Origin of the sequence: Tessaracoccus caeni, from assembly GCF_029211185.1 — a bacterium.
In the GTDB taxonomy this organism is placed as follows: Bacteria; Actinomycetota; Actinomycetes; order Propionibacteriales; family Propionibacteriaceae; genus Arachnia; species Arachnia caeni.
This window is the reverse complement of sequence record NZ_JARGDO010000018.1, coordinates 1-54753: the sequence shown is the minus strand read 5'-3', so window position 1 is coordinate 54753 and position 54753 is coordinate 1. Positions and strand designations below refer to the sequence as shown.

58 protein-coding genes and 1 tRNA gene (1 of these 59 only partly in view) are annotated in these 54753 nt (G+C 66.0%); 25 read left to right on the top strand and 34 right to left on the bottom strand.

The window, feature by feature from the left end; genetic code table 11:
- Window positions 1–47, bottom strand: the start of a protein-coding gene (locus tag P0D62_RS14945; protein ID WP_275703353.1) for a helix-hairpin-helix domain-containing protein. It extends 160 nt beyond the left edge of the window; 47 of the gene's 207 nt are visible here — the first part of the coding sequence; the start codon lies at window positions 45–47; its stop codon lies off the left edge, out of view.
- Window positions 48–150: 103 nt separating this feature from the next.
- Between P0D62_RS14945 and P0D62_RS14940 the strand changes: the two genes are divergently transcribed.
- Complete coding sequence (locus P0D62_RS14940; RefSeq protein ID WP_275703352.1) at window positions 151–414, top strand: type II toxin-antitoxin system RelB/DinJ family antitoxin; 264 nt, start codon at window positions 151–153, stop codon at window positions 412–414.
- A 7-nt stretch (window positions 415–421) separates the two neighbouring features.
- Window positions 422–712, top strand: a complete 291-nt coding sequence (locus tag P0D62_RS14935) for a type II toxin-antitoxin system RelE/ParE family toxin (RefSeq protein ID WP_319947014.1) — start codon at window positions 422–424, stop codon at window positions 710–712.
- A gap of 75 nt (window positions 713–787) precedes the next feature.
- On the opposite strand, the gene P0D62_RS14930 is transcribed toward P0D62_RS14935, so the two are convergent.
- From P0D62_RS14930 to P0D62_RS14905, 6 genes are all read right to left on the bottom strand, one after another.
- Window positions 788–2155: an MFS transporter gene (locus P0D62_RS14930; protein ID WP_275703350.1), complete on the bottom strand. Its 1368-nt coding sequence runs from the start codon at window positions 2153–2155 to the stop codon at window positions 788–790.
- A 167-nt stretch (window positions 2156–2322) separates the two neighbouring features.
- The gene (locus tag P0D62_RS14925; RefSeq protein ID WP_275703349.1) at window positions 2323–3156 is read right to left on the bottom strand and encodes a PRD domain-containing protein; all 834 of its coding nucleotides are present in this window, start codon (window positions 3154–3156) and stop codon (window positions 2323–2325) included.
- A gap of 24 nt (window positions 3157–3180) precedes the next feature.
- A complete protein-coding gene (locus P0D62_RS14920; protein ID WP_275703348.1) occupies window positions 3181–4599 on the bottom strand; it encodes a glycoside hydrolase family 1 protein in 1419 nt (472 codons plus the stop codon).
- A gap of 9 nt (window positions 4600–4608) precedes the next feature.
- Complete coding sequence (locus P0D62_RS14915; protein WP_275703347.1) at window positions 4609–6537, bottom strand: beta-glucoside-specific PTS transporter subunit IIABC; 1929 nt, start codon at window positions 6535–6537, stop codon at window positions 4609–4611.
- Window positions 6538–6729: 192 nt separating this feature from the next.
- Window positions 6730–7599, bottom strand: coding sequence for a helix-turn-helix transcriptional regulator (locus P0D62_RS14910; protein ID WP_275703346.1), 870 nt, complete (start codon window positions 7597–7599; stop codon window positions 6730–6732).
- Window positions 7600–7821: 222 nt separating this feature from the next.
- Complete coding sequence (locus tag P0D62_RS14905) at window positions 7822–9075, bottom strand: ROK family protein (protein WP_275703345.1); 1254 nt, start codon at window positions 9073–9075, stop codon at window positions 7822–7824.
- Between the two features lie 77 nt (window positions 9076–9152).
- Here P0D62_RS14905 and P0D62_RS14900 point away from each other — a divergent pair, with 77 nt between their 5' ends.
- The 6 genes from P0D62_RS14900 (at window position 9153) to P0D62_RS14875 (ending at window position 17876) form a co-directional block, all read left to right on the top strand.
- The gene (locus P0D62_RS14900) at window positions 9153–10850 is read left to right on the top strand and encodes an extracellular solute-binding protein (RefSeq protein ID WP_275703344.1); all 1698 of its coding nucleotides are present in this window, start codon (window positions 9153–9155) and stop codon (window positions 10848–10850) included.
- Window positions 10851–10949: 99 nt separating this feature from the next.
- Window positions 10950–11918 carry an ABC transporter permease gene (locus tag P0D62_RS14895; protein ID WP_275703343.1) on the top strand — a complete coding sequence of 323 codons (969 nt, stop codon included), beginning with the start codon at window positions 10950–10952 and terminating at the stop codon, window positions 11916–11918.
- 52 nt (window positions 11919–11970) lie between these two features.
- Window positions 11971–12891, top strand: coding sequence for a carbohydrate ABC transporter permease (locus P0D62_RS14890; RefSeq protein WP_275703342.1), 921 nt, complete (start codon window positions 11971–11973; stop codon window positions 12889–12891).
- 19 nt (window positions 12892–12910) lie between these two features.
- The gene (locus P0D62_RS14885; protein WP_275703341.1) at window positions 12911–13600 is read left to right on the top strand and encodes a YesL family protein; all 690 of its coding nucleotides are present in this window, start codon (window positions 12911–12913) and stop codon (window positions 13598–13600) included.
- A gap of 87 nt (window positions 13601–13687) precedes the next feature.
- Window positions 13688–15379 (top strand): glycoside hydrolase family 13 protein, encoded by a 1692-nt coding sequence (locus P0D62_RS14880; RefSeq protein WP_275703340.1) that lies wholly within the window; start codon window positions 13688–13690, stop codon window positions 15377–15379.
- A gap of 112 nt (window positions 15380–15491) precedes the next feature.
- Window positions 15492–17876, top strand: coding sequence for a glycoside hydrolase family 31 protein (locus tag P0D62_RS14875; RefSeq protein WP_275703339.1), 2385 nt, complete (start codon window positions 15492–15494; stop codon window positions 17874–17876).
- Between the two features lie 212 nt (window positions 17877–18088).
- Here the strand turns inward: P0D62_RS14875 and P0D62_RS14870 are convergent, their stop codons facing one another.
- The 8 genes from P0D62_RS14870 to P0D62_RS14835 form a co-directional block, all read right to left on the bottom strand.
- Window positions 18089–18667: a DUF6036 family nucleotidyltransferase gene (locus tag P0D62_RS14870; protein WP_275703338.1), complete on the bottom strand. Its 579-nt coding sequence runs from the start codon at window positions 18665–18667 to the stop codon at window positions 18089–18091.
- Window positions 18664–19155, bottom strand: coding sequence for a hypothetical protein (locus P0D62_RS14865; protein ID WP_275703337.1), 492 nt, complete (start codon window positions 19153–19155; stop codon window positions 18664–18666). Before P0D62_RS14865 ends, P0D62_RS14870 begins: the two co-directional genes overlap by 4 nt.
- Window positions 19156–19384: 229 nt before the next feature.
- Window positions 19385–20413: a BMP family lipoprotein gene (locus tag P0D62_RS14860; protein ID WP_275703336.1), complete on the bottom strand. Its 1029-nt coding sequence runs from the start codon at window positions 20411–20413 to the stop codon at window positions 19385–19387.
- A gap of 257 nt (window positions 20414–20670) precedes the next feature.
- On the bottom strand, window positions 20671–21657 hold the full coding sequence (locus P0D62_RS14855) for an aldo/keto reductase (protein ID WP_275703335.1): 987 nt from the start codon (window positions 21655–21657) through the stop codon (window positions 20671–20673).
- Window positions 21658–21698: 41 nt separating this feature from the next.
- Window positions 21699–22019 carry a carboxymuconolactone decarboxylase family protein gene (locus tag P0D62_RS14850; protein ID WP_275703334.1) on the bottom strand — a complete coding sequence of 107 codons (321 nt, stop codon included), beginning with the start codon at window positions 22017–22019 and terminating at the stop codon, window positions 21699–21701.
- Window positions 22020–22029: 10 nt separating this feature from the next.
- Entirely contained in the window at window positions 22030–22446 is a 417-nt protein-coding gene (locus tag P0D62_RS14845) for a cupin domain-containing protein (RefSeq protein WP_275703333.1), read from the bottom strand.
- 58 nt (window positions 22447–22504) lie between these two features.
- Window positions 22505–23542, bottom strand: coding sequence for a zinc-dependent alcohol dehydrogenase family protein (locus P0D62_RS14840; protein ID WP_275703332.1), 1038 nt, complete (start codon window positions 23540–23542; stop codon window positions 22505–22507).
- A 16-nt stretch (window positions 23543–23558) separates the two neighbouring features.
- Window positions 23559–24422, bottom strand: coding sequence for a helix-turn-helix transcriptional regulator (locus tag P0D62_RS14835; protein WP_275703331.1), 864 nt, complete (start codon window positions 24420–24422; stop codon window positions 23559–23561).
- Between the two features lie 146 nt (window positions 24423–24568).
- On the opposite strand from P0D62_RS14835, the gene P0D62_RS14830 reads away from it, so the two are divergent.
- Together P0D62_RS14830 and P0D62_RS14825 are read left to right on the top strand one after the other, a co-directional pair.
- Window positions 24569–25408: an SDR family oxidoreductase gene (locus P0D62_RS14830; protein WP_275703330.1), complete on the top strand. Its 840-nt coding sequence runs from the start codon at window positions 24569–24571 to the stop codon at window positions 25406–25408.
- Window positions 25377–26567: an MFS transporter gene (locus P0D62_RS14825; RefSeq protein ID WP_319947013.1), complete on the top strand. Its 1191-nt coding sequence runs from the start codon at window positions 25377–25379 to the stop codon at window positions 26565–26567. Before P0D62_RS14830 ends, P0D62_RS14825 begins: the two co-directional genes overlap by 32 nt.
- Window positions 26568–26615: 48 nt before the next feature.
- On the opposite strand, the gene P0D62_RS14820 is transcribed toward P0D62_RS14825, so the two are convergent.
- The 6 genes from P0D62_RS14820 to P0D62_RS14795 all read right to left on the bottom strand — a co-directional run bounded on the left by P0D62_RS14820 (window position 26616) and on the right by P0D62_RS14795 (window position 29823).
- The gene (locus tag P0D62_RS14820; RefSeq protein WP_275703329.1) at window positions 26616–26870 is read right to left on the bottom strand and encodes a hypothetical protein; all 255 of its coding nucleotides are present in this window, start codon (window positions 26868–26870) and stop codon (window positions 26616–26618) included.
- The gene (locus tag P0D62_RS14815; RefSeq protein WP_275703328.1) at window positions 26857–27051 is read right to left on the bottom strand and encodes an antitoxin VbhA family protein; all 195 of its coding nucleotides are present in this window, start codon (window positions 27049–27051) and stop codon (window positions 26857–26859) included. The genes P0D62_RS14820 and P0D62_RS14815 overlap by 14 nt, the downstream gene beginning before the upstream one ends.
- 153 nt (window positions 27052–27204) lie before the next feature.
- A complete protein-coding gene (locus P0D62_RS14810; protein ID WP_275703327.1) occupies window positions 27205–27531 on the bottom strand; it encodes a cupin domain-containing protein in 327 nt (108 codons plus the stop codon).
- Between the two features lie 57 nt (window positions 27532–27588).
- Window positions 27589–27846: a hypothetical protein gene (locus tag P0D62_RS14805; protein ID WP_275703326.1), complete on the bottom strand. Its 258-nt coding sequence runs from the start codon at window positions 27844–27846 to the stop codon at window positions 27589–27591.
- 46 nt (window positions 27847–27892) lie between these two features.
- Window positions 27893–29227: an acyltransferase family protein gene (locus P0D62_RS14800; protein ID WP_275703325.1), complete on the bottom strand. Its 1335-nt coding sequence runs from the start codon at window positions 29225–29227 to the stop codon at window positions 27893–27895.
- Window positions 29228–29313: 86 nt separating this feature from the next.
- A complete protein-coding gene (locus tag P0D62_RS14795; RefSeq protein ID WP_275703324.1) occupies window positions 29314–29823 on the bottom strand; it encodes a flavin reductase in 510 nt (169 codons plus the stop codon).
- Between the two features lie 202 nt (window positions 29824–30025).
- Here P0D62_RS14795 and P0D62_RS14790 point away from each other — a divergent pair, with 202 nt between their 5' ends.
- Window positions 30026–30823, top strand: coding sequence for a DsbA family protein (locus P0D62_RS14790; protein WP_275703323.1), 798 nt, complete (start codon window positions 30026–30028; stop codon window positions 30821–30823).
- Window positions 30824–30856: 33 nt separating this feature from the next.
- Here P0D62_RS14790 and P0D62_RS14785 read toward each other — a convergent pair whose 3' ends face one another.
- On the bottom strand, window positions 30857–31504 hold the full coding sequence (locus tag P0D62_RS14785; protein ID WP_275703322.1) for a response regulator: 648 nt from the start codon (window positions 31502–31504) through the stop codon (window positions 30857–30859).
- A gap of 110 nt (window positions 31505–31614) precedes the next feature.
- On the opposite strand from P0D62_RS14785, the gene P0D62_RS14780 reads away from it, so the two are divergent.
- The 3 genes from P0D62_RS14780 to P0D62_RS14770 all read left to right on the top strand — a co-directional run bounded on the left by P0D62_RS14780 (window position 31615) and on the right by P0D62_RS14770 (window position 34819).
- A complete protein-coding gene (locus tag P0D62_RS14780; protein ID WP_275703321.1) occupies window positions 31615–32085 on the top strand; it encodes a hypothetical protein in 471 nt (156 codons plus the stop codon).
- Window positions 32082–34022 (top strand): histidine kinase, encoded by a 1941-nt coding sequence (locus P0D62_RS14775; RefSeq protein WP_275703320.1) that lies wholly within the window; start codon window positions 32082–32084, stop codon window positions 34020–34022. The genes P0D62_RS14780 and P0D62_RS14775 overlap by 4 nt, the downstream gene beginning before the upstream one ends.
- A 146-nt stretch (window positions 34023–34168) precedes the next feature.
- Window positions 34169–34819, top strand: a complete 651-nt coding sequence (locus P0D62_RS14770; protein WP_275703319.1) for a hypothetical protein — start codon at window positions 34169–34171, stop codon at window positions 34817–34819.
- A gap of 137 nt (window positions 34820–34956) precedes the next feature.
- On the opposite strand, the gene P0D62_RS14765 is transcribed toward P0D62_RS14770, so the two are convergent.
- The 5 genes from P0D62_RS14765 to P0D62_RS14745 form a co-directional block, all read right to left on the bottom strand.
- Window positions 34957–35679, bottom strand: a complete 723-nt coding sequence (locus P0D62_RS14765; protein WP_275703318.1) for a class I SAM-dependent methyltransferase — start codon at window positions 35677–35679, stop codon at window positions 34957–34959.
- Between the two features lie 183 nt (window positions 35680–35862).
- Window positions 35863–36159: an addiction module antidote protein gene (locus P0D62_RS14760; RefSeq protein WP_275703317.1), complete on the bottom strand. Its 297-nt coding sequence runs from the start codon at window positions 36157–36159 to the stop codon at window positions 35863–35865.
- Complete coding sequence (locus P0D62_RS14755) at window positions 36143–36454, bottom strand: type II toxin-antitoxin system RelE/ParE family toxin (RefSeq protein WP_275703316.1); 312 nt, start codon at window positions 36452–36454, stop codon at window positions 36143–36145. Before P0D62_RS14755 ends, P0D62_RS14760 begins: the two co-directional genes overlap by 17 nt.
- Before the next feature lie 169 nt (window positions 36455–36623).
- Window positions 36624–37919: a sensor histidine kinase gene (locus P0D62_RS14750; protein WP_275703315.1), complete on the bottom strand. Its 1296-nt coding sequence runs from the start codon at window positions 37917–37919 to the stop codon at window positions 36624–36626.
- A complete protein-coding gene (locus P0D62_RS14745) occupies window positions 37916–38581 on the bottom strand; it encodes a response regulator transcription factor (RefSeq protein WP_275703314.1) in 666 nt (221 codons plus the stop codon). The genes P0D62_RS14750 and P0D62_RS14745 overlap by 4 nt, the downstream gene beginning before the upstream one ends.
- A gap of 172 nt (window positions 38582–38753) precedes the next feature.
- Between P0D62_RS14745 and P0D62_RS14740 the strand changes: the two genes are divergently transcribed.
- The 5 genes from P0D62_RS14740 to P0D62_RS14720 all read left to right on the top strand — a co-directional run bounded on the left by P0D62_RS14740 (window position 38754) and on the right by P0D62_RS14720 (window position 44277).
- Window positions 38754–39440, top strand: coding sequence for a hypothetical protein (locus P0D62_RS14740; RefSeq protein WP_275703313.1), 687 nt, complete (start codon window positions 38754–38756; stop codon window positions 39438–39440).
- Window positions 39437–40555, top strand: coding sequence for a peptidoglycan-binding protein (locus P0D62_RS14735; RefSeq protein ID WP_275703312.1), 1119 nt, complete (start codon window positions 39437–39439; stop codon window positions 40553–40555). Before P0D62_RS14740 ends, P0D62_RS14735 begins: the two co-directional genes overlap by 4 nt.
- A complete protein-coding gene (locus P0D62_RS14730) occupies window positions 40552–41421 on the top strand; it encodes an ABC transporter ATP-binding protein (RefSeq protein ID WP_319947012.1) in 870 nt (289 codons plus the stop codon). Before P0D62_RS14735 ends, P0D62_RS14730 begins: the two co-directional genes overlap by 4 nt.
- Complete coding sequence (locus P0D62_RS14725; protein WP_275703311.1) at window positions 41418–42626, top strand: ABC transporter permease; 1209 nt, start codon at window positions 41418–41420, stop codon at window positions 42624–42626. The genes P0D62_RS14730 and P0D62_RS14725 overlap by 4 nt, the downstream gene beginning before the upstream one ends.
- Before the next feature lie 412 nt (window positions 42627–43038).
- The gene (locus tag P0D62_RS14720; protein WP_275703310.1) at window positions 43039–44277 is read left to right on the top strand and encodes an MFS transporter; all 1239 of its coding nucleotides are present in this window, start codon (window positions 43039–43041) and stop codon (window positions 44275–44277) included.
- Window positions 44278–44338: 61 nt separating this feature from the next.
- Here P0D62_RS14720 and P0D62_RS14715 read toward each other — a convergent pair whose 3' ends face one another.
- From P0D62_RS14715 to P0D62_RS14705, 3 genes are all read right to left on the bottom strand, one after another.
- Window positions 44339–44905: a dihydrofolate reductase family protein gene (locus P0D62_RS14715; RefSeq protein WP_275703309.1), complete on the bottom strand. Its 567-nt coding sequence runs from the start codon at window positions 44903–44905 to the stop codon at window positions 44339–44341.
- 124 nt (window positions 44906–45029) lie between these two features.
- Window positions 45030–46019, bottom strand: a complete 990-nt coding sequence (locus P0D62_RS14710) for a PASTA domain-containing protein (RefSeq protein ID WP_275703308.1) — start codon at window positions 46017–46019, stop codon at window positions 45030–45032.
- Window positions 46020–46029: 10 nt separating this feature from the next.
- On the bottom strand, window positions 46030–46683 hold the full coding sequence (locus P0D62_RS14705; RefSeq protein WP_275703307.1) for a hypothetical protein: 654 nt from the start codon (window positions 46681–46683) through the stop codon (window positions 46030–46032).
- A 281-nt stretch (window positions 46684–46964) separates the two neighbouring features.
- Here P0D62_RS14705 and P0D62_RS14700 point away from each other — a divergent pair, with 281 nt between their 5' ends.
- The 3 genes from P0D62_RS14700 to P0D62_RS14690 all read left to right on the top strand — a co-directional run bounded on the left by P0D62_RS14700 (window position 46965) and on the right by P0D62_RS14690 (window position 48602).
- Window positions 46965–47198: a hypothetical protein gene (locus P0D62_RS14700; RefSeq protein WP_275703306.1), complete on the top strand. Its 234-nt coding sequence runs from the start codon at window positions 46965–46967 to the stop codon at window positions 47196–47198.
- Window positions 47199–47204: 6 nt separating this feature from the next.
- Entirely contained in the window at window positions 47205–47477 is a 273-nt protein-coding gene (locus P0D62_RS14695; RefSeq protein ID WP_275703305.1) for a hypothetical protein, read from the top strand.
- 297 nt (window positions 47478–47774) lie between these two features.
- The gene (locus P0D62_RS14690) at window positions 47775–48602 is read left to right on the top strand and encodes an amidohydrolase family protein (protein WP_275703304.1); all 828 of its coding nucleotides are present in this window, start codon (window positions 47775–47777) and stop codon (window positions 48600–48602) included.
- A 59-nt stretch (window positions 48603–48661) separates the two neighbouring features.
- Here P0D62_RS14690 and P0D62_RS14685 read toward each other — a convergent pair whose 3' ends face one another.
- Together P0D62_RS14685 and P0D62_RS14680 are read right to left on the bottom strand one after the other, a co-directional pair.
- Complete coding sequence (locus tag P0D62_RS14685; RefSeq protein ID WP_275703303.1) at window positions 48662–49414, bottom strand: SDR family NAD(P)-dependent oxidoreductase; 753 nt, start codon at window positions 49412–49414, stop codon at window positions 48662–48664.
- A gap of 2 nt (window positions 49415–49416) precedes the next feature.
- Complete coding sequence (locus P0D62_RS14680; protein ID WP_275703302.1) at window positions 49417–50271, bottom strand: fumarylacetoacetate hydrolase family protein; 855 nt, start codon at window positions 50269–50271, stop codon at window positions 49417–49419.
- Window positions 50272–50398: 127 nt separating this feature from the next.
- On the opposite strand from P0D62_RS14680, the gene P0D62_RS14675 reads away from it, so the two are divergent.
- From P0D62_RS14675 to P0D62_RS14665, 3 genes are read left to right on the top strand one after another with little or no spacing between them, the layout of a single operon-like run.
- Window positions 50399–51694: an enolase C-terminal domain-like protein gene (locus tag P0D62_RS14675; protein WP_275703301.1), complete on the top strand. Its 1296-nt coding sequence runs from the start codon at window positions 50399–50401 to the stop codon at window positions 51692–51694.
- On the top strand, window positions 51687–52718 hold the full coding sequence (locus tag P0D62_RS14670; RefSeq protein WP_275703300.1) for an aldo/keto reductase: 1032 nt from the start codon (window positions 51687–51689) through the stop codon (window positions 52716–52718). The genes P0D62_RS14675 and P0D62_RS14670 overlap by 8 nt, the downstream gene beginning before the upstream one ends.
- Window positions 52712–53119, top strand: coding sequence for an RbsD/FucU family protein (locus tag P0D62_RS14665; RefSeq protein WP_275703299.1), 408 nt, complete (start codon window positions 52712–52714; stop codon window positions 53117–53119). The genes P0D62_RS14670 and P0D62_RS14665 overlap by 7 nt, the downstream gene beginning before the upstream one ends.
- 1 nt (window position 53120) lies before the next feature.
- On the opposite strand, the gene P0D62_RS14660 is transcribed toward P0D62_RS14665, so the two are convergent.
- Window positions 53121–53194, bottom strand: a tRNA-Ile gene (locus P0D62_RS14660).
- A gap of 152 nt (window positions 53195–53346) precedes the next feature.
- Window positions 53347–54579 carry an FUSC family protein gene (locus P0D62_RS14655; protein WP_275703298.1) on the bottom strand — a complete coding sequence of 411 codons (1233 nt, stop codon included), beginning with the start codon at window positions 54577–54579 and terminating at the stop codon, window positions 53347–53349.
- Window positions 54580–54753: the final 174 nt, after the last annotated feature.

Here is a 54753-nt window from a genome sequence, read left to right as displayed (position 1 = left end):
ACCTTCCCCATGCTGCGCGGGAACTCCGTGTCTTCGGTCGACGACATGCCCATCCTTCCGTTCGGGTGATTCAGCGTAGCGCTCAGCAAGGCCGTTGACTGCACCGTTCGTAAGACATACGCTTGAATTTGTAGTGCAAGGAGTGTGCAAATGGCGTCGATTACCATACGTGTTGATGATGAGACCAAGGCTCAGGCAACCAAGATCGTCGAGGACTTTGGGTTCGATCTGTCCTCTGTCACGCGCGCCTTCTACCGGCAGATGGTTCGGGAGAACCGCATCCCGCTGAACCTCAGCTATCAGGAACCCAATGAGGCGTCAGTCGAGTCGCTGCGTGAGGCGCGGGAGATTCTCGCTTCGGGAAAGGCACGGTTCAGCGACTCCGATCAGGTGTTCGACGCCCTAGAGATCTAGGCCGCCAGTGCTGGTGCTCGAGTACACGTCTCGGTTCGAAAAGGACGTGAAGAGACTCAAGAAGAAGCGTGCGAATCTCGCTGAGTTGCGTCAGGTGATCAGGCTGATCGAAGCCGACGATCGAGCCTCGCGGGACGAGCTTCGTCGACGCCATCGCATGCATCAGCTCAAGGGCTCCTGGGACGGAGCACAGGAGTGCCACGTCGCCAACATGGGCGACTGGCTTCTTGTGTGGCAGGTCATGGATGGAACCGCGGTACTGCTGCGTACCGGCACCCACCAGGAGATCTTCCGATAGCCCTGACGACGGCGATCGAGGAGCGGCCCCTATGAGCGGTGCCGTCGATCGCTGATCGGAAGGCCCGGACAATATCTAGGCGCCGTGCCGGGTGCCGGCGAGGGTGGTGCTGGAGATCACGCAGATGAGCGCGAGGACAGCCGCCGTGGAAAGGCTGAGCTGCATGCCTTCGAGGAAACGTGTCTCGGGGGTGACGAGCACGCCGAAGACGGCGACCGCCAGTGCGCCACCCACCTGACGGAACGTGTTGGACACGGCACTGGCGACGCCGGCCTGACCGTCGGGGGAGTGCTCCAGGACGATGCCGGCCAGCGGCGGCATGGCGACGGAGCCGCCTCCGCCGATCAGGATCAGCATGATGCCGACGAGCGTGGCCGAGCCCACCTGCGTCGATAGCGCCAGGCCGACCAGCCCGATGACGAGCGACGACATTCCGAGGATGACGGGAAAACGGGGGCCGAACCGGTTGGCGAGGGGGCCGCTGGCGATGTTGCCGAAGAGGGACAGCAGCGCGCTGGGCAGGAAGACGAGCCCTGCCAGGCTGGAGGGAATCTCCAGGTGCTGTTGCAGGTAAAGGCTGGAGAGGAACACGCTGCCGAACCAGGCGTAGATGAAGGTGAACCCGCCGAAGAAGGCCACCCGCATGGGTCTGCGTCGGAACAGCTGGAGAGGCATCATCGGGTGCGCGACGCGGGCCTGCACGAAGATGAACAGTACAAGGGCGGTCACGCCGACGACCAGCAGAACCACGATCAGCGGGTTCCCGTAGCCGATGGCGCCGCCTTCGATCAGCGCGAAGATGATCGTGCCGAGGGCGATCAGGGCGAGGATCTGGCCGGCCCAGTCGAAAGCGGCATTGTTCTGAGGCGAGCGCTGGACACGGACAGCCAGCAGCATCATGGCTATGCACACCGGAACGTTGATGGCGAAGATGAGAGACCAGTCCCAGGCAGACAACGTGCCGCCGAGCACGGGGCCGGCCGCGGAGGCGACGGCTCCGCCCGCCGCCCAGACCCCGAGGGCCTTCGCCCGGCGTCGTGCGTCGGGGAAGGCCTCTCTGATCAAGGTCATGGAGGCGGGCAGCATGAGCGCCGCCGCGACTCCTTGGGCGCACCGGGCGACGATGAGCGCGAGCACCGACGGTGCGAGCGCGCAGAGCAGCGACGTCACTCCGAAGAGGGCGATGCCGGAGACGTAGGCTCGCTTGGCGCCGACCCGATCCGACAGGTTCCCGAAGCACAGGAGGAAGGCGGCGAAGAACAGCGTGTAGCCGTCGAGTATCCATTGCTGCGTGCTGACGCCGCCGCCGAGATCCGCGCGAATGCTCGGCAGAGCGAGGTTCACGATGCTCACGTCGAGCGTGATGAGGAAGAAGCCCAACGACGCGAGCACGAGCGTCGCCGTCGAGCCGGGACGAGCCTCCGGAGACGAGGTGCCCGTCATGCGGCGACTGCCTGAAGCCGGACCGCCGACGCGCTCGAGTTGAGTTCTGCTCGTCGTGCGGGGAGAACCTCGCGCATCTCGCTCCTGTCGTTCATGCAAGCAAGGGTAGGGCGGCCTCGACGGCTGTGGGATGCCCTGCGAGTACACCTTTCCTCAGAGAGCCCTGCCTACTTCAGGTCGAGCACCAGTTTTGCGACGTGGAGCGCCAGATAGGCGACCTCGTCGTCGCTGAGCTGGGTGCGCAGGTTCATCTCCAGGACGTAGCGGAGCTTGGCGGCGCAGGTGAAGGCCTCGGGATGCGCGTTGCGGATCGCGTCGGCGAGGGTCGGCTGTGACTCCGTGATCTGCTTACCGGAGGCGACGCGCGCGTAGAGGTAGCGCAGGTGGGTGACGAAGCGCGCGGCGTTCATGGAGCGATGGTCGATGGTGATGGCGAAGGACGACTCGATCACCTCGAAGGCGCGCCCGATCGACTGGGTCATCTCGATGGCGGGCGTCATACCCGGCGAGGTGAACTGGGCGTTGACGAAGTGCATCGCGAACGCGACCGCCTCGTCGGACTGCAGCTCGACGTCGAAGGCCGCGTCGGCGAGGTCGACGGCCGCCTCGCCGATCTCGAGCTCGACGGGGTAGAGCTGGCTGACCTCCCAGGCGAGGGGGAACCGGATCTCGGTTCCCCCTCGCGAACGCTGGACCGCGAAGTGCAGATGGTCGGCGATGGGCAGGATGAGCGCCTGCGTCACGCGAAGCCCCAGCCGCTGGTGCGCGAGATCCGCGATGCGGCCGGCCACTCGCACATACTCCAGGGGGACGTCGGCGAGGAAACGGGTGAGCCGCTCGTCGGCGTCGCCGGCGATGAAGACCTGCTCCACCTGGTCGGCGGGCAGGGTGTCACCGGGACGCCGGCCGTGACCCAGCCCGCGTCCCAGCGCCACAATCTGCTCTCCGTCGTCGCCGAGAACGAGCAGGGCGTTGTTGCCGATTACGCGCTGGACGCGCATTCCGGCCCCCTCCCGTCGGACTGACTAGCCATCCAGGTTCTCTCCGTTGCTGGCGATGACGCCCTGGTACCAGGCGAAGCTGTCCTTCTTGACGCGCGCGAGGTCGAGCAGGTCGAACTCCTCGCGGTTGACGTAGATGAATCCGTACCGCTTCGAGACGCCGGAGTGGGTCGAGACCAGGTCGATGGCCGTCCAGGGGCAGTAGCCGATCAGGTCGACGCCGTCCGCGATCGCCAGCTGCAGCTGCTCGATGTGGCGCCGGTAGTAGTCGATGCGGTAGTCGTCGTGCACCTTGCCGTCCTCGAGCTTGTCGTAGGCGCCGACGCCGTTCTCGGTGATGATGAGGGGGAGACGGTACCGGTCCCAGAGCCGCCGGAGTGTGGTGCGCAGCCCGACGGGGTCGATCTCCCAGCCCCAGGCGTTGGTCGGCAGGTGGGGATTCTTCTCCGCCCGGTAGAGCCCGATCTCACCGCGGACGATCTGCTGATCGCCCTTGCGGGATGCCAGGTCGGAGGCATCCCCGCGCGAGGCTCCGACGGTCTGGGTGGCGTAGTAGTTGATCGCGATGAAGTCGGGCTTGCCGGCTTCCAGGATCTCCAGGTCGCCGTCGGCGATCTCCGGCTCCAGCCCGCGTTCGACGAGGTACGCCCAGGCGAGCGGATGGTAGCTGCCGCGGGCGGCCAGGTCGAGGTAGAGCAGGTTGCGCACCGCGTCCCAGTCGTCTGCGGCGAGCACATCCTCGGGGGCGGAGCTCGCAGGGTAGATCGCGACGATGTTGGGTGCTGGTCCGATCTTGGCGTCGGGCACCAGGTCGTGGCAGATCGCCATGGCGCGCGCTTGGGCGACGAACATGTGGTGATTCTGCTGGTAGATGCCCTTCTTGTCGGTCTTTCCGGACTCGCCGGTGGTGCCCACCGCGTCGCCGTGCAGCACCATCATGTTCTGCTCGTTGATGGTGAGCCAGTACTTCACCTTGCTGCCGTACTCGGCGAAGAGGATCCGGCAGTACTCGACGAAGGCGTCGATGGTGTCGCGGTTGGCCCAGCCGCCCTGCTGATCCAGCGCGAGAGGCAGGTCGAAGTGGTAGACGGTGACGATCGGCTCGATGTCGTGCGCGAGGAGCGCGTCGATGAGGCGGTGGTAGAAGTCGACGCCGGCCTGATTGACCGATCCGGTGCCGGTGGGCTGGATCCGCGTCCAGGAGATCGAGAACCGGTAGGCCTTCAGCCCGAGCTCCGCGAAGAGGGCGACGTCTTCCTCAAAACGGTGGTAGTGATCAGAGGCCACCTTGTAGTCGCTGGTGCCGTCGGGGAAGTGGGTGCGGGCGTCGACGATGGACGGGCCCTTGCCGTCGGCGTCCCAGCCGCCTTCGACCTGATAGGCCGAGGTGGAGGCTCCCCAGAAGAAGTCCTTTGGGAACGGGGTGGGGTGTGAATACTGCATGTCTTCCTCTCAGGCCTGGACGGTCAGGACGCGCTCGCCGGCGAGTACGTCGCCAGTGGCGGTGGGCGTCACATTCGGGAACTTCTTGTGGTTGGTGACCAGGAGCACCACGGTGGCGGGGTGCCCAGCTGCGGCGATGGCGCCGAGATCGGCGGTCACCAGGGTCTGGCCGGCTTCGACGCGGGTGCCCTTGGTGAGTGCGCCGGTGAACCCTGCGCCGTTCATCTGCACGGTGTCGACGCCGACGTGGACGAGGATCTCGACCCCATCGTCGGAGCGGATGCCGAATGCGTGACCGGTCTTCACCGCGACGATGATCTCTCCGGTCACCGGCGAGACGATGCGTCCGTCGCTCGGATCGATGCCGAGGCCGGGCCCCATCGCGCCGGAGGAGAACACCGGATCGGGGATCTCTGCGAGCGGAACGACGGTGCCGGTGCAGGGGGCGGTCAGCTCCGTCTTGACGACGGTCAGCACGGAGGCAGACGCGGTCGCGGACTGAACAGCGGCGGCGGGGCGGGCGGCGGCGCTGCTGCTGGCCTTGGCTTCGGCCTCCGCAGCGAAACGCTTCTCGTAGCGGGGAGCCAGGATCAAGGTGAGAATCACCGTGACCAGGATCGAGATGCCCAGAGCGATCGAGATGTGGATCAGGTTGTAGAGCGTGTCGTCGCCGATGTACATCGGCAGCGCGGGCAGGCCGGAGTGACCGGTGGCGAAGCGCCTGACCTGCATGATGCCGGCATAGAGGCCGCCGGCCGCGCCGCCGCAGATGGCGGCGATCAGCGGGTACCGCTTGGGCAGGTTGACGCCGTACAGCACCGGCTCGGTGATGCCCATGAGTCCGGTGATGCCGCCGGCGCTGGCGATCTGCTTGACCTTCGGATCCTTGGTGATGAACGCGACGGTCAGGCCGGCGGCGCCCTGGGCGATGTTCGACACGAGGATGCCGGGCCCGACGATGTTGTCGTAGCCCATCTCGCCCAGCTGAGCGAAGCCGAGCGGGCCGACCGCCGTGTGCACACCGAACATGACCATCAGAGGCCACAGCGTGCCGATGAACAGCGGCGGGATCCAGGCCGCCGTGCTGGAGAGGAACGTGAAGAAGACCGCGAGATAGCCGCCCAACCACGCGCCGAGCGGGCCGATGGCGGTCATCGCCAGCGTGCCCATGACCAGGAAGACGATCAACGGCACGAACACCATGTTCAGCGACTTCGGCATCACCTTGTTGAGCCAGCGCTCGAACGGCGCGGCCACCAGCATGACCAGCAGGATCGGGATCACGGAGTTGCTGTAGCCGGTCAGCGTCACCGGGATGATGTCGAACAGCGTCACCGGCTCTCCGGCGGCCACCAGCGCCACCCAGGTGGGATGCACCATGAGCGCCCCGAGGCCTGCCGCGATGTAGACGTTGCTCTTCAGCTTGGTCGCCGCGGAGACCGCGAGCAGGATCGGCAGGAAGTAGAAGACCGCGTCCGCGAAGAAGTTCAGCATGACGTAGGTCTGCGAGTCCGTGGCGACCAGGCCGAAGACGGTGAGCAGCGACAGCACCGCGCGCACCATGCCGGCTCCGGCGATCGCCGGGATGACCGGTACGAAGGTACCCGCGATGAAGTCGATGGCCGTGCTCAGCGGCCCCTTCTTCTCGGCCGGTGCGGCGGGGGCCGAATCCGAGTCGTGTCCGGCGGCCTTCAGCACGTCGTCGACCTCGTCGAAGACGTCCTTGACATGCATCCCGATGACCACCTGGTACATGCCGCCGCTGTTCATCACCTGGAGCACGCCGTCGGTGGCTTCCAGTCCGGCGAGGTCGGCCTTCTTGTCATCGAGGAGGCCGAATCGAAGGCGGGTCTGGCAGTGGAACGCCGTCCTGATGTTCTCAGGCCCTCCCACCAGCTCGACGATGCGCCCCGCGAGGGGAGCGTATTCCTTGCTCATAGCGTCATTGCTCACTTTCGTTGAGCCCCGGAAACGCAAAAAAGACCCGAGCATCGGGCCCACGCCTTAAGCGTGTTCCGGAGCTCAGGTCATGCCCCGTCGTAGCGAGGATCATCCTGGGTCTCAACAGCAGGTGCTGTTAGCGCCACAGCTTAGGTGGGGTGGTGGGGTGCGTCAACCCATCGACGAGACTCATGCGGAGCCCGTTGTCGTAGCGATCGGAGTGGCGCTGAGGCTGCCGAGCAGCGTCAGGCGTTCCGCGCTGGCGGTGCCGGGTTCGGCGGTGTAGATGAGGAAGGACAGGCCGGGCTCGGCCGTGAGTTCCAGCCCTTCGTACGTGAGGATGAGGTCGCCCACCAGATGATGGTGGAAGGTCTTGGTGCCGGAGCCGTGCCGCCGCACGTTGTGCGCGCCCCAGCGGGTGCGGAAGTCCTCGGAACGGGTGGAAAGCTCCCCGATGAGTTCGTGGAGCTGCTTGTCACCGGGGTCGCGGCCGGCCTCGGTGCGCAGGATCGCGACGCTCACGTCCGCCGCGCCCTCCCAGTCGGGGTAGAAGTCGCGGGAGCGCTCATCGAGGAAGTTGAACCGGGCCAGATTGCCTTGCCCAGGGCCGCCGAACACGTGGTCGTAGAACACCCGGCCGAGCGCGTTGGTGGCGAGGATGTCCATGCGGCCGTTGCGCACGAAGGCAGGCCCTTCGGTGATCGCGTCCAGGGCGCGGATCAGGCTCTCTCGCGCCACCCACTGCTTGGGTTTGCGTCGCCGCACCGGCTCGGCCCCGCCCTGGGCCACGCGTGCCAGATCGAACAGGTGTTCGCGCTCGGCGTCGTCCAGCTGCAAGGCCCGAGCGACGGCCTCCAGCACGCCATCGGAGACGCCGGCCAGGCTGCCGCGTTCGATCTTCGAGTAGTACTCGATGCTCACGTCGGCGAGCATCGCCACCTCGCTGCGCCTCAGCCCAGGCACCCGCCTGCTTCCGGATGCCGGGATCCCGGCGTCCTCAGGGGTGAGCCTCGCGCGTCGCGACATGAGGAACTCGCGCACCTCGCTCCTGTTGTTCATACGCGCAACGCTACGACGCCCCGCCGCCAAGTGGGATGCCCTGCCGGTACACCCTTCGAGCAGGCGCGCCGCGCTTGGCGCGTGGAGGGTCCGCCCGTTTGCTGGCTATCGCGGTTGATTCCGTCAGTTCTCGGGCTGAGGTGGCAACAACGCGGTTGTGAACGTTGCTATGCCGACGCACGCAGCCGCGTTGTTGCGGGGGTGGCGAGGAACTGAACGGAATCAGCCTCGACGAGCTTTTCGCGGGGTGCCTTCGGGTGGGCCGTCGTCGTTCGCAGCGAAGCTCACTCCCGCCCTGATGTCGTCGATCGCCATCTCGATCGCACCGCGCAGTACAACGTCACCGCCGAGTGCTGAGGTGATGACGGTTGGTGGGGAGGGAGCGCGGAGATCCGTCAGGCGCCAGTTGATCATTTCGACGAGACGGCCAGCATGCTCGGCGAAGCGGCCTGCCACGACTACGACACCAGGATCGATGAGGAAAGCGATGACGGCGATCGCCTTGGCGAGCCGATCCGCTGTGCGACGGACGGCGGCGGACGCCACGGGGTCGCCCTGCTGGGCAGCGAGAAGGATGTCCACGGCTGTAACTCCCTCCCTCGCTGGTTTACCGCTCTGCTGAAGCTCATCGCGGTAGTACCCCCATACCGACCCGATGCCTTCGACGTTCTCCACGTCACGGATGTTTGTGGCGAAGCCCATCTCGCCGGCCACGCCATGTGCGCCACGCTGTAGTCGCCCCTCGAACACTATTCCGCACCCGAGCAGCTCATCCGCCAGGAGTGTGACGAATGTGGATTCGGGGTCGACCCGACCGCTGCCGCGTTCAGCCCAGGCGGCGAGGTTTGCGTCGTTCTCGACGAGGATCTGCCAGTCGGCCTGTTCGGGGAGGAAGCTGCTCGCCTCCACCTTCACGGCGTCCCACAGAGGATTCCGGCGAGGTGCTTTCCCTGTCTCGTCGAGAGGTGAGCCTAGTCCGACGCAAACGGTCTCGATCCGTCCTGTTGAGACACCTGCGTCCGAGAGCGCCGCGGAGATGGTCGTGCCGAGGTGGTCGCTGCGGGACTCCCACGGGTATCCAGCCGCGAACTCGCGTTTGGCACTCCCGAGAATCCGGCCGGCCAGGTCGGCGACAACCGCGGAAACCGACGTGTAGTTAACGTCCGCGCCAACGACCAATGAGCGCGCTGGGTTGAACTGGAACTGTCGGGCGCGACGCCCGGGCGTATCGGCTCGGGCGCCCGCCCCTTCAGTAATCCACCCAAGGTTGTCGAGAGCGCGGCAGATGTCCAGGACGCTCGCGCGCGTCAGGCCGGAGGCGTCCATCAGCTCTTTCGCAGTCAAGGAACTGTCAGCGTTGCTCCAGAAGACGTCGAGCAGCGCATGCAGGTTCCGCTCGCGCATCGACTGCGGCGACGTTGCTGCGCCTGGGTCGCGTCGCGCGGAGGGGAGTTGGCTCCTGCGAATGCTTGACATGCCGAATAGTCTGCCGTACCTTTCCTTTACGCTCTATATATTTAGAGTGTAAACATAGTGTTCATCAAGGAGGATGCATGAAGACACGACGTTCCTGGTGGCGGGCCGGTGCGGCCGTCGCCGTCGCTGGCACGCTGATGCTGACAGCCTGTGGCAGCGACAACGGCGACGAGACTGACGCCGACGGCAAGCCGACCGTGACCGTTCAGGTGATCAAGGATGCTCGGGCGAAGCCGATGGCAGAGATGCCGTGGACGAAAGACCTCGAAGAGGCCTGTGGTTGCACGATCACGTGGCAGGAGACAGCCAGCTCGTCCTGGCAGCAGCAGAAGCAGGCTTCGCTGGCCGCAGGTGAGATTGCTGACGTCACGATCGGCGGCTACGGCAGTGGCGACTGGGGCGACTACAACAGCTTCTTCGTCGACTTGTCGGCTGAGCTGGAGAGCATGCCGAACCTGAAGGCGACGTTCGAGGGCAGTCCCTTCTCTAGGGTGGTGTCGACCTGGGAGGGCAAGGTCTTCGGAGCGCCTGGCGTGAACACCGGCATCATGGCGAACTCGAGCGCTCACCTGTTCATCAACAAGCAATGGCTCGATGCGTTGGATCTCAAGGAACCCACGAGCTGGAGCGAGTTCGAGGCGGTGCTGGAGGCGTTCAAGTCGGGGGATCCGAACGGCAATGGTCAGGCTGACGAGGTTCCCTTCGACTTCCTGGCGCCGTCGGCTGACGGCTGGGGCTGGTTCAATCCCAATGTCCTACTAGGCAGCCATGGCATCACGGTCCCCGGCGGCGGTGGCAACGGCATGTTTGCTGACGACGGCGTGATCAAGAACTACCTGACCGACCCCGCCTACAAGGACTTCATCGTCTACATGAACGAGTTGTGGGACGCCGGGGTGATCGCGAACGATGTCTTCACCCACGACTTCTCGCAGTACATCTCCCGGCTCAAGGGTGAGGGTGACACAGCCCTCGTCGGTGCGACGATCTGGTGGACTCCGTCCGACGCGTTCGGCTCCCAGATCGCGGACCAGTATGTCACTCTGCCGACGCTTGTCGCCGACAATGCCCCTGACGCCGCACGGACATGGTTCTTCAATGGCGACGGCTTGAACTTCAGCACGAACAGGATCTCGGTGTCCGCTGCCGTGAAGAACAAGGAAGCGGCGCTGAAGATCGTTGACGCCTTCTACACCCCGGATATCGGTATCCAGGCGCGTTACGGTTCGTTCGACGTCGGTGTGAAGAAGAACGGCGAGAAGGACTACACCGTCATTTCCTCCGACGACCCGAACATCAACGCCTCCGACTGGCAGTTCCAGAACTCGCTGTCCGATGGCGCGCCGGGCTGGTTCGTGCAGCCAGGGGTGAAGCTGAGCCTGCCGAAGGAGCAGTTCGAGGTGCGTGGCGTGGACGCCACATATGCAGATGACTTCGCCAACATCGATCTGAACGCTGATGTCATCTACGGCGGAGTGTCGATGACGGCTGATGAGACCCGGGAGTTCTCGCTCAATAACACCGGTATCTCGCAGACAGCGATGGCCAAGTTTGCCGAGTGGGTGACCAAGGGCGGGGTCGATGCAGATTGGGATACCTACGTGGCGGACCTCGAGAGGAACAATCTTTCCAGGCAAGTTGAGATCACTCAGAGCGCGTACGACCGCTTTACTCAGCTGATGAAGGACAACAATGTTGACCTCAACACTGAGTTGAATGATCCGAACCTCCAGTTCGTCGAGAACGCCGACGGCACCGCGACGGTCTCGCGGTAGCTGACCCGGGGCCGTGTCTCCGAAAGAGGCGCGGCCCCCTCTCAGCGATCGAAGCAGATCGCACAACGTCACAGTCGCGCAACAAGAGAGGGGAGCGACATGAGTATCTCGCAAACGGAGGAAGTGGTCCTCGCGCGTGCCGTCAAAGACCTGCGAAAGCAGCCGAAGGGCAGCATCGGTCAGCGTCTCACAGGCCACATGAGTCGGTACTGGCAGTTGTGGCTCATGGCCCTGCCCGCCATCGTCTTCATCATCATTTTCTCGTACGTCCCGATGTACGGCATCCAGCTCGCTTTCCGTGAGTTCGATCCCACCAAGGGCCTCACTGGTGGCGAGTTCGTCGGTTTCAAGTATTTCGAACAGTTCTTCAACAATCCGCAGTTCGGGCAGATCATGGTCAACACGATCAAGGTCAGCCTGTGGACGCTGGTGATGGGGTTCATCGCTCCGATCATCCTGGCCCTGGTGTTGAATCAGATCGGTAACAAGAAGATCAAGAGCTTCACTCAGACCATCACCTACATGCCGCACTTCATCTCGGTGGTGGTCATGGTAGCTATCATCCAGATCTTCCTGGCCCCGGGCAGTGGCATCCTCGGCAGGTTCTTCGGTGATGTCAGTGTGATGGGCGATCCGAGCGCGTTCGTGCATATCTACTGGATCTCGGAGATCTGGCAGCACACGGGATGGAACTGCATCATCTACCTGGCGGCCCTGTCGTCTGTCGACCCCGCTCTGTATGAAGCAGCGAAGATCGATGGCGCGGGTCGGCTGAGACTGATTCGTCACGTCGATATCCCGGCCATCCTGCCCACCGCAGGCATCCTGCTCATCATGAACATGGGTGCGGTTCTCGGCGTTGGTTTCGAGAAGGTCTACCTGATGCAGAACACGCTGAACATCACGGCCTCCGAGGTCATCTCGACTTATACCTACCGGGTCGGCATCCTGGGCAACCAGTTCTCGTATTCGACCGCGATCGGGCTGTTCAACTCCATCATCAACTTCACCTTCCTGATCGCTGCCAACGCCGTGGCGAAACGGGCCAGCAACACGAGCATCTTCTGAGAGGGGCTGAACCATGAGCAACACGCAACAGACAGGCTCGCTCGCACCGAAGGTGGATCCGGCCTTCACACCGCGAAAGCGCGGCAAAGAGCAGAAGCAGCCGTTGGATCGGCTGGTGGATATCTGCCTCGCGATTCTCGTCGTCCTGATCATTGCCGCGGTCACTTACCCGATCTGGTTCATCATCGTCGCGTCGGTGTCGTCCCCGAGGGCGGTCGCGACCGGTCAGGTGACGCTGCTGCCCCAGGGGCTAGGCTTGGCCGGCTACGAGCTGATTCTTGGCGACGCGCGAATCTGGACCGGCTACAAGAACACGATCATCTACGCCGTGGTCGGTACCGCGATCAACCTGCTGGTCACACTTCCTGCCGCGTTTGCGATGTCACGCCGAGAGTTCCGCCCCCGCCGTATCATCATGTTCTTGTTCGCGTTCACGATGTTCTTCGGCGGCGGCCTCATTCCGTCGTTCCTGCTGGTAAAAGACCTCGGCCTGCTGAACACCATGTGGGTGTTCGTCCTTCCTGGCGCGTTCTCGGTGTTCAACATGATCATCGCCCGGTCGTTCTTCGAGTCCTCGATTCCCGAAGAAATGTACGATGCCGCGCAGATTGACGGTCTCACGTACTTCGGCTACTTCACAAAGATCGTGCTGCCCCTGTCGGGCGCCATCATCGCCGTGATCGGCCTGTACTACTTCGTCGGCCACTGGAACAACTTCTTCACCGGTCTGATCTATATCCGCGAACAGAACCTGTTGCCGCTACAAAACGTGCTGCAACAGATCCTGATGGCGAACCAGTCCGCCGGCCAGGTTGGGGGCTCGGCAGGTACGGGTGCTGGTGAGGCACAGGAGTTCGCTGATCAGATCAAGTTCGGCGTGATCATCGTCTCCAGCCTGCCGCTCATGATCCTGTACCCGCTGCTGCAGCGGTTCTTCGATAAGGGCGTCATGATCGGCGCCGTCAAGGGATGACCATGGCAGAGGTGTACGCATGAGGGGTGTCGCACTCGGCTACGAACGGGCCGCGCGCATCGTGATGATGATCTTCGTCGTCAACGTCGCCTTCGTCGTGCACACCTTCCTGGGGGTCGTCATCGCCGGGTTCTTTCCGGCGGTGGCGGCCTCTTACGCGACGTTTCGCACCTGGGCGGTGTCCACGGACAAAACCTGGACGGTGAAGCGGACCTGGGTTACCTTCCATCGTGCCTGGAAGGACGAGTTGGGAGGCGCCAATGCGTTCGGCTGGCCGCAGCTGGCGGTCGGGCTCTTGTTGGTGTGGGACTACTACTTGGCCAACTGGAACGATATGGGCGTGTTCGGGATCGCTGTCTCCGGCGTCCTGCTCCTGGTCAACGTCTTCTACTGGCTGTTCGTGCTCGCGTCCTGGGCGGTGCGCTCGAACTTCAACGAGCGCCCGTGGTGGATCATTCGCACGTCGCTGCAAATGGTGCTTGCCCGACCGTTATGCAGCCTCATGATCGTCGTGCTCCTCGTCCTCACCGTGTGGGCATGGACACAGTGGCCCGGGATCCTGATGACCTTCGGGTTCGCCGTCCCAATCTTTGCTGTGGTGGTCGCCGTGTACTCCTTCGGGCGCCTCCCAGGGATGGATGCCCGAGCCGGGCATGAAGCCACAGTCCACGAGGGCCACCGAAACACCGCACACCCGCCCACGGCGTGAGCTGGCCGAAGCACTCACGTCCGCAGCTACACAACCCTGATCGTCTTCGCGATCACACTTCAACCTCACATGAAAGAGAAAATGAACATGACGAGCCACGACCCCGGCAGCTTCCGTCCCGACGGCTGGTGGCGTTCTGCGGTGGTCTATCAGATCTATCCGCGTTCGTTTCAGGACTCGAATGGTGATGGGATCGGCGACATCCCGGGTATCACCTCGCGCCTGGACTACCTGGCGGAGCTGGGCGTGGATGTGATCTGGCTGTCCCCGGTCTATCGCTCTCCGCAGGTGGACAACGGCTATGACATCTCCGACTATCAGGACATCGACCCGCTGTTCGGCACGCTGGAGGATCTGGATGAGTTGATCGCTAAGGCGCATGGCCATGGGATCAAGTTGGTTATGGATCTGGTGGTCAACCACACCTCGGATCAGCACGACTGGTTCCAGGAGTCCCGTGACCCCGCGTCGATCAAGCGCGACTGGTACATCTGGAAGCCCGCGCGGGCTGGCCTGGAGCCAGGGTCAGCCGGAGCCGAACCGTGGGACCAACCAGCCGCGTTCGCGCCGAAAGCGTGGACGTTCGATCCTGCCAGCGGCGAGTACTACTACGGTATGTTCAGCCCTGCTCAGCCGGACTTGAACTGGGAGAACGAGGACGTGCGCCAGGCCGTCTACGCGATGATGCGCTGGTGGGTGGAACGCGGTGTCGACGGCTTCCGGATGGACGTGATCAACCTGATCTCGAAGCCTTGTGAGATCACTGGAACCGTTTCAGCGTCCGCCGTTCCAGGAGAGTTCGGGCCCCGTCTTCACGAGTTTCTTGCCGAGATGAACCGCGAGGTCGGGCTGGACGACCACAATCTCTTGACCGTTGGCGAAATGCCGGGAGCCACAGTCAACACGGCCCTTCTTACTACCGACCCGAGCAGGCACGAACTGAACATGGTGTTCACCTTTGAGCATGTCAGCCTGGATCAGGGGCCTCGAAGCAAGTGGGATCTGGCGCCATTGGCGTTGCCGGTGCTGAAGAAGAACTTGGCCGACTGGCAGTACGGGCTGGCGGAGGCTGGCTGGAACTCGCTGTACTGGGACAACCACGACCAGCCGCGTGCCGTGTCGCGGTTCGGCGACGATTCGCCGGAGCACCGTGTGAACTCAGCGAAGACTCTGGCCACGGTGCTGCACTTGCACAAGGGCACGCCGTACGTCTACCAGGGTGAGGAGTTCGGCATGACGAACTCGCCGTTCACCCGCATCGAGGACTACCAGGACGTCGAGTCGTTGAACTACCACGCGCTCGCTACGGCTCGTGGGGTCGCCGAGGAAGATGTGCTGGTGTCGCTGGCAGCGAAGAGTCGTGATCATGCCCGCACCCCCGTCCACTGGGACGACAGCGAGCATGCGGGTTTCACCACCGGGCAGCCGTGGTTCGGTGTGAACCCGAACTATTCGGAGATCAACGCGGGAGCCGTCCGTCGCGAACCCGATTCGGTGTTCGCGCACTACCAGAAGCTGATCAAGCTGCGTCACGACGACGAGACCGTCCGGGAGGGGCGCTTCCAGCTTCTGCTTCCGGACCACGACCAGATCTGGGCCTTCACCCGCGCCCTCGGTGGCGACAGCCTTCTTGTGATTGCGAACTGCTCGTCGCTCCCCGCTGAGATTCCCGCCGACCTCCCAGACCTCGCCGGCGCGGACCTTGTCCTCGGCACCCACCCGGACTCAGATTCAGGCATCCTCGCGCCCTGGGAGTCCCGGATCCTCCGCCTCAACTGACCCCTCTCGGCAGAGATCTTTCTATGCGATCAGCCAGGGCCGTATCGGGCCTGGCGTCTGGCATAGAGAGATGTGTGCCGGAAACCCAACCCAAGGAGCAACCTTGTTCTCCATGTCTGACGGCCGTCTGGCCCCGGCGCACCCCGACGCCGTCGTCATCGGCCCCACCTACCGGTTCACCGTGCTCACTTCTCGCCTCATCCGAATGGAGTGGAGTGAGGATGGTCGGTTCGTCGATGAGCGGTCGCAGCTGGTGGTCTCTCGCGACTTTCCCGTGCCCGACTTTGTTGTCACGCGTCTTCCGGGTGGGGGAGTTGAGATCCGTACGGAGCACTTGAGGCTGCGCTATGACGGTGCCGAATTCAGCGAGGGTGGGCTCACCGTGGCGCTGCTCAAAGGCGCGGTCGATGCTCACTATTCGTCCTGGAGGTACGGATTCGCGTACCCACAGAGCAGCTACCAGCGCAACCTGCTGGGCACCGCGCGGACGTTGGACAACGCCGATGGCGAGGTGGAGCTGGAGCCCGGGATCTTGGCAACCTATGGGTTTGCCGTCGTCGATGATTCCGATTCGGCGCTGTTGTCCGAGGATGGCTGGATTGCCCCGCGACCTGCCACGAGCTTGCCGCGCAGGGATCTGTATCTGTTCGCGTATGGCAATGACTTCAACGCTGCGCTCCGCGACTATCACCGGCTCACCGGTCCGGTCCCCGTCGTGCCGCGATACGCGCTCGGAAACTGGTGGAGCCGCTTCTGGCCGTATAGCGAGGAGGAGTACCTGACGCTGATGGACCGCTTCGAGGCGGAGCGCGTCCCGCTGTCGGTCGCAGTCATCGACATGGACTGGCACCACGTCGACATCGACCCGGAGATCGGCACAGGATGGACCGGGTACACCTGGAATCGCGAGCTGTTCCCGGATCCCTCTCGCTTCCTGGGAGCGCTGCACGAGCGCGGTCTGGCAGCCACGCTGAATCTGCACCCAGCCGACGGTGTGCGCCGTCACGAGGAGGCCTACCCGCAGGTCGCCGAGGCTATGGGGATCGACCCTGCCAGCGGCCTTCCTATCGAGTTCGATGTCACCTCTCGCGAGTTCGTCGACGCCTATCTGACCCATCTGCATCATCCGTTGGAGGAGCAGGGCGTGGACTTCTGGTGGATCGACTGGCAGTCGGGCGGCGCCACCAGCGTTCCCGGGCTCGATCCCTTGTGGATGCTCAATCACATCCACTTCCTCGACTCCGGGCGCGATGGCAAGCGCCCGCTGACGTTCTCTCGGTACGCCGGGCTGGGCAGCCATCGCTACCCCGTCGGCTTCTCCGGCGACACGATCACGACCTGGGCTTCCCTGGCCTTCCAGCCGTACTTCACGGCGACCGCCGCGAACGTCGGGTACACTTGGTGGTCGCACGACATCGGTGGCCACATGCTCGGGGTCAAGGACACGGCGCTCACCGTGCGCTGGTTCCAGTTCGGCGTGTTCTCCCCGATCAACCGGCTGCATTCGTCGCCGAACCCGTTCTTCTCGAAGGAGCCGTGGGCGTTGGGCTCGGAGGCGTCGGCCATCATCGCGCCCTTCATGCGGCTGCGCCATCGCCTGATTCCGATGCTGTACACCGCGGCGTGGCAGGCCCATACCGATGCTGTTGCTGTCGCCCGCCCCATGTACCACGACTGGCCGGGTGAACGGATCGCCCAGCAGATGCCCGATCAGTACCTGCTGGGTGAGCACCTGCTCGTCGCACCGATCACGGCCCCGGAGGATCCCGTCACCAAGCTGTCATCGGTGCGGGTCTGGCTGCCCGACGGCGCATGGTTCGACATTTTCACCGGCCAGCGCTATGAGGGCGGCGACGTCGTCCCGATGTTCCGAGGGCTGGGACAGATTCCGGTCCTTGCCAGGTCCGGGTCGGTGCTGCCGCTCGCGGAAGCGACGGCGCCGATCGTCGATTCGCCTGTCAGGCTGACGCTTCGCGTTTACCCGGGCGACGGTGTTTCGCACCTGAGCGAGGATCATGGCGAGGGTGTGCCATCGGAGCCGAATGTGACGCGCTTCGTGCAGCGCCTCACCGTCCGCGATGACGGTCTGGCTGAGCTGCATGTCGTTATCGAGCCGACTACCGGTCCCGAGCCGTTGCGAGAGCGTGAGTTGGTGCTCGAGATCGTCGGTGCGTCTGCCTGCGACGGTGCCGAGAACGCCGTCGTGTGTGACGACGAGCTGCTGTGTCCTGCTTTGAGGATTGATCTCGGGACGATCGACATGACCGTTGGTACTGAGCTGACTCTTACCCTCGCTCCCGCCCCGTCGAATGTGGAGAAGAAGACATTCGTGCTCCTCGATGCCGCGGAAATCGAGTACATGACCAAGCAGATCGCCTGGCACGTTATTCAGCGGCAGGATGGGCTGGCGCTCGCGCGGAGCCTTGCCTCGTTGGACCTTCCGCAGGATCTGCGAGACGCGCTGTTAGAGCGTGCGGCGGCAACACAACCCTGGTAGGAGGCGAATCCAATGACGACTTATCTCGGGATTGATGTCGGCGGCTCCAGCCTCAAGGCTGCTCCCGTTGACCTCCAAACCGGCGAACTGGTGGGGCGGCAGTTGTGAATCGCCTCGAACGTCGTTCTGACATCGCGCATGAATACCGCCAGCCGAGATTGACGCCACTATTCCGAGGGCGGACGACCTCCGATTTGTCGTAGGCACGGCGACTACAGGATGTGTCCTCGTGAGTGGCCCTGCAGATCATTGCGTTGGCTGTGGTGGGCGCGGGTGGCGATCTCGTCCGCGAGGTAGCGGTGGCGAGGTAGGAGCTGACTAGCTGGGTAAGTGGTGGCGAGGAGGTCGATGCACTCTTGAGCAGTAGCGTAGCCGAGGTGGTTGAACAGGGTCACGGCGTCATCGAGGTCGCGCTCGTCGCGGGAGGCGTGCAGCTTCATCGCCAGGAGGTATCCGGGTGACGGGATCTGCACGAGCAAGGATTCGGACTCGAACACGGTGCTCGGATTCTCGTCGGCTCCGGGCAGGAACCCTTTGGCAGCGTCGTTGAGCCAGTCGGGTTCCAGTCCATGCGGACCACTCATGTCCTCCGCGATTTGTCGTACTTCGGGTGCGGGTACGAACAGCGCATCCACATCGCGGGTAAGACGGCCGGCGTCATAGGCCAACGCCATTGCCGCACCGCCGACGACGAATAGTTGCGCCTGCACGCCTGCGGCGGTGAGCCGATCTGACAACTCTTGGAGCAGGACTTGCACCTGTCCTGCGTCGAGCTGCCCGCTCTCAGTCATGCCCTCGCCAGCGAACGAGCGGTGATGAGAATCCCGCGCCGCCGGAATGCCGCTGGGCTTTCCTGGTCGGCATCGGTATGGAAGATCGCAGGAACCGCCGGGTACCACGCTTCTGTGCACCGAGACGGATCGGACGCCCATTCAGGGGCGGGCCAGCCGTCGCGGCTGGCGAGGTAGTCGGCGAGGGCCGCGAATGCGGCATCGAGCTGTGTCGATCCGGTGCGGGGTGGCTCGTCGGTGAACACTCCGGCCGCAAGAACAGGGCCTCCGCGGCGCAGCACGGAGGTGTAGTCGTCCAAGGTCTGGAGGACTCCGAAGCGCCAACACCCATCAAGGGTCTCGCCGTCGGCGAGCAGAGTCCGGCATGCCTCGGCGTTCTGCACCGCTGTGTGACGTACACCGACACGAGAGTTCGGTCGCGTCGCGGGGGTGGCCCGAGCAACATCAAGCAGCGCCGCAATCGAGAGCACTTCACCCTGGAACACCATGACCGTTCCCTCCTTCCTGTGGCTCCATTCTCTCAGACGTTTCCAGCGGGGTCACGAGTCCACAGCCCGGTCCTTACATGCCTCGGGTCCGGCCCGTTGTGGCGCGGGTCGGGTGCGCGCCGTCGCCCACGTAGACGAGGATTCCACCCGCGCTCGCGGAACCGGCCGTTCTTGGGAGAGTCTCTCCAAGAACGGCCGGTTGGCGATTGTTCGTCTCGGTTGCCCGAGGTCAGAGGTTGATGGTGATGTTGCCCATCTGGATGTCGTACTTGAGGCGATCCAGCTCGGTGCGAGTGGCGTCCGAGACTTGAGCGTCGAAGTCGTGGAACGGAGCCAGGTAGGTGCCCTGGTTGGCGAGGGTGCCAACGTAGGCCTCGTTGCTGAAGTCACCCGCCTTCGCGGACTTGATCGCCTCGTACACCGCGACGTCGGCCGCCTTGACCACCGAGGTCGGGATGACCGGGGCGAAGCCCTCCTGGCTGACGGCACCGTCGGTATCGACCCAGATGATCGACAGTGCGCCGTTGCTCTCCTTCGCCAGGTCCAACGCGCCCTGGCCGGAGCCGCCCGCGGCGGCGAGGATGATGTCCGCGCCCTGATCGGCGAGGCCCTGGGCGACGGCTTTCGCGGCCTCCGGATCGGCGAACGGGCGGTCGCTCTGGACGAACTCGCCCGCGCTTCCGTCCCAGCCGATCGCCTTGATGCTGGCGCCGTGCTGCTCGTTGTAGTACTCGACACCCTGCACGAAGCCGGACATGAACGCGGTCACTGCGGGCACCTGGCGGCCGCCGAATGTGGCGACGGTGCCCGACTTGCTCAGCGAGGCCGCGGCATAGCCCGCCATGAACGACGGCTCCTCGGTCTTGAACAGCAGGCTTCTCAGGTTCGCGGGCGGAGCATCGTAGGCGGTGTCGACGATGGCGAACTGGATGTCGGGGCTCTTCTTGGCCGCGGCCTCCGTGGTCTCACCGAACTGCGAACCCACTGTGATGATGATGTCGCACTTCGCGTCCACCATCGACTGGATGTCCTTGGCGTAATCGGCCTCTGCCTTGGACGAGGCCGTCTTGACCTCGATACCGAAGTTCTCCTTGGCCTTCAGGAGCCCCTCGTGGGACACCTGGTTGAAGGCCCGGTCTTCAAACCCGCTGGCGCCTCCCACCATGCAGGCGCTGAACGAATCTACGGGTGTCTCGGCCTGGCAGCCAGTCAGCGCCACGGCGACGGCGACTCCCGCACCGATCAGGATCTTCTTCATGGAACATGCCTCCTGCGACGTACGCCCCAGGCCTCGGCGCCGGAGCTATCAGAACTATACCGGTTAAGTTTCCGAGTGGAATAGCTTTTACGGCGAGATTTTCCGGAAAATTCTCGGACGGGCGTCATGCCCACCGTTGGCTCGCGCTGAGGCCTTACGATTCCTGGCGAGCTGGATCGCTCTGGCCCTCACGTCCGGCGAAGCATAGGCGCCCGTCGGCCTGGTCTGGGATACCCGGCCGGCACGCGGATGGCCGCCTATAGGCCGACCATCTTCATGCCGGCCTCGTTGTAGCGATCGCCGGCCACGCCGAGTCGGTCGACGAGGTGGTTGAGGTCGGCGATGTCGTCGGCGGAGAGCCGCACGGTGGTCGCGCCGGCGTTCTCGTCGATGCGTTCGCGGCGACGGGTGCCGGGGATCGTGACGATAAAGGGTGCTTGGGCGAGCAGCCAGGCCAATGCGATCTGGCCGGGGGTCGCTTCGCGTTGCTCGCCGAGTGCGGTGACGTGATCGAGCAGGGCCTGATTGGCGGCGAGGCTCTCGGCCTGGAAGCGGGGGACGCGAGCGCGGATCTCGTCGGCGCCGAACGTCTGGTTTGCGGAGACGGTGCCGGTGAAGAATCCTTTGCCCAGCGGGCTGAACGGCACGAATCCGATGCCGAGTTCTGCCAGAGTGGGGAGCACTTCGGCTTCTGGGTCTCGGGTCCAGAGCGAGTACTCGGACTGGACGGCGGTGACGGGGAAGACGGCATGCGCGCGGCGGATGGTGCTGGCGCCGGCCTCGGAGAGTCCGAAGTGCCTGACCTTGCCGGCCGCGACGAGTTCGCCGACGGTGCCGGCGACGTCCTCGATGGGAACGTTCGGGTCGACGCGATGCTGATAGAACAGGTCGATGGTCTCCACCCCCAGGCGTTTGAGGGACGCGTCGGCGACGCGGCGGATCTGCTCGGGCCGGGAGTCGGTGCCCTGCATCTTTCCGTCGACGATGTTCCATCCGAACTTCGTCGCGACGATGACCTCGTCGCGGATCGGGGCGATCGCTTCGCCCACCAGTTCCTCGTTTTCGTAGGGACCGTAGACCTCGGCGGTGTCGATGAAGGTGACGCCGTGTTCGACGGCGTAACGCAGCACGCCGATCATGTCGTCCCTGTCTCCGGGGTTGGGGCCGTAGGACATGGACATGCCCATCGCCCCCAGTCCGATGGCTGATACTTCAAGGCCTTGGCCCAGCGTTCTTCTGTGCATGGTGGTCTTTCTCGTCGATCTCTTGGTGGTATTGCCGACGGCTACTCGCCGTAGACGTCTTTGGCTAGGCGGAACGCCGCCCAGGCCTTCGGCCAGCCGGCGTAGAAGGCGGCATGGGTGAGCACTTCTGCCATCTCGTCTTTGGTGACGCCGTTGTCCTTGGCTCGCTGGATGTGGTGTTGGAGGGAACTGTCCAGCACGCCGCTGGCCATCAGCGCAGTGACGGTGACAATGCTGCGCTCACGCAAGGGGAGTTGTTCCTCGCGGCTCCAGACCTGGCCGAAGAGGACGTCGTCGTTGAGTTCGGCAAACTTTGGTGCGAAATCGCCGAGAACATCGCGCCCGGTGGTGACCTTTTCCATGTGTTGCTCCCTATGCCAGGTTGTTGTAGTACTCGTCGGTGACGGGTTCGAGCCATTCGTTGCTGACGCCGTCGCCGGGGGTGATGAAGGCGAGGTGAGAGAACCAGGAGTCGGCTTTGGCACCGTGCCAGTGTTTGGTGCCGGCTGGAATGCGGACGACGCTGCCTGGTTCCAGGCTGATGGGCTCTGACCCTTCGGCTTGGTACCAGCCGCTGCCTGCGGTGCAGAGCAGGATCTGGTCGCCTCCGCCGTCGGTGCCGTGGTGGATGTGCCAGTTGTTGCGGCAGCCCGGCTCGAAGGTGACGTTGTTGACCGGAACGCTCCCACCCGTGAGCGGTGCGAGATAGCTCTGTCCGATGAAGTACTGGCCGAAGGCGGTGTTCTTCTCGCCCTGGGGGAAGATCTGATCGAACTCGTTGTCAGTCATGTCTGTTCTCCTTGTTCTTGTTCGTGTTCACCATGGCTCACCCCGCCAATCTGTGGCGTCAGGCGCCCATCCGGATGAGGGACTTGATGGCCCGGCGTTCGTCCATCGCCCGATAAGCGTCGGGTGCGTGGTCGAGGTCGGTTTCGTAGTCGAACACACGGCCCGGGTTGATGACTCCGGAGAGCACGTCGGGGAGGAGTTCGGGGATGTAGCGACGGGCGGGGGCGACGCCACCGGCGAAGCCGGTGTTGCGGAAGATCATGGTGCTGACGGGCAGGGTGACGTCGTGCGGCACGCCCACGGCGCCGACGGTAGAGCCGACTGCGGCGATGCCGTAGGCGGTGTCCATCGATTGGCCGGTGCCGACGCATTCCATGACGGCGTCGGCGCCGTAGCCGTCGGTGAGTTCGAGCACGTGGTCGATGGCGTCTTGGCCTCGCTCCGCCACGATGTCGGTGGCGCCGAACTCCCTGGCCACCTGCTGGCGGGTGCTGTGGCGAGACAGGGCGATGATGCGTTCGGCGCCGAGCCGACGGGCGGCCAACACGGCGGAGAGCCCCACCGCGCCGTCGCCGACCACCGCGACCGTCAGGCCTGGCTGGACGCGGGCGGAGACAGCGGCATGGTGTCCGGTGCAGGCCACGTCGGACAGGGCGAGCAGAGACTTCATGGTGGCGTCGTCGTAGTCGCCGGCCGGCACTGTGACGAGGGTGGCGTCGGCGTAGGGGACGTGCACCTTTTCGCCTTGGCCGCCGTCGTTGCCATGGTTGCCGAAGGAGCCGGCGTTGACGCAGTGGCAGGGCCATCCGGCTTGGCAGGGGCGGCATTGACCGCAGCACCACAGGAACGGAGCGATAACCAGGTCACCCTCGGCGAGCCCCTGTACCTCGGAGCCGATGTCCTCGACGATGCCGATGAACTCGTGGCCGATGGGGCCGAGAGCGTGGGACGAGACGCCTCGGTAGTACCACATGTCCGAGCCGCAGACGCAGCCCATCAGTACCCGCACCACGGCGTCGGTAGGCAGCTCGATTCGCGGGTCGGGACGCTCGCCAACGGTTATGTCGTAGGCGCCGCCATACAGGGTTGCGCGCATGAACTGACTCCTTCTGCTAGTTCGTCGTTGCGGTGATCGGGGTGGCGGCGAGACTGCCGAGTAGCCGTAGGCGCTCGGCGCTGGCCGTGCCGGGCTCGGCGGTGTAGCCGAACATCAGCCAGTCCGGGTTGCCTGGCAGGTTCATCGCCTCGTAGGTCAGCTCCATGTCGCCGACCTGAGGGTGGTGGAAGCGTTTGACGCCAGTGCGATGGTGGCGCACGTTGTGCGCGGCCCACCGGATGCGGAAGGCCTCGCTGCGGGTGACGAGTTCGCCGATCAGGTCGGTGAGCTGCTTGTCGCGCGGGTTCTGCCCGGCGTATCCACGCATGGTGGCGACGATCGCGTCGGCATTGGCGTCCCAGTCGGGGAAGAACGTGTGTGCGGCGGGGCTCAGGAACATGAACCGGGCGGTGTTGCCCCGTCCCTCCGGGTCGTCGAGCACCGGGGCGTAGAGGGCCCGGCCGAGCGGGTTGGCGGTGACGGGGTTCATTCGTCGGTCGCGCACCCAGATCGCGGCGTCGGTGACGGCGTCCACCAGACGTTGCAGGCTCGGCCGGATGGTCTGATCTGTGCGGGGTCTGCGTTGACGGGCGGGCCATGGGGCGGCGGCACGGGCCAGGTCGTGCAGGTGATCGGTCTCTGCTTCATCCAGGCGCAGGGCCCGGGCCACGCTATCCAGGATTTCGGGGGAGACGCCGCGCAAGTCGCCACGTTCCATTCGTGCGTAGTAGTCGACGCTGATGTCGGCCAGCGTCGCGACCTCTTCCCGTCGCAGGCCGGGAACGCGACGCCGACCGCCGCCGATCATCCCGGCTTGCTCCGGGGTGATCCGGTCGCGCCTGCTACGCAGGAACTCACCGACCTCGTTTCGCTGATCCATGACCTCCACCGTAGGCCGATCCAGTCGATGTTGGGAGGTACTGCTGGTACACGGAAAACCTGTGCGTTCCTGCGCGGCGGCTCGTACGCGAGCATGGGGAGAACCAGTGGGGAGAACCAGAGTGCTGTGAAGGAAGGAGAGCAAGAATGAAGCCAAAGGTAAACGTGCTTATCGGGGCCGGGTCGATCGGGCAGGCGATTGCGCGTCGAGTCAGTGCAGGCAGGCGCATCATTGTGGCCGATCTGCGCGCGGACAATGCGGAGGCCGCTGCGGAGGTGCTCGCGGACGCTGGGTTCGATGTCAGCACGGCGGTGGTCGACGTGTCGTCCCGCGAGTCCGTGCATCACCTCGTCGAGACGGCATGCGGCGTCGGGGACGTCGTCGGCATGATCCACGCCGCTGGAGTGTCGCCGAGCCAGGCGTGCCCCGAGACGATCATGAGGGTAGACCTCTACGGAACGGCGCTCGTGCTTGAGGAGTTCGGCGAGGTGATCGCACCCGGCGGATCCGGCGTTGTCATCGCTTCCCAGTCGGGGCATCGGCTACCTGCTCTCACCCCAGAACAGGACGAGGCCCTAGCGGTCACCCCAGTGGAAGACCTTCTCGACCTACCAATGCTCAGCCGCCATGAAGTCACCGACTCACTTCGTGCCTACCAGCTCTCCAAGCGTGGCAACGTGCTGCGGGTTCGAGCGGAGGCCGTCCGCTGGGGACGACGGCATGCGCGGATCAACGCGATCAGCCCAGGCATCATCATCACCCCGCTCGCCCGCGACGAACTCGCCGGACCACGGGGCGAAGGCTACCGACGCATGATTGACCTCTGCCCGGCCAAGCGCGCAGGTACACCCGACGAGGTCGGAACCGTTGGCGAACTACTGATGTCCGAGCGCGGCGCCTTCATTACCGGCAGCGATATCCTCATGGACGGCGGCGTTACCGCCTCGTACTGGTGTGGGCCGCTTCGTCCTGAGCCGGCGCTGTAGGGTGCACAGTCCGGTCGGGGTGCTGTACTCCTGGTCTGCGCTGCTTTGGGGCCTCCAGGCCGCGTTCCTGGCCCCGGTGCTCGCACTGCTGCTCGTCACGCTGTACGGTGCGACGCCAGCTGACATCGGCTGGGTACTCTCGATCTACAACGCCGCGGGTTTCGTTGCGACGATCCTCATCCCTGCTTGGGCGGATCGTCACCGCAACTACCTGCGCCCGATGCTGATCTGCGCAGCGCTCACCGTCGCTCTGGCCGGAACCTTGGCGCTGGCGACGTCGCTTCCGATGGCGGTCGTCGCTCTTGTTGCGCTCGGGGCCCCGGGGAGCGTGGGCAGCACCCTGCTGTTCGCCGAGCTGCGTCACTCCGGGGTGGGAGTGGCGGTGCTGATGCAGACGCGCGCGATCGTGTCGGTTGCCTGGGTTGCGGGGCCGCCGTTGGCGACGCTGATCATGGGAGTGGCAGGCAATCGGTCGATCCTGCCCGTGCTCGCTGGCCTCGGGGTGCTGAACGTTGTTGGCACGCTGGCCATGGCGTCGGCGCGCCGGCGACCCTTCGACGATGCAGCCCCCGAGACGTCCTTCGAGGCGGGCGGGCTGCGGATCGGGAAGGTGGCACTGGTCGGGATCGTCGTGGCGTTCACGCTGCTCCAGGCGACGAACGCGGCGGTGACATCGATCATGACGCTCTATGTGACCGACGACTTGGGCCTGGCACTGTTGTGGGGCGGGGTCGTGCTCGGTGTGGCGGCGTTTCTGGAGGTGCCGGCGTTCTGGTTGATTGGGCGTCTCAGCGGGCGCTACTCGTCCCGCGCTCTCATGGTGAGCGGGTGCGTTGCGGGCATCGTGTTTTATGTTGGGCTGGTCTTCGCCAGCGGTCCTGTGGTGTTGCTGGCGCTGCAGGTACCGAATGCGTGGTTCTTCGCGATCGTCGCAGGGACGGGGTTGTCGGTGTTTCAGGACAGTATCCCGAAGCCGGGCTTGGCGACTGGGCTGAACATGAATACCCGCAGGATCGGGGCGGTCATCTCTGGCCCGATCATCGCGATCGCGTCCGTCGAGTCCCTCGGCTTTCCCGGCATCTTCGCTGTCTGCGCTGGCCTGACCGTCGTCGCGCTGGTTATCCTCCTGATCGCCCAGCCGCGATCAGCTGCCCACTAGGTGTGTAGCTCTCGACCAGGCTTGGATGAGGGTCTCGTTCCGAAGCTCCTACCTGGCTGGTCGAGGACTTCCGAAGCCGTGGGCCAGGTAGTCGTCGACGCGTTCGGAGACATCGATCCGGCCCTCCTTGTCGACGCCGCCACCGAAGAACTTCGGTGGACGGTCCATGAGCTGCATCAGGCGGGCGAATGAAAGGTCGCTCTCAGCGTTGTCGAGAGCAAGCTTGGTTCGCGCACCGACCTTGTTCCGCAGGAGTCCCGTGTCGGGGTCGAGGTAGGGGTCGACGAACTCAGCTGAGGCCATAGCGCGCGCGTGCGCGAGCAACCAGCTCGTCGGAATCGATGTGGCCGGCGACGTACTCCTGCGCGTCAGCTCGGCCCGCGGGCGTTACGCTCAGGCCCTCCATTTCGCCGCTGTGAATCGCCTCAGCGACGCGTCGTTCGCGCTCTGCCTCGGTGGTCGGGGTGACAGTCGAAGTGCTCATGCCAGCCTCCTCTCATTCCGGCGTGCCTGGGACCAAAGTCTACCCGGACTCTCGAAGAAAATGGCCTTGCAGCGGCCGCGCCAGCCATACGGAGTGACCAGCGGTGACCTGAGCCGCAGTTGCTCTGCGAGCTGTCCAGCACGGCGCTGGCGATCAGCGCGGTGATGGTGACGATGCCAGGTTGTTGTACTCCTCGTCGGTGACGGGCTCAAGCCACTCGTTGCTGACGCCGTCGCCGGGGGTGATGAAGGCGAGGTGAGAGAACCAGGAGTCGGCTTTGGCGCCGTGCCAGTGTGTGGTGCCGGCTGGGATGTGGATGACGCTGCCCGGGTTCAGGCTGATGGGCTCTGATCTTTCGGCTTGGTACCAGCCGCTGCCTGCGGTGCAGAGCAGGATTTGGTCGCCTCCGCCGTCGGTGCCGTGGTGGATGTGCCAGTTGTTGCGGCAGCCTGGTTCGAAGGTGACGTTGTTGACCGGCACGCTGCCGCCCGTGAGCGGTGCGAGATAGCTCTGCCCGATGAAGTACAGGTCGATCGGTCAGGCCGCGTTGCGGAAACGCTTGAGTGCACCTTGCCGGGTCATACCGAGAACTTCGCCGATAGCCTGCCAGGTCTGGCCCTGCTCTCGGGCCTGAGCCACGGCCGCATCGAGGGCAATCTCGGCGGCTCGCAAGCTGAGGCTGGCTGCGGCGATCGCCGCGAGTTCGGGGCCTACCGTATAGATGGGATCTGGGCCTTGGCCGTCGTTGCTGTTCTCGATTTCATCGAGGAGTTCTGCGTCAGTCCTGCTGGTCATAGTGTCACCTCCGCCGTGGTAACACTAGTTACCGTCGCGCTGTTTGTCAACGATTGTTACCTTGTTGCTCTGGTTCGGCGAGGCGGTTCCTGCGAAGGGAGACGACGCCGAAGGCGAAGACCCCGATCAAAGGAAGGGCCGGCCAGATCCAGTTGACCCCGTTCGGGCCGACCATGCCTGCATCCGCCATCACGGCCAAGCCGGCGCAGACCAGCACGGCGGCGGTGACGGGTTTCCAGGCGGGCGGAGCGGGGCGGTGGTCCGGGCGGGGCGTCTCGAGGCGGCCGAACACCAAGACGAGCACACCGGTGACGAGAAGCAGCGCGAGCCACCACAGCGGTCGGGTCGCCCACCAGATGCCGGAGAGCGGCGTCGGCAACAAGTCACGCGCGCCCAGTGCGAGAAGGAGGTGTGAAACGCCGACGAGCGCGGTGAGATGCCAGAGGAACCAGGTCATGATCCGCAGGTTCACGACCACCGTCGCCAACCACACTCGCGGCCGGCGAAGCAACGCGGTGAGTGAGCCCTCGAGAAGCAGGACGAATCCGGCCTGCATCATGCCGAGGAAGGCCATGGTCACGCGGGTGGGGCTGGAGTTGCTGATGGCGTCGCCGCCGGCGGTGATCATGGAGACCGGATACGGGCCCAGTCCGACGAGCAGTCCGAGCCCCACGGCGCCGCAGAGGAGCAGGACGAGTCGTCGTCGCACTCCGCTCAGGTGGCCGTCCAGCCACGCGAAACCCACCTGGTGGAAGCTCGCCCACACCAGCAGATAGTTCGGGTAGCCGGCCAGCGGGGCGTCGAGGGTGATGCTGACAGCGTCCACCACGCCGGCCAGCGCGATGCCTGCGGCCACCGACCACCATCCCCATCGCTCCCACAGCACCAAACAGGCCGGCGCGAACGCGATCACCAAGAGGTAGGCGGCGAGGAACCACGTGGGGACCAGCGCCATCTTCGACGCGAGCTCCATCGTCGCGGTGGAGGCACCGGCCGCGAGCGCGACGACGCTGATCGCAAGCCAGGCGAGCAGCAAAGGCACCAGGGGGATACACAGCCGACGCAGCCGCGCGCGAAGCCAATCGCCGTAGCCGAGGTTCTTGCGGCGAGCGGATCGCCAGGACAACGCGTTCGAGTAGCCGCCCACGAGGAAGAAGATGGGCATCACCTGGAAGATCCAGGTGAGCGGATGCGTCCAGCGCGCCTCGTTCAGCACGCCGTGCGCCTGAATGCCGCCGTCCGAGTCGACGGCGACGAGGGTCCAGTGGCCGAGCACGACCACCGTGATGGCGGCCGCCCTGAGGAAGTCGACGACACGGTTGCGGGACTCGGGCGTCTCGGCGTCCAGCTTCTCCGCCCGGCTCATGCGCTGCGTCGTCACCGATGTGCCCCCTCTCCCGGCGCTCGAAACGGGCCGGACTGTGAGGAAACCCTATCGTCGGGCTGGGCTCACCGGGGGCGTCGTTCTCATAGGTAGCGGCCGCTGCGATGCTCCAGGGCTGGGACGCCGTCGGCCACCTCGATCCAGTCGAGTCGAACGCGTACCAGCAGGCCCCAGCCGGAATGCTCGGGATCCTTGGTGATCAGGCTGACGCCCGCCCATGCGGCGGCGCCGGCGAGCTTTGGCCCGTGCTCGGTGTCCGACCACGTACCGGTGCGGAACGGGCCTCCGGGCGACGGGGTGAGGCGGGCGAAGGCGTCGGACACCGGGCCCTGTCCGGGACCAAGCACGTTCACGGTGGCGAGACCGGTCTGCTGGAAGAGATCCCACCAGTCGCAGTCCTCGTCGATGAGGGCGACGAGTTCGGCGGGTTCGCCGTTGGCCACCAGCATCGACGAGATGGTCCAGCCGTCGCGGTGCGTCCCCGAACCGCTGGCCCAGACGCTCACCGGCGACGGCAGGAGACTGCGGAGGCGCCGCGCGGGCTCGCGCTGCCCGGGCGGCGGGAGGAAGGGGTGTTCGTGGTGGATGGTCATGACTCAAGTCTGCCCCTTGGGCCTGTTGCGAAAGTGGAAAATTGCCATCACTTCCGCAACAGGTCCTAGCTAGCAGTGCTCTGACGATGAGAAACTCACACTCACGCGTCATATCGAGGGTAGAACCGGTCTCTAGCTGGTTGAGTGTGAGTTTCTCATCGCGACGGTAGGCTCAGGAGGCGTGAAGAGAGGGGCCATCGGCATGGCAAACAACTCGGGAGCGAGTAGGCGCGCAGCCCTGCGTCAGCAGCAGGAGATGGAGGAGCGCAAGAAGCGCACCACGCGCATCATCGGCTTCGGCCTCGGTGCGGTGGCGCTGGCCGTCGTGGTGGTGCTCATTGTCGTCATCGTGCAGACGCTCGGCAAGAAGGCGGAGGTGGTGGCGGGGGAGCAACAGACGCCCCCGAACGCCACGGCGGAAGGCGGCATCAACCTGGTCAGCCAGGGTGAGCAGCCTGCCGAAGACGCGCCGCACCTGTTGATCTACGAGGACTTCCAGTGCCCGGCCTGCGCCTACTACACGCAGACCTATGGCCCGATCGTGGATCAGCTCGTCGATGAGGGCAAGATCACCGTCGAGTACTCGATGGCCACCTTCCTTGACGGTGGCCTGGGCAACGATTCCTCCGCCCGTGCGGCCATGGCGGGCAATGCTGCGGACGCGGTGGGCAAGTTCCGCGAGTTCCACAACGCGGTTTACGCCAACCAGCCGCAGGAGGGCGTCGGCTACACCGACCAGCAGCTTCGCGTCGACTTCCCGGCCCTGGCCGGCATCGAGGGCGACGATCTCACGACCTTCCAGAACCTCTACGACACCTTGGCCTTCGCCGACTTCGTCAAGAAGTCGGGCGACCGGTGGTATGACAACAAGATCGGCAGCACGCCCACCTACATGGTGAACGGCAAGAAGCTGGTCTTCTACGACGAGGAGAAGAAGGAAGTGCTCATCGAGCCGACCGCCGATGATCTGCTGAACGCGATCGAAGAGGCCAACGGCTGAGCCTGTTCCGGCAGCTCCCGCGGCTGTCGCAGGTCAGCTCAACCCATGGTCTCGGGCCAAGAGCGCGAGCTGGACGCGGTCAGCGGCACCGACCTTGACCAGCACGTTCGATAGCTGATTGCGGACGGTCTTGTCCGTGATGGACAGACGACGGGCGATCTGCGCGTTCGCGGCACCGGATGCCACCAGGCGCACGAGCTGCAGCTCGCGTGGCGTCAGCCGGTCGAAGGGACGGGGCACGTCGCCCACGGGTTCCGCGATCACCTGACGGGCGTCGGGCAGATGAGGGCCGACGACCAAGCCGCCGTCGCGCACGGTGCGGATGGCGCCGAGCAGGATGTCAGGGTCGGTCTCCTTCACGAGGAAGCCGGAACCCCCGGCGGCGAGGGCCGCGCGGGCGAGGTCGGCGTCGGCGGTCATGGTCAGCACCAGGACGGAGACCTCAGGCCGAAGCGCCCGGAGTCGTCGTGTCAGATCGATGCCGTCGCCATCGGGCAGGCCGACGTCCACGACGGCGATGCTCACGGGATGCGCCGCCGCGAGTTCCTCGGCACGGGCGAGTGAGTCGGCTTCGAGCACGCGGTCGACCCAGGGCTCCGCGAGGAGGAGAGCGGTGAGGCCACGACGGACGACGGGGTGGTCGTCCACCACCAGAACCAGCGCCTTCGCTTCGCCGCCCACGCGTCCGCTCCTCCTTGAAGACGACCTAAAGAACCCATTGTGCTGCCTCCGAACCGGGAATGCTGACATACTCGCGGACATCCCCTGAAGCCACGCCAAGAGGAGCCCTGATGTCTGAGCGTCTCTCACCGAGCGACTACATCGTCGCCATCGCCACCACCGACGACTGGTGCCAGCCGGGCAGGGTGAGTGAACTCATCGCCCATGGGCGCTCTCACCGCGGCCCGAGTCCCGACCATGATCCGGGCGACGGGGCCGCGCACATCGAGCTCGACTTCTACGATGAATCGGGACGGCTGCTTCGCCCCATCCTCGCCATCGACAACGAGCTGGTGGGGTTCGCGGTGTGCGGAGAGCCCGAACCGGATGCGGTGGAGGCGCGAATCGTCGGCATCGTCGATCACATCTTCGGTCTGTATGCCGCGCAATCCAAGGAAGTACCGGCGAGTGTGCTGGCGAGCCGCCCGGAGCCGGGTGATCTCCGAGCGCTCATGGCCTGGTTTGCCCGCACCGGGGACCATGACGACGAGGCGCATCCGTCCAGCTGGTTCCACAACGTGATGCACTCGCTGTTCGGGTGACTTCGACGGGGAGCCCCCGGGGCACGGCGGGGAGGTGGGCCGCGGCCACGATTCTCACCTGCGCCGGTGTGCTCGTCGTGGTGGCCCTTGTCGGCCTGGTGCTCCGGCAAAGCTCGGGCACCGGGCCCACCACGGTGCCGATCGTCGTGCTCGTGCAGGGTTGCCTTCCGGTGGGCTTCTTCCTGGTGCGCACCCGCCCCGCCAACCGGGTGGGACTGCTGCTCGGCATGGTCGGCGTCGCTGGGCTGCTTGCCATCGCGGGCACGGCTTGGTCGGCTACCGGCGTCGGACATTGGGTCGCTGAGTGGGCATGGTGGCCGCCCTGGGCCTTGCTCATCGCCACGCTGCCCTTCTATCCCGAGGGTGCGGGCCTCGCGAGGACGCGACGGGTGCTCGTGATCCTGGCTGGCGGTGCGGGGTTCGTCGGTGCCATCGGGCTGGCGCTGACGGCGCGCCTCGCCCCGGGACTGCTGAGCCTTGCCCGCCCGTCCACCGGCTCTGCCCGAATGCTCCTGATCGTGGTTGCGATCGCGATCGGCGTCCTCGTCGCAACCGGCGCCGCGGCGATCTGGGATCTCGTGCGGAGGGCTCGTCGTTCGGAGGTCGCCGAGCGGAGCCAGCTCCGGGCGTTGCTGCCGGCTGCCATGCTGATCGTGGTGGGAATCGTCGTCGAGGCGCTCGGGGTGCCGTACGCGACGGTGCCGGGGCTATTGGCGGTGCCGGTGGGAATGGGAGTGGCCATCCTGACCCATCATCTCGACGACCTCGACCTGCTGGTCAATCGCGCCGTCGTCTGGGTGGTGCTGACGGGATGCCTCTTCGCAGCGTTCGGCGGGACGGTCGCGCTGCTCAGCACCACCGCTTTGGCGGGGCAGCCGCTGATCGCCTCGGCGTTGGGCACCGCAGCGGTGGCGGTCGGCTTCGATCCTGTGCGACGCAGGGTCCAGCGCGCGGTGGATCGCTGGCTCTTCGGCGACCGCGACAATCCGATGGAGGTGCTCACGGGTTTGGGACGCCGGATGCAGGCGACCGTCGATCCCGGCGACTTGCTCGCCGACCTCGTCGCGGTGATCGGCTCGACCCTCCGCGTGCCCTTCGTGCGGATGGAGGTGAGGGGGAGCGCCGGTCAGACGCTGACCGCGGTGGAGGATGGGCGTGCTCAGGCGGAGACGACGGCGTTCGAGATGCGGGCGCAGGGCGAGGAGGTGGGGCGGCTGTTGGTCGCGCCTCGACGGCTCGGCGAAGCCTTCACGCCACGGGAGACCGAGCTGCTGCGTGACATCGCCGGCCAGGCGGCCATCGCTGCGCGCTCCTACCGGATCACGCTGGAGCTGAGGCAGGCACGGGAGTCGCTGGTGCGCAGTCGCGAGGACGAACGGTTGCGGATCCGCCGCGATCTGCACGACGGACTCGGCCCGGCGATCGCCGGCGCGAGGATGCAGGTCGCCGCTGCCCGCAACGCGCGGGTGGCGGCGCCAGAGCTGCTGTCGTCGGTTCAGGAGACCTTGACGGAATGCACCCAGGAGGTGCGCAGGATCGTCGATGGTCTGCGCCCGGGCGCCCTTGACCGGGGGTTGGTGCCGGCGATCAAGCAGCGCGCCGATGCCATCGGTCCCGTCCCGCTGGTCACTGTCGAGACGGCGGGTGAACTGGATGATCTGGGGGCCGCCGTCGACGTCGCCCTCTTTCGGATCGTGACGGAGGCCCTGTCCAACGCGGCGCGGCACTCCGGCGCCGAGCACGTGTGGGTGAGGCTCGACGGCTCGGGGCCTCAGGTCGTCGCCGAGGTGCGCGACGACGGTCGGGGCGGTGCGGTCCCGCGCGACGGCGGCGTCGGCATGGAGTCGATGCGGCAGCGGGCCGAGGAACTGGGTGGAGAACTGATCGTCGACAGTGGCGCGGAAGGCACGTCGATCCGGGTGGTTCTGCCTCGCTGAGGCTCGTCGAACCCCTTCTGATAAGGGCTGATGAGGTTGTCCCCGATCGTTCGGGGCAATGTCCCTGTCTAGCGGGACGCGGCTGCCGGGAGGCTGAGGTCACAGCCCGGAACGGCCGGGCGACACAGCTCGAAGGAGTACCCATCATGAGCACCGTGAAGTCCACCCTCACCCGCCTCGCCCTCGTTGCTGCTCTCAGCGCCAGCATGCTCGCCGGGGGCACGTCCGCCGAGGCCCTGCCGGGCGACGGCAGGGGATCCCTCCCGGAACCCGTCCGTAGGTCTGCCTCCGTGGCGACCCCTGCTACCGCCGCGGCGTCCTCGTGCTCCAGTCAGGTCGGCACCCCCGGCAACATCTACGCCAAGTCCTTCGCGAAGCGTGACTGGGCACTCACCGGTGGGTTGCACATGGACACCAGGGGGACGCTCGATCGCAACACTGGCGTGGTGGGCGCGACGGTCCACATCTACAACAGCTACTGGGGGACGGGCTACACCGGCACGGTGATGCTGGTGCTGCGTGACAACTGCGGCGGCGTCATCGGGGTGACGGAGCCCAAGAAGTGGGGAGTGGAGGCCAAGGCCTGGTTCTGGAACGCGAACGAGCGCCGCGAACACTACTCCGCGCAGGTTGCTCCGGAGATCGCGAGCCGGGTCGCCAGCGTCGAGGTGATCCACAACCGCTACTCGAATGACGCGCATCTGAGGGCTGCGTACAACGCCCTTCGGGATATCGGGTGTGCCAAGCTCGAGAACCTGCTCGGCGGCACATGCCCGATCCCGGAGCTGAAGCCCTGAGTCCCCAGCCATCCCGACCTGAAAGGAGGGCCCTGTGAACGGGGCCCTCCTTCTGCGACGTCCGGGTGACTGCGAACGGCCCTCACAACACCCAGTCGGTGTCATAACGCAGGAAGTAGGCGGACGGGGGATGGGCGCTACAGTCGGGTCGCGACGAAGACGAACTCGAGGCCCGGGCGATCCGGTGCCTCGCGCACCTCGTCGGTCCTGAAACCGGCCTCCGCGAGGGAGGACTCGATCTCTTCGCGCTCGCGGAAGCGCAACGTCGACGAGGAAGTCAGGACGGCGCCGTCGGAAAGGGTGATGCGGGCATCGAAGGTGATGAACGGAGGCTCGACGCGAGTGACCGTCGAGCTGGATTCGACGACCGTGCCGTCGGGTAACGCGACCCGCTGGGGAGACCAGTCGCGGATCCAGTCCTCCCAGGCTCGACGGCCCGGATCCCGTGTCTCGAACACTAGTCGTCCGCCGGGGTGCAGCGCCCTGTGGATGCCGTTCAGCGTGGCCGCCCAGTCGTCGTCGGTGAGGAAGACCTGCGCGACGTTGCCTGTCATGGTCGCGAGGTCCGCCTGGAGGGGAGGCAGCGTCGTTGCATTGCCAAAAAGGAATCGCACCTTGTCGGCGCTTGGTTTTGCGCGGGCCACGTCGAGGGAGGCCGCCGCCGGATCGACGCCAACCACCTCATATCCGCGATCAGCGAGCAGCAGGGCAAAGACCCCCGTTCCGCAGCCGACATCGAGAACACGGCGAGCCCCGAACTCCTCGGCCATGGCGAGATAGGCGTCGAGGTCGCGCCGATCGGAGTCGAACACGTCGTACAGCGGCGCGAGCCGGGGATCGGCGAACTTGGGGTCAGGCATGCCGACAGGCTAAACGATCCGCTAAAGTCCCCACGGCATCTCCTGGGACGCGCGGCTTCACCCAGACTCAGTTACATTGCGCTGCCGGGCCGAAACCGGCGGTGCGGTCAGGTCATGACGTTGGCTGAAAGAGCGTTGCAAAGCCCAACCCTGTTGTATGCCTACACAGCGCTCGAGTTCGGTTCAAGCCACGGGTTCGAAGTGGAGCTTGAGACCAAGGGCGCTGGTTACCTTGAGGATGGTGGCAAAGCTCGGGTTTCCGTCGGCTGAAAGCGCCTTGTAGAGGCCCTCTCGGCTCATTCCTACGCGGCGCGCCAGTTCGCTGAGGTTGCCGGAGCGGGCGATCGCGCCGAGGGCCTGGGTGACCAGGCTGGGGTCGCCGTCCTCAAGGGCAGCTTCAAGGTATGCCGCGACATCGTCGAGATCTCGGAGGTAGTCGGCGCTGTCGTAGGGGCTGAACTTCTCACCGCTGCTGTTCATTGTGCTTCCATTCTTGTGCGATCTGATGCGCGCGTTCGATGTCGCGTCGTTGGCTCGATTTGTCTCCTCCGCAGAGAAGCAGGATCAAGCGTCTGCCGTCTTGCAGGTAGTAGACCCGGTAGCCCGGGCCGTGATCGATGCGTAACTCGGAGATCCCGCCGCCGACGGGTTTGACGTCGCCAGGGTTTCCTGCGGCGAGCCTGTCGATCCTCGCCAAGATACGAACAGCGGCCCTTCTGTCTCGCAGGAGTCGCAGCCAATGATCAAAGGTCGCGCTCTTGACGATCTTGATCATCTGTCAACTGTAGTTCACATGTTGGTGTGGATCAATAGGTGGTGTTCTCCGTCCCGCTGAGGGGTGCCGCAGATGCCCCGTACTCAGCTCGGCGTAGGAGTCGCGTTACGGATTTTCAGAAACTATGGCCATCGAGGTTACGGTTTTGCAGAAACTATGGGCGTCGACGTTACGGTTTTGCAGAAACTCCGACGGTGTGGCCAGCGCCCGTGAAGGACAGCCGGACGGTGAGTCCGCCTAGCGCGCCCGGGGTGATCGAGAGCGTGGCGCCCACCGAGGTGGCGACGTTCTCGACGAGAGTGAGGCCGAGTCCGAGGCCCCGTTTGCCTTGGCTGGTGCGGGTGCCGGCGCCCCGGTTGAACGGCTCGGTGAAGTGCTTGGCCTCGCCGGCCGAGATGCGGTGGCCGGTGTTGGTGACCTCGATCCACGAGCCTCCGCCGTCCGCGCCCGTTGTCACCGCGACGCTGCCGTGCGGGATGTTGTGCTTGACGGCGTTGCCGATCAGGTTCTCGATGGCGAGAGCCAGGATGGTCTCGTCGATCCCGCTGATCGGAGCGGGTGCGAGGGAGGCGGTGATCTCGATGCCCTCCGAGTCGGCGTCGGGGATGCAGGATTCCACAGCCTGGCGGGCGAGGTCTGCCAGATCGAGTGGCTGGCGGGCATCGTCGAGGCTGACCGTCTTCACGCGGGCCAGCGCAAGCAGGGCGGCGATGATCGTCTCGCTGCGTTCGTTGGCGGCGAGCGCCTTGCGGATGGACGGCTCGAGGCGCTCGGGTACGAGTCCCTGAGTCAACGGCACTTCGAGGGCGGCGCGCGTAGTCGTCAGCGGGGTGCGCAGCTCGTGGGAGGCATTCAGGATGAAGCGTTCCTGTTGGGTGAAGGAGGCCTCGAGCCGGTCGAGCATGGTGTCGATGGTGTCGCCGAGCTCCTTGATCTCGTCGCTCGGCCCCGGCAGCTCGAGCCGCTGGTGCAGATCGTCGCGGGTGATCTGTTTGGTGGTCTCGGTGATCTGGCCGATCCGCGCGAACGAGCGCCTCGACAGCCATGACGCAGCAACCACCGCGACGACGGTGAACGCCACCAAGGTGACGATCGACCAGATCAGCAGGCCCGAGAGAACCTCGCGGGACAGGAACGCGGTCTGCTCGATGAGCACCTGGCCGTCCGGGTTAGTGGGGCCGGGAATGATCTCGACTTCCGCTCCATCGGGGAGCCTCCCCACCCGCGTGGCTTCGATGATGCTGGCGCATTCCCCGGTGAGGCCGTCATCTGCGCTGCCGGTGGTCACCGAGACCCCCTCGTCGGTGGCGCACGTGGTGATCGTGCCCATTGCATCTTCGAAGAGCTGCTGCGTGAGCAGGTACTGGACGCCGAGCAGCACGGCGCCGCCGGCGACGAAGACGAGCGCGATCAGCGCGGTGAGGCGTGCCCGGAAGCCCCACCTCCTGGTGCCTCCTGCCGTCATGCGCCGGCCTCGATCCGGTACCCGAGGCCGGGGCCGGTGGTGATGATCTCCGGCCCGCCGAGCTTCCGGCGGAGGGTGTGCACGGTGAACTTCACGACGGAACGGGATCGCTCGGCCGCGTGGTCCCATACCTCGTCCAGCAGCTCGTCCGCATGCACGTATCCGCCTGATGCGCGCAGCAGCGCCTCGAGCACGCCGAGTTCCTTGGGGGTGAGCGACAGCGGCCGCCCGTCGCGCTCCGCAACGTGGCGCACCGTGTCCAGGCAGACGCCACCGGCCGCGAGCACGGTCTGGCTGGTCGCCGTCGTGCGTCGAGCCAGTGCCCGCAGCCGGGCCAGCAGCTCGACGTAGGCGAAGGGCTTGGCCAGGTAGTCGTCGGCGCCGAGATCGAGGCCGGTGACCCGGTCGTCGAGGCTGCCCGACGCCGTGAGCATAAGGATGCGGACGGGGTGGGCCTGCTCGCGCAGCACCCGGCAGACGGCGTCGCCGCTCAGCATCGGGAGGTCGCGATCGAGGAGCATGATGTCGACGTCGGCCTGCCCCATCTTCACCAGCGCCGCGGCGCCGTCGTGCGCCATGTCGACCAGATAGCCCTCGGCCCGGAGCCCGTCCGCGAGCGTTTCCGCAAGATCCACCTCGTCCTCGACGATCAGTACCCGCATCGGTGCTCTCCCTCCTGCGCGCGGCGGTTGCATCACCGCATGCCGCCAGCATGCCTGCTCAGAGGTTAGAACCGGGTTAGCCGCACGCCAACCACCAGCTAACCGACGTCTCCGTAGAACTGACCTCACCGGCGTCGACCAGCGTCGCCGGCCGACGAGTAAGGAGACGATGATGACGAATCGACACAGGCTGAGCGGCATCGCAGGACTCGCGCTGGCGGCAGTGCTGGCGCTGAGCGCCTGCACCGCGACCCAGCCGACGAAGACGGAGACGGAAGACAAGGGCACCGACGCGGCCTCCTTGTTCCTGGCCTGCCTCACGTCGAAGGGGGTGGAGGCGAAGATCAACAAGAGCGGCCAAGTGCTGGTGCGCGACGCGGCGCAGCAGCAGCCCGGCAAAGCCATTGAGATGAGCAGCGGCTCGGGCAGCGGCGAGGCGCTGGTGATGGAGGGCGACGAGACCGGCGCCAGCTGGATGGGCGCCGCCAATTCCGACTACTTCGCCAACGACCCGGAGACGCAGGACGCCTACGCCGCGTGCGAGAAGGAGCATCCGACGTTCGAGCAGCCGCCCTACGAGCCCGAGAACGATCCCGAGATGCAGAAGATGCAGGCCGAACAGGGGAAGGCGGCGCTCGCGTTCGCGCAATGCGCCCGCGAAAACGGCGCGCCCGAGTTCCCCGACCCGGAGGAGATGGGCGCCCTCATGATTCCCGACGACATGACCGAAGACGAGTTCCGCGCCCTCGCCGAGGCCTGCTACGACGGGCAGACGCCACTCGCGCTCATGCACGCCGTCGACTCCGCGTTCGATCCCTGGGACGTGCTCGAGGAGTTCATGAAGGCGCCGGTCCAGTGAGCGCTCGTCAACAGCGCGCGACGCGGAGATGGGTGGCGCTCACGGTGGTTCTCGTGCTGGCCGCCGCAGCCGGCGTCGCGATCTGGGCGGTGAAACCCTGGGACGTGCGGGCGCAGGACGTCGCGCCCGCCGGCGCCGTTCCCGCCGTGAACCTCGTGACGGTGCCGGTCGAGTTTGCCGCGCTGACGGATCAGGTTCGGCTCAACGCCACGTTGGGTTACGGCGAGCCGACCGAACTGGGCTCCGCTCCGGGCATCATCACGGCGCTGCCTGCGGCGGGGGACGTGATCAAGCCGGGGGAGTCCGTCTACGAGGCGGACGGTCGTCCGGTGATCCTGATGAGGGGTAAGCGCCCCTTCTGGCGCGAGCTGGCCAGCGGCATGCGGAGCGGCCCCGATGTGCTGCAGTTGGAGAAGAACCTGGCCAAGCTCGGGTTCTTCGTGCAGGAGCCCGACGAGCGCTTCACCTGGTGGACCTTCGACGCGATCCGTCGATGGCAGAAGGACTTGGGGGTCGAGGTGACCGGGTCGGTGCGGCCTGCCGACGTCGTCGCCGTGGATGCGCGGAGCGTCCGCGTGGCGCAGGTGACGGCGTCGCTGGGGGAGAAGGACGTCAGTCCGCTGACCTACACGGCCACCAAGCTGCACGCGACGGCGAAGCTCACCTCAGCCCAGGCACGCGAGCTGAGGCCCGGCACGCCGGTGACGGTGATCCTGCCAGACGGCACCGAACTCGAGAACGAGCTCGCCGCCGTCGATCCCGGTGGCGCTCCCACCGAGAAGGAGGGGGAGACGACCCCGCCGACCGCCCGGATCGAGTTTCCGGACCAGGACGAGGTGTCCGAGGCGGGCCCCACCGGAGTGCGGGTGATAGTACGGAGCGAGGAGGAGGCGGCCGAGACGCTCGTGGTGCCGGTGACGGCGTTGATCGCGACCGCCCAGGACCGGTACGCCGTCGAAGTGCGCACCTCCGATGGCACGGTGCGGGTGCCGGTCGAGATCGGTCTGGTCGCCGACGCGAGGGTGCAGGTGATCGCCAGCGGCCCTGAGGTGGAGGGTGCTCCGGCCGACGCACGCGCGCTGGAAGCCGGCGACGAGGTGGTGATCTCGCGATGAGCCGTCCTCCGATTCTTGAGCTGCGATCCGCCTCGAAGGTCTACCCCGGAACGCCGCCGGTGATCGCGCTGCAGGAGACCTCGCTGCGTATCGAGCGCGGTGAGCAACTGGCCGTCGTCGGCGCCTCGGGTTCGGGCAAGAGCACCTTGCTCGCGATCCTCGGCACCCTGGACGACCCCACCACGGGCACCGTCTTGGTGGACGGGCAACCGCTCGACGAGATGCGCGAGGCCGAGCGCTCGGCGGTGCGCGCCACGCGCATCAGCTTCGTGTTCCAGCAGTTCCATCTGCTGCCGACCGTCTCGGCCGTCGAGAACGTCGCCACCGGGCTGATCTATACGGGCGTCTCGGCGGCCGCGCGACGAGAGCGAGCAGTCGCGGCGCTGCAGGCGGTGGGGTTGGGGCACCGGCTCCGCAACCGGCCGGGTGAGCTGTCCGGAGGCGAACAGCAGCGCGTCGCGATCGCACGTGCCCTCGTCCGCGAGCCGGACGTGCTGTTCGCCGACGAGCCGACCGGAGCCCTCGACTCCGTGACGGGCGACGCGATCGTCGAACTCCTCTCGGGGATCGCCGAGACGGGAACCGCCGTCGTGCTGGTCACCCACGATCAGTTGCTCGCCGATCGGTTTCCGCGTCGGATTCGCCTCAAGGATGGCCGGATCGTCGGCCGCGATGCGGTACATGCCGAGCCCAGAGCTGAGGGAGGTAGCGGTGGCGGTTCGTGCCCAACGACTTCAGGGGCGGAACAGGAGGACAGGGGCCAGCCGGGCAGTCCGTTGAGACTGCTGATCCGAGCGGATGGGCGAGGTTGCGGTTCGCTGGGCATGAGCGCGTCGAGTCAGGCGGAGAAAGGGGTTGTCGAATGAGAGCTCGTTTTGCTGGTCGGAGTCGTCTGCGGGGGCGCGATCTGCTGCGCACGGCATGGATCGGGGTCACGAGTCGCCCGCTGCGCACCGCGCTCGCGTCGTTGGGCGTCGCCCTGGGGATCGCGTCGCTCGCGGCGCTCACGGGAGTAGCCGCGTCGAATCAGGCGCAGTTGCTGGCCGACCTCGACCGCATGGGCGCCAACCTCGCCGTCGTCTCGCCGGTGCCCGGCACGGACGATCAGCCCATCCCGCTGCCGGACGAGGCGCCGGTTCTCCTGGAACGCGTCGACGGAGTGGCGGACGTCGGGGTGTTCGAGACAGCGCCGGAAGGGGCGTACGTGTATCGCAACGACCTCATCCCCGAGCGGGAGACCAACGGTCTGCAGGTCGTCGTCGCGCGCCCCGACGTGTTTTCGGCGATCGAGGCCCGTCTGGCCGTGGGCCGCTGGTTCGACGAGGCGAGTCGCGGCCTCCCGACCACAGTGCTGGGACGCACCGCCGCCGACCGGCTCGGGGTCAGCGCGCCGGGGGATCGCGTCTGGATCGCCGGCCAGTGGCACGGCGTGATCGGCATCCTCGACTCGGCGGGCCTCGCCACGTCCATCGACACCGCCGCGATCCTTCCCGATCGCTGGGTGCGAGAGGCGTTCGAGGGAACGACGATCGGTGACATCGACTCGATCTATGTCAGGGCGGCTCCAGGACGAGTCGACGAGATCCGCGACACCCTGCGCAGCGCCGCGAGCCCCGGATCGCCGTTCGTGCGCGTCGACACACTGAGCGATCTCGCGGGAGCCCGCACGACGGCGGACGACTCGCTGAGCACGCTTGGCGTCGCCCTCGCCGGGATCGCCTTGCTGGTCGGCGCCGTCGGTATCGCCAACACGATGGTCGTCACGGTGCTCGAACGACGAGGCGAGATCGGGTTACGGCGCTCACTGGGGGCCAAACCTGGCCACGTGGCGGTGCAGTTCCTCACCGAAGCTGCGGCCCTCGCGCTGATCGGTGGGGTGGTCGGGTTGCTGCTCGGGGTCGCCGCCGCAGCGGGCTTCGCCGTCTTGAACGAGCAGCCCGTCATCATCCCTCTCGGGGTGGTGCTTGCCAGCCCGCCGGTCGCCGTCGTCGTCGGTGCCTTGGCCGGTGTCTACCCGTCCTTACGGGCGTCAAGACTCTCACCCACCGTCGCCCTCCGCAGCGCCTCCTGACCCCGTCCCCACGCTCTTTGAGGTGTGGAGGCTCAGGGCGAGGAACGAGCCCCAAGCCGGAGCCTCGAAAAGAGCCACCGTGACCTCGGCCCGGACTGTCCTCCGGCCGCCAACTGGATTCACGCTCTTTGAGGTGCGGAGCGCAGCGGAGCCTCGAAAAGAGCGCGACTGTGTGTGGGGACTGATGGTCGGGTTCCTGCGGATTCTCGGGCTGGGTCTCCTCGAAGATCGTGAAGAGGGGTCACGCTCTTTGAGGTGCGGAGCGCAGCGGAGCCTCGAAAAGAGCGCGGCTGTGCGTGGGGACTGATGGTCGGGTTCCTGCGGATTCTCGGGCCGGGTCTCCTCGGGGCTCGGCTGCAGGCGGCCTCGCGCCTCGACGACCGTGGAAGCAAAGGTGCCATAGGCTGCTGACGTGAACGAGAACCCGACCGACCGCTCTTGGGTGCGACTGACCACCTTGTTCCTCGGAGGCCAGGCGGTTTCGCTGTTCGGCTCGGGAATCACCCAGTTCGCGCTGCTCTGGTACGTCACGATGGGCACGCAGTCCGGTGTGATGATGACCGTCGCCGTGATCGTCGGGTTCGTCCCGATGATGCTGCTCGCTCCCTTCGGTGGGGTGCTGGCCGACCGGCTGAACCGCCGTCACCTCATCGCCGGCGCGGACGCGATGGTGGCGCTCTCTACCCTCGCTCTGATCATCGCCTTCGCGTTGGGCTACGGCAGTTACACGCTCGTCTTCATCGCGATGGGGCTGCGTGCGCTTGGTGGCGGCATCCAAGGCCCGGCGGTGGGTGCCCTGCTGCCGCAGATCGTTCCTACCGAGCAGCTCGGGCGGGTGAACGGGTATAACGCGTCGATCCAGTCCGCCGTGAACCTCGTTTCTCCCATGGTTGCCGGTGCGCTCTACGCCGTGGCCTCGATCGAGTGGCTGCTGGTGATCGACGTCGTCACGGCCATCATCGGCATCGGCATCCTGCTTGTGCTGGTGAAGGTGCCCCCACATGCAGCCGCCGCGAACGGTGCCGAGCAGTCGGGGATGGCGGACCTCGTCGAGGGCGTGAAATACGTGAACGGCCACCGCTTCGTGCGCCGCCTGATGGCCTACTTCGCGCTGGTCAACTTCATGATCGCCCCGCTGGCGTTCCTCACTCCGCTGCAGGTGACGCGCACCTTCGCCAACGACGCCTGGCATCTGGCGGCCGTCGAGGTGGCCTTCGCCGTCGGCATGTTCCTCGGCGGTATCGCGATTGGCAGTTGGGGAGGCTTCCGAAGCCGGGTTACGACGACGGGCGTGGCCATCGCGGCCACCGGCGTGACGGGCATCTTGCTCGGCATTCCTTTCAACTTCGTGCTCTACCTCGTGTGGATGTTCCTCTGCGGCGTGATCATCCCGGCCTTCAACACGCCGGCGATCACGATGCTGCAGCTCGCCGTCGAGGAGCGCTTCATGGGGCGCGTGTTCTCGGTGGTGACGATGATCGGCACCGGCGCGATGCCGCTGGGCATGCTCCTGTTCGGCCCGATGGCGGACTACATCTCTGTGGAACTGCTGTTGATCGTGACGGGTGCCCTGCTGGTGGCCATCGGCGTCGTGATCCTGCTCGACCGCACCACCCGCGAACTTGAGCCGCGAACGGACCGGTCAGGATAGGTCGCCTCGACGACGCGCCGGTGGGCCACCTCGCCCACGCGCGGCCGGTCGCTGCACGTCGTCAGGGCGTCGGCGCAGCCCGGTATCGCAGCAGGACGGCTCCCGACCGGAACTCCTGGCGATCCATGAGCTCGAGCGGGATGCGTTCGCGCAGACCGGAGAGCAGCGTCGGCCCGTGCCCGGCGAGTACGGGAAGCATCAGGAACTCATACTCGTCGATCAGCCCCAGATCGGCTAATGCCAGGGGGAGCGTCACACCGCCCGTCAGCAAGGCCTCGCCCGGCTCCTCCTTGAGCCGCCGAACCGCCCGCTCCAGGTCTCCGTTCACAAGCTCGGCGTTCCAATCGACGCTGTCCAGCGTCTGCGAGACGACGTACTTTTTCGCCTGGTCGATGGCTTCGGCGAACGGGATGTCCCACTCGTCCATCCAGTCGGGCCACGGACCCGTGGCGGGCTTCCGCCACGCCGATTCCATCATCTCGTAGGTCACCCGGCCGTAGAGAAGGCCGCCGCCCCGCGCGATCCCGTCGGTCCAGTAGCGCATCGACTCTTCGTTCGGCAGAACCCCCGCCTCGTGATGGACGCAGCCGTCAAGCGTGACATTGATCGAATATCGAAGTGGTCTCATCTCGTTACTCTCCTTGAGGGTTGTCTCACCAGGCTAAGTGCACCCTGGCAGGAAGCCCCTCGTGTACGGGCGGGTTTGGGCTGCATCAGCCGTGGAGTTGGGTTTCAGAGGAAGCCGATTCCGCTCACCTGGGATTGGACAGGCGCGGGTCTCCGAGGACCAACATTGCGTCCTTACCAGAGAGGGTCACGCGTATCTTGAGGCGGAGCACGTCGGCCACGTCGAGTTTTTCGATAGTCACTGGCTTACCGAGCTGGAGGTCTTGCGTGGAGTAGAGAGAACGTCCTTCTTCGTCTGCCAGTATCTCGATAGACGCCCGAGTGTCGGAGGAGGCCTCGTCGTGTACTCCGACGACAACATCGAACGTGCTGTATCCGCGGCCGAGGTTGTAGGAGATCGATCCACGTTCGCCCCAGCTGGATTTTCTCAGTTTGAGCGCCCGTGTGTACTCCACGCCATTGGTAGGGGCGATATCGCTTTCGACTTCTAGCCCATCCACTTCCACAGGTTCCATATCCGAGAGATAGGTTGCGGCGTCCTTGCGGGCGACGTCCAGGGTGACTCGCGCCTCGTTCTGTGATCCCGGAGCCGGTCGTTGCCCAACCACGGTGCCATCCAGGGCTTCGGGGTGGAAGACCGAGTTCTCTTCGACGGCGAAGCCAGCTTCCTCCAAGAGCTTGCGCGCTTCTGCAAACGTCATTTCCGAGACGTCTGGAACCGGGATACTGCCGGCGGAAATCACCAACGTGACTTTCACACCGATCTCGCGACCCACTCCTGGATCTTGCTCGAGAACTACCCCCTCCTCGCCCGAATCTTGGCGGTATAGGGGGTCGATCAACGCATTTGGGGCGGCCTCGAGGATCGCTATTCTCGCCGCTTCCTCCGTGAGTCCTACGACAGGGGGCATCTCGCCGGAAGGTATGGGGGAGCTAGTGGTCGGAGTTTCCGATTGTGAGACGCTGGTCGTCGTGGTTTTCTGGGTTGGGGTCGGAGTGTTGCTGCTCGCGGGACTGCTTGAGTCGCCCGAGGAAGGGGCATCGGGCGCGCAACCAACGACGAGTAGCATCGGCGCAAGCAAGGCTATAACCATGGTGGTGAAGGTGCGCTTCATCACGTCTCCTTTAAGGCATCCCTATCGTGACCAGGACAGGCCCAGAACTGCAACTGGTCTTTGGTGCAGGTGTTGACTCAAGGTACAGGGTGCCGTGGCCATCTGTCAGGACGATCGTCACATTCACCGCCTCAATCGATGTGATCGCATGAGTAGTACCTTCCTGTACGCCGCGGGCTAGGACGGAGCGCCCCAACGGGGAGTTGTCGTCGAGGCTGAGTTGTACCGACAGGCTGTCAGATCCTGCGGCGCGAACCCGAACCTCAAGTCGATCGCCACCACAACCGGCGGATGCGACGCGGTAGACCTTCTTCGGGACCATCTCGCCTCCGATCATCACAGTCTCCTTTTCAGGGCTTGGCGTGAGAGTGGTGCTGCCTGATGGCGTGTGGAGGTTCTCGCCTGGCGAGGTCGTGGGTGCGTCAGCTCCGTCTGATGGGGCGTGGGTGTCTCTGAAGAACACCCAGAGCAGGAAGATGGTGCTGAGAACAGCTACCGAGGCTGATATCGCGAAAACAGCCCTTCGAGCGGGGCGCCTGCGGGAAACTAGCCATTGAAGCCAGGGATGAAGGTTCTCTGGAGCGTCCGTGAGTTCACCACGGAGAGACCACACAATGCCGCTGATCGCGAAGGTCAGGATCGTGAAGGCAACCGTGATCACCATGGTCCATTGTGTGTCAGACACTCTCACCTCCGTGGGAAAAATGAACATCATCAGCGGCCTGTAGAGCCGACACCACCGTCGGACTGATCCTGCCTTGAACCCTAATTTACCCGCGGTGTGGGCTGGGACGCAGTGACGGCCAACAGCGCCGGCACATGCGTCTTGAGTATTTCCGTTCCCCGCCGTCGCTACACCTTCGTGAACCGGCAAGTGCCCCACCGGACGGTATGTCGACGGACGTAGCGCTTGGCAAGTTTCTTTGTGGCAAGTAACCTTGTGACATGGAGCCGGACCCGATCATCCTCGCCAGCGCCAACCGGCACGGCGTCAAGGATGAAGCGATGCTCCACGCGCTCCGTTTCCCTGTCCGCCACTTCGTACAAGACGACTCGATGACCATGTTCATCGGCCCCGATGAAACCGGCACCCTCATCGAGGTCGGTGTGATCGAGTGGCACGGTGTTATCGCCATCGCCCACGCCATGCGCCCGGCCCGAACCAAGTATTTGAGGTGAACAATCATGACTCGACGCTCTATTGAAGACATCAAGGCTCGTACAGACGAGTTCGCCAACGCCTTCGAGAACTACGACCCGAAGCCCGGCGACCAGGATGCAACCCTACCGCCTGTGATGGCGGTCAAGCTCGCCGCGTGGCGACGTGACGCCGCCGAAAAGGACCTGGCCGAAGCGGTGCGGGCAGCCCGTGAACAGCGTCTCTCCTGGCGTGAGGTCGGTGAGGCGATCGGCACCAGCGGTGAGGCCGCCCGCCAACGCTACAGCGCGTCAGCGTAACTGGAAGGCTCGATGCTCGACCGATCTACGGTGAGTGGTTCGGGCGGTGAAGCCGGCCTCTTGGCGCGGCCTATTGCACGATGCTGGGTGCTGCTGCGGCGGGGGGCCTTGGTGAAGGCGGTACTGGCGTGGGATTCCGGCGCGTGAAGGGCTTCTGACTGCTGGTGCGCGGCCCCTAACCTCCCATGCGCGGTGTCGCGTCGCCTGGACGAATCACTCAACTCGCCCCGCCGTGCCGGCGTCCTGCGGATGTTCAGAGGCGGTGCGGCTCAGCCAGTTTGCCGCGACAATGGCACCATGCGCGTCCTCGATAGTCATGTTCATCTGTGGGATCCGTCCGTGCTGCGCTACGACTGGCTCGACGGACGGCTGGCTCGCCGCTTCGGGGTGGCGGAGAGACGGGACGCCGAAGCCGAGGCGGGCGCGGCCGAGCGGGCGTGCGTGTTCGTTCAGGCCGAGTGCGTGGTGGGGGACTCGCTGGCGGAGGTCGACTGGGTGTCGGGGCTGGCGCCTGACCTTGGAGTCAGGGGCATCGTGGCGCGGTTGGCGATGGAGGACCGGGGCGGCGTCCAGGACGAGCTCGCGGCCCTCGCCGAACGGCCCCTGGTGGTCGGCGTCCGACGGTTGATCCAGGACGAGGCTCCGGGGTTCGCGAGCTCGGACGGCTTCGTCGCCGCTGCCCGGCTGGTGGCCCAAGCCGGCTACACCTTCGACGCGTGCGTGCGGCACCACCAACTGCCCGAGGTGATCGCCCTGGCCGATGCCGTTCCCGAACTTCGGATCGTCCTCGACCACCTCGGCAAGCCGGACGTCTCAGACGCGCCGAGCGCGACCTGGCTTCGCGACCTCCGCGCCCTGGCCGAGCGTCCCCACGTCACCTGCAAGCTCTCCGGCCTCCCCGCCGAAGCGGGCGACGGCTGGACGCCAGAGCGTGTGACTCCGTTCCTGGACGCCGCCCTCGATGCGTTCGGCCCCGACCGCCTGCTGTTCGGCGGCGACTGGCCGGTCTCGTGGCCGTACGCGGACTGGGAGAAGTTCGTCCGCCAGTGGATCGACACAACGGCCCCGGACCACGCCGACGCGGTCTTCTGGACCAACGCCGAACGCAGTTACCAGCTGGCATAACGAGACGACGCGAGAGCAGCAGACTCACGCATCGTCGTTCTGAGTCCGAGAGTGAACCTCTACGTCGGACGGACCCGCAGCGGCACCATGCCGCCGTCGACCTCGATGTAGCTTCCGGTCGTCGAACTGGCACTCGGGCTGACGAGGTAGCGCACGGCGGCTGCGACTTCGTCCGGAGAGACCAGGCGTCCGTGGGGCTGGCGGGCTTCGAGAGCGGCGCGTTCGGCGTCCGGATCGGCAGCGGCCGCGAGGAGTCGGCCGACCCACGGGGTGTCAGCGGTACCGGGGTTGACGGCGTTGACCCGGATTCCCTCGCGCAGGTGGTCGGCGGCCATGGCGCGGGTGAGCGACAGCACGGCGCCCTTCGATGCGCTGTACAGCGTGCGTTGCTGGAGTCCGACGGTGGCGGCGATCGACGAGGTGTTGCACACGGCGGCCGCCGGCGATCGGCGTAGCCAGGGGAGGGCCGCGGTGGTCACCCGGGCGATGCTGGTGACGTTGACGGAGAATACCCGCGCCCATTCGGCGTCGTCGTTGGCCGCGATGTCGCCCACGGAGCCGATGCCCGCGTTGTTGACGACGATGTCGATGCGGCCGAACCGTTCGGCGACGGACGCCACCGCGGCGTTCACGCTCGCGCGATCGTCGACGTCGGTGGTGACGGCGAAGAAGCGGTCGTCGGCGGCGTCCGCGTTGAGGTCGAGCACGGCCACCTCGGCGCCCGCGTCAGCCAGATGCCGCGCGATCGCGGCGCCGATGCCGGACGCCCCACCGGTCACGATGGCGACCAGCCCGTCGAACTCGCCGCTCATCGCTAGGCCTTCCACGCGCGGAACGTCTGGCGCTGGCGGCCGAGGCCGTCGATCTCGACTTCTACCACGTCGCCGTCCTTCAAGTAGGGGAAGCGACCGGAGAGCGCGACGCCTTGGGGCGTACCGGTGAGCAGCAGGTCGCCGGGTTCGAGGGCGACGTACTGCGAGAGCCGGTAGATCAGTTCCTCGACGCTGAAGATCAGGTCGTCGGTGGTGGAGTCCTGGCGGGGTTCGCCGTTGACGAAGCTCCGCAGCCGCAGATTCGCGTGGTCGACCTCGTCAGGCGTGACGAGCCAGGGCCCGGTGGGGTTGAAGCCCGGAGCGCACTTGCCCTTCGACCACTGTCCGCCGGAGATCTCCAGCTGGAACGAACGCTCGGAGACGTCGTTGGCGAGCACGAAGCCCGCGATGTGAGCGCCGGCCTCTGCGGGGGAGTCGAGGTACGACGCCCGGCGTCCGATCACGACGCCGAGTTCCACCTCCCAGTCGGTCTTCTCGCTGCCGCGGGGGATCTCGACATCGTCGTAGGGACCCGCCACGGTGTTGGGCGTCTTGAGGAACATGATCGGAACCTCGGGCGGCGCGGAGCCGGACTCGGCCGCGTGCGCCGCGTAGTTCATACCGATGCAGATCACCGCGCTCGGCCGGGCGATCGGAGAGCCGACGCGCGAGACATCCGCGTGGGTCAGTTCGGGGAGCACACCCTCGGCCAGGGCCGCTCGGGTGCGTCCGACCGGGTCGTCGGCGAGGAAGGCTCCGTCGATGTCGGCGGTGAGCGGCCGTAGATCGAGGTGACGGTCACCATCGAGGACGACCGGGATCTCTTCCCCGAGCGGGCCGAGACGCGCGAACTTCATGTTTCTCCTTGGGTCGGGGCCGGTGCGGGAGGCTCGTCCGCGAGCGCCCCACCGGCCGTTGACAGTATAAACATCCGATGTTTACCCTGTGAAAGGTCCAACCCGTGGCCCGACCCAGGAGTGGCCCGTGACCCGCATCGTCGCGCTCGACACCGCCGATATCCGCTTTCCGACGTCACTGAGTCTCGACGGCTCCGACGCGATGAACCCCGACCCCGATTACTCGGCCGCCTACCTGCGCATCCTCACCGACGCCGACGACGGCATCGAAGGCCACGCGTTCGTGTTCACGATCGGCCGGGGTAACGACGTCCAGGTGGCCGCGATCGACGTCCTCACCGGCCACCTCGTCGGACGCGAACTTGAGCCGTTGCTCGACGACATGGGGGAGACGAACCGCTGGCTCACCGGCGACTCGCAGTTGCGCTGGCTCGGCCCCGAGAAGGGCGTCATGCACATGGCCATCGGCGCGGCGATCAACGCGCTGTGGGACATCAAGGCCAAGCGCGCCGGCCTGCCGCTGTGGCAACTGCTCGCCCGGCTGACCCCTGAAGAACTGGTCGACCTCGTCGACTTCCGCTACCTCACCAACGCCCTCACCCGCGACGAGGCGCTCGAGCTCCTTCGCACGGCCGAGCCCGGACGCCGTGAGCGCGAGCAGGCGCTGCTGGCGTCCGGGTACCCCGCGTACACCACGAGCCCGGGATGGCTCGGCTATTCCGACGAGAAGCTCACCCGGCTGTGCCGCGAGGCGGTGGCCGACGGCTTCGCCCAGATCAAGCTCAAGGTCGGCGCCGATCTCGACGACGACCTCCGCCGGCTGCGCACCGCCCGGGCGGTCGTGGGTCCGGACATCGCCATCGCAGTCGATGCCAACCAGCGTTGGGAACCCGACGAGGCCATCGCCTGGATTGGCGCGCTCGCGGAGTTCGACCTTGCGTGGGTCGAGGAGCCGACGAGCCCCGACGACGTGCTCGGCCACCGGCAGATCGCGCAGGCCATCGCCCCCACCCGGGTGTCGACCGGCGAGCACGCTCACAACCGGGTCATGGTCAAGCAGCTGTTGCAGGCCGAGGCCATCGGCGTCCTGCAGATCGACGCCGTGCGCGTCGCGGGGGTCAACGAGAACATCGCGATCCTGCTGCTGGCGGCCAAGTTCGGCGTCCCCGTGTGCCCGCACGCGGGAGGGGTCGGGTTGTGTGAGGCGGTGCAGCACCTGGCCATGTTCGACTTCATCGCGGTGAGCGGCACGCGCGACGGGCGGCTGATCGAGTACGTCGACCATCTGCATGAGCACTTCATCGTCCCCACCGACATCCGTGGCGGTGCCTACCATCCGCCGCTCGCGCCGGGCGCCGGCATGGAGATGAAGGCCGAGAGTCGCGAGACCTACCGGTGGCGAGGGGAGCACGTCCATGCCTGAGACCGGGCCCCATGGCGATCAGGCCGCCGCTGCACGACCGGCCGCCACGCCACCGCTCACGCCGCTCGGCTACGGCGCGGCGAACCTCGGCAACCTGCACCGGCCACTCACCGACGACGAAGCGTGGGCCATCCTGGACGCCGCCTGGGACGCCGGCGTCCGCTACTACGACACGGCGCCCCACTACGGGCTCGGGTTGTCCGAGCGGCGGCTCGGCGCGTTCCTGCGCACCAAGCCGCGGGCCGAGTACGTGCTGTCCACCAAGGTCGGGCGCCTCATCCGGCCGAACCCCGACGACGACGGTGGACTCGATCTGGCCAACGACTTCCACGTGCGCACCGACGTCCAGCGCGTATGGGACTTCACCGAGGACGGCATCCGCACCTCCCTGGCCGACTCGCTGGAACGCATGGGGCTCGACCGCGTCGATATCGCCTACCTGCACGACCCTGAACGTCACCACCTCGACCTCGCGCTCGCCGAAGCGCTGCCAGCCCTCGAGGTTCTGCGCGGCGAGCGTCTCGTGGACGCCGTCGGCGTGGGCTCGATGGTGAGCAGCGCGCTCACCGCGGCCGTCGACGGCGCCGACCTCGACGTCATCATGATCGCCGGCCGCTACACGCTGCTCGAACAGCCAGCAGCGCTGGACACCCTGCCGGCCTGTCAGGCGACGGGCACCGACGTCGTCGCGGCGTCCGTGTTCAACTCGGGGCTGCTCGCCAACCCGCGCCCCCAACGCGACGGCCGCTACGAGTACGGGCGCCTGCCCGACGAACTGTGGGAACGGCTGTCGGCGATCGTCGCGGTGTGCGACGCCCACGGCGTTCCGTTGCCGGCGGCGGCCGTCCAGTTCACGTTGCGCGAGCCGGTCGTGCGCTCGGTGGTGGTCGGCGGCAGCCGGCCGTCGCAGGTCCGGCAGAGCGCCGACTGGATGGCCCAACCTGTCCCGGACGCGCTGTGGCATGACCTGGCCGATCGCGGCCTGATCCCTCGCGCCGACGACCCGAAAGGATCCTCATGCTGACCGGAATCGACCCCCTGCTCACCGGCGAGCTGCTCTGGCACCTCGACGCCATGGGCCACTCTGACGGCGTCGTCATCGCCGACGCCCACTTCCCTGCCGCCCGGGTGGCGACCCGGCTCGTGACCCTGCCCGGCACGACGACCCCACAGGTGCTGGCCGCGATCCGAACCGTGATCCCGCTCGACGACGCCCCTGGACTCGACCTGATGACGTCGGCCGACGGAACGGTGCTCGACGTCCAGCGCGAACTGATGGACGCCGCGGGCGTCACGGAGGAGGGCACCCGCTTCGTCGACCGGTTCGAGTACTACGACATCGCAGAGAAGGCGTTCCTCGTGGTCCGCACGGGCGAGACCCGCAAGTACGGCAATGCGCTGCTGCGCAAGGGCCTCGTGCTGTAGGTGGGGCGTGCGGGGCTCGAACCCGCGACCCAGGGATTATGAGTCCCTTGCTCTAACCGGCTGAGCTAACGCCCCGACGCGGAGCCAGCTTAGCGGAGATGTGGCAGCCTCCGGCGCCGCCGTCACGCAGTCTTGACGTCCTTAACCGCTTGCTAAACCACCGACTTCGGTGGTTTAGCAAGCGGTTAAGGACGTCTGGGCGTCGCGCCCGCCGTCCACCATGCGGCTCAGTCGTGGTACGGCACGGCCTCGCGGGCATCAGCGGGGTCGAGGCCGCAGAGTTCCAGCAGGTCGATCACCATCGAGCGCACCTGGGCCAGCAGCACGGTCGGGGAGATCGTCGCATAGACGGGCGCCTCGGAGCAGCGTCGGCCGAGTTCAGTGAGCGGCTCGATCATCCGGGCGGGGATGCGACGGGCGAACAGCTCGGCGGCGCATTCGTCGGTGAGCTGGGCGAGGTCGTCGATCAGTTGCAGGTACTCCGGTGGCACGTTCTCGTGGTGATAGACGCTCACCACACCGCGCCGCGCGAGCACCCGGAGGTTCCGCATGAAGTGGTCGAGGGGAACGGTGAGGTCGGCGATCTGCACCGCCTGCTGTTTGTGACGGCGCAAGAACGGCGAGGTGCGTACGACGGCGACCCCCTCCTGAGCGGCTTCCAAGAGCTGCTGGAGTTCATCCTCCGTGCCTCGTGCCCTGGCGAGCACCTCCTCGGTGGCGTCGTGATCACCAGCGCGGATGGCCGACGAAAGGGCTCGCAACGTCTGGGTGGCGTTGTGCAGCACGGAGGCGGCGATCAGTCTCGGCTTGTCGATCGGAGTGAGCGGCGCGACGGTGGCGAAGAGCACCGCGACGGCACAGCCGATCAGCGCGTCGATCCAGCGATTGAACTGGGCGCCCTGCCCCGGCATCACCGTCATCACGGCGGCCGCTTGCACGGCAGCTTGCGTGACCATCAGGCCTCGGCCGTCCACCCAGGTGCTCACCGACATCGCGACGGCCACCGCCAGCATCACCTGCCACACGCCCGTGCCGACCACGCTGAGGAACAGATCCCCGAGTCCCACGCCGATGGTGACGCCGATCGCGAGTTCGACGACACGCCCGAGCCGCTGCCCGAAAGAGGCGCCGAGACACACGATCGCGCCGACCGTGGCCAGGAACGGCGCGGGATGCCCGACGACGGTGCGCGCGAACCACCACGCGAGGCCGGCGGCAAGCGAGACCTGCAGAATCATGAACAGCCGGGAGCGCCAGCGACGCACGCGCTTCACCTGAGAACGCCAGCCGGCGCGCGCGGTGCGCTCGCTGAGCCTCCAGCCCGCCTTTGCCGTGCGTTCGCTCAGACGCCATCCGGCCTTCGCGGTGCGCTCGCTGAGGTCGAACGCGCGGAGCGTCGCCTTCTGGACGGCGTCGCGGGACGCGACCCAGGAGAAACCGTGGTGCGAGTTGTCGGGCACGAATACCATCCTGCCACCGGCAGCTCCGTCTAAGAGATTCCGCAGGTAGGCACGAGTCTCGGTAGGAGAGGTGGTATCTGACGCCGCTTCTTCCCCGAGGTACTCGTGCCTGCACTGCCATCTTTCATCATGAACCCGCTATGGGACCAGTTCGCCGCGCTGATCCCCGAACAC

Excerpts from the sequence above, each read along its gene's own strand:
- P0D62_RS14755 (WP_275703316.1), bottom strand. The coding sequence starts at position 36,454 with ATGATCAAGATCGTCAAGAGCGCGACCTTTGATCATTGGCTGCGACTC.
- P0D62_RS14815 (WP_275703328.1), bottom strand. The coding sequence starts at position 27,051 with ATGAGCACTTCGACTGTCACCCCGACCACCGAGGCAGAGCGCGAACGA.
- P0D62_RS14710 (WP_275703308.1), bottom strand. The coding sequence starts at position 46,019 with ATGAAGCGCACCTTCACCACCATGGTTATAGCCTTGCTTGCGCCGATG.
- P0D62_RS14860 (WP_275703336.1), bottom strand. The coding sequence starts at position 20,413 with ATGAAGAAGATCCTGATCGGTGCGGGAGTCGCCGTCGCCGTGGCGCTG.
- P0D62_RS14820 (WP_275703329.1), bottom strand. The coding sequence starts at position 26,870 with ATGGCCTCAGCTGAGTTCGTCGACCCCTACCTCGACCCCGACACGGGA.
- P0D62_RS14840 (WP_275703332.1), bottom strand. The coding sequence starts at position 23,542 with ATGCGCGCAACCCTGTATGGCGGCGCCTACGACATAACCGTTGGCGAG.
- P0D62_RS14920 (WP_275703348.1), bottom strand. The coding sequence starts at position 4,599 with ATGCAGTATTCACACCCCACCCCGTTCCCAAAGGACTTCTTCTGGGGA.
- P0D62_RS14885 (WP_275703341.1), top strand. The coding sequence starts at position 12,911 with ATGAGGGGTGTCGCACTCGGCTACGAACGGGCCGCGCGCATCGTGATG.
- P0D62_RS14745 (WP_275703314.1), bottom strand. The coding sequence starts at position 38,581 with ATGCGGGTACTGATCGTCGAGGACGAGGTGGATCTTGCGGAAACGCTC.
- P0D62_RS14665 (WP_275703299.1), top strand. The coding sequence starts at position 52,712 with ATGCTGACCGGAATCGACCCCCTGCTCACCGGCGAGCTGCTCTGGCAC.
- P0D62_RS14770 (WP_275703319.1), top strand. The coding sequence starts at position 34,169 with ATGAGCACCGTGAAGTCCACCCTCACCCGCCTCGCCCTCGTTGCTGCT.
- P0D62_RS14805 (WP_275703326.1), bottom strand. The coding sequence starts at position 27,846 with ATGACCAGCAGGACTGACGCAGAACTCCTCGATGAAATCGAGAACAGC.
- P0D62_RS14725 (WP_275703311.1), top strand. The coding sequence starts at position 41,418 with ATGAGAGCTCGTTTTGCTGGTCGGAGTCGTCTGCGGGGGCGCGATCTG.
- P0D62_RS14865 (WP_275703337.1), bottom strand. The coding sequence starts at position 19,155 with ATGGTGTTCCAGGGTGAAGTGCTCTCGATTGCGGCGCTGCTTGATGTT.
- P0D62_RS14715 (WP_275703309.1), bottom strand. The coding sequence starts at position 44,905 with ATGAGACCACTTCGATATTCGATCAATGTCACGCTTGACGGCTGCGTC.
- P0D62_RS14690 (WP_275703304.1), top strand. The coding sequence starts at position 47,775 with ATGCGCGTCCTCGATAGTCATGTTCATCTGTGGGATCCGTCCGTGCTG.
- P0D62_RS14695 (WP_275703305.1), top strand. The coding sequence starts at position 47,205 with ATGACTCGACGCTCTATTGAAGACATCAAGGCTCGTACAGACGAGTTC.
- P0D62_RS14760 (WP_275703317.1), bottom strand. The coding sequence starts at position 36,159 with ATGAACAGCAGCGGTGAGAAGTTCAGCCCCTACGACAGCGCCGACTAC.
- P0D62_RS14730 (WP_319947012.1), top strand. The coding sequence starts at position 40,552 with ATGAGCCGTCCTCCGATTCTTGAGCTGCGATCCGCCTCGAAGGTCTAC.
- P0D62_RS14845 (WP_275703333.1), bottom strand. The coding sequence starts at position 22,446 with ATGACTGACAACGAGTTCGATCAGATCTTCCCCCAGGGCGAGAAGAAC.
- P0D62_RS14830 (WP_275703330.1), top strand. The coding sequence starts at position 24,569 with ATGAAGCCAAAGGTAAACGTGCTTATCGGGGCCGGGTCGATCGGGCAG.
- P0D62_RS14910 (WP_275703346.1), bottom strand. The coding sequence starts at position 7,599 with ATGAACAACAGGAGCGAGGTGCGCGAGTTCCTCATGTCGCGACGCGCG.
- P0D62_RS14940 (WP_275703352.1), top strand. The coding sequence starts at position 151 with ATGGCGTCGATTACCATACGTGTTGATGATGAGACCAAGGCTCAGGCA.
- P0D62_RS14925 (WP_275703349.1), bottom strand. The coding sequence starts at position 3,156 with ATGCGCGTCCAGCGCGTAATCGGCAACAACGCCCTGCTCGTTCTCGGC.
- P0D62_RS14870 (WP_275703338.1), bottom strand. The coding sequence starts at position 18,667 with ATGACTGAGAGCGGGCAGCTCGACGCAGGACAGGTGCAAGTCCTGCTC.
- P0D62_RS14740 (WP_275703313.1), top strand. The coding sequence starts at position 38,754 with ATGACGAATCGACACAGGCTGAGCGGCATCGCAGGACTCGCGCTGGCG.
- P0D62_RS14670 (WP_275703300.1), top strand. The coding sequence starts at position 51,687 with ATGCCTGAGACCGGGCCCCATGGCGATCAGGCCGCCGCTGCACGACCG.
- P0D62_RS14700 (WP_275703306.1), top strand. The coding sequence starts at position 46,965 with ATGGAGCCGGACCCGATCATCCTCGCCAGCGCCAACCGGCACGGCGTC.
- P0D62_RS14900 (WP_275703344.1), top strand. The coding sequence starts at position 9,153 with ATGAAGACACGACGTTCCTGGTGGCGGGCCGGTGCGGCCGTCGCCGTC.
- P0D62_RS14705 (WP_275703307.1), bottom strand. The coding sequence starts at position 46,683 with ATGGTGATCACGGTTGCCTTCACGATCCTGACCTTCGCGATCAGCGGC.
- P0D62_RS14790 (WP_275703323.1), top strand. The coding sequence starts at position 30,026 with ATGGCAAACAACTCGGGAGCGAGTAGGCGCGCAGCCCTGCGTCAGCAG.
- P0D62_RS14905 (WP_275703345.1), bottom strand. The coding sequence starts at position 9,075 with ATGTCAAGCATTCGCAGGAGCCAACTCCCCTCCGCGCGACGCGACCCA.
- P0D62_RS14930 (WP_275703350.1), bottom strand. The coding sequence starts at position 2,155 with ATGACGGGCACCTCGTCTCCGGAGGCTCGTCCCGGCTCGACGGCGACG.
- P0D62_RS14915 (WP_275703347.1), bottom strand. The coding sequence starts at position 6,537 with ATGAGCAAGGAATACGCTCCCCTCGCGGGGCGCATCGTCGAGCTGGTG.
- P0D62_RS14835 (WP_275703331.1), bottom strand. The coding sequence starts at position 24,422 with ATGGATCAGCGAAACGAGGTCGGTGAGTTCCTGCGTAGCAGGCGCGAC.
- P0D62_RS14765 (WP_275703318.1), bottom strand. The coding sequence starts at position 35,679 with ATGCCTGACCCCAAGTTCGCCGATCCCCGGCTCGCGCCGCTGTACGAC.
- P0D62_RS14780 (WP_275703321.1), top strand. The coding sequence starts at position 31,615 with ATGTCTGAGCGTCTCTCACCGAGCGACTACATCGTCGCCATCGCCACC.
- P0D62_RS14850 (WP_275703334.1), bottom strand. The coding sequence starts at position 22,019 with ATGGAAAAGGTCACCACCGGGCGCGATGTTCTCGGCGATTTCGCACCA.
- P0D62_RS14895 (WP_275703343.1), top strand. The coding sequence starts at position 10,950 with ATGAGTATCTCGCAAACGGAGGAAGTGGTCCTCGCGCGTGCCGTCAAA.
- P0D62_RS14795 (WP_275703324.1), bottom strand. The coding sequence starts at position 29,823 with ATGACCATCCACCACGAACACCCCTTCCTCCCGCCGCCCGGGCAGCGC.
- P0D62_RS14855 (WP_275703335.1), bottom strand. The coding sequence starts at position 21,657 with ATGCACAGAAGAACGCTGGGCCAAGGCCTTGAAGTATCAGCCATCGGA.
- P0D62_RS14750 (WP_275703315.1), bottom strand. The coding sequence starts at position 37,919 with ATGACGGCAGGAGGCACCAGGAGGTGGGGCTTCCGGGCACGCCTCACC.
- P0D62_RS14685 (WP_275703303.1), bottom strand. The coding sequence starts at position 49,414 with ATGAGCGGCGAGTTCGACGGGCTGGTCGCCATCGTGACCGGTGGGGCG.
- P0D62_RS14880 (WP_275703340.1), top strand. The coding sequence starts at position 13,688 with ATGACGAGCCACGACCCCGGCAGCTTCCGTCCCGACGGCTGGTGGCGT.
- P0D62_RS14680 (WP_275703302.1), bottom strand. The coding sequence starts at position 50,271 with ATGAAGTTCGCGCGTCTCGGCCCGCTCGGGGAAGAGATCCCGGTCGTC.
- P0D62_RS14875 (WP_275703339.1), top strand. The coding sequence starts at position 15,492 with ATGTCTGACGGCCGTCTGGCCCCGGCGCACCCCGACGCCGTCGTCATC.